This window comes from Lactococcus sp. (assembly GCF_036648155.1).
In the GTDB taxonomy this organism is placed as follows: domain Bacteria; phylum Bacillota; class Bacilli; order Lactobacillales; family Streptococcaceae; genus Lactococcus; species Lactococcus cremoris.
This window is the reverse complement of record NZ_JAVXIY010000012.1, coordinates 1-49,154: the sequence shown is the minus strand read 5'-3', so window position 1 is coordinate 49,154 and position 49,154 is coordinate 1. Positions and strand designations below refer to the sequence as shown.

Here is a 49,154-nt window from a genome sequence, read left to right as displayed (position 1 = left end):
GAAACGTCGAATGTCCCACCACCAAGGTCAAAGACAAGGATTTTTTCATCTTTATCTGTTTTATCAAGACCATATGCAAGAGCTGCGGCAGTTGGTTCGTTAACGATACGTTCTACTTCAAGACCAGCAATTTTACCAGCATCTTTAGTTGCTTGACGTTGAGCGTCATTGAAGTAAGCAGGAACAGTGATAACTGCTTTTTCAACTTTTTCGCCAAGGTAGCTTTCAGCAGTTGCTTTCAAGTTTTGAAGAATCATTGCTGAAATTTCTTGTGGTGTATATTCTTTACCATTTGCAGAAACTTTTTCAGATGTTCCCATTTTTGATTTGATAGAAATGATTGTTTCTGGATTTGTTACTGCTTGACGTTTTGCAGCATCACCAACAATGATTTCACCATTTTTAAATGCAACTACTGATGGAGTTGTGCGATTTCCTTCTGGATTTGGAATAATTTTTGATTCAGTTCCTTCAAGAACTGCGACTGCTGAGTTAGTTGTACCAAGGTCAATACCGATAATTTTAGACATATTTTAAATCTCCTTTATTTCTTTTACTTATGAATAGTTTAAAGACTTTGCGGTCAATATTTTTTATTAAATTACTGTGCTACAACAACCATTGCAGGACGTAGTAAACGTTCGTGAAGTTGGTAGCCTTTTTGGAAGACTTGCACAATGCTGTCAGCTGGATGTTCGTCATCAGCTGGGACAGTTTGAACAGCCATGTGAAGGTTATGGTCGAAACTTTCATAAGAAACTTCTTCAACCCCTTCTTCTTTAAGGGCTGAAATTAAACTTTCTTGTACCATTTCAAGCCCTTTTTTAACATCATCTGTCAAACCTTCAACAGCAAGTGCACGTTCAAGATTATCTAATGAAGACAAGATTTTTTTTGCTAAATCTTGCGAGCGATACTTGACAAGTTGTAAACGTTCTTCATTTCCGCGACGTTGCACATTTTGCATTTCAGCAGAAACACGAAGGAATTTATTTTCCCACTCAGTTGCTAACTTTTGCGCTTCATCAAGTTCATTGATTTCTTCTTCAACGATATCTTCAAGCGCTTCTTCTGTTAACTCCTCAGTCACTTCTTCATCAACTTTTTCGTTTTTGATTTCTTCTTTAGTTTCTTCGGACATAGGCCCTCCTTTTTTAAATAACTTTTTAATCATTTACTAATTTCATAATGGTTACCATCAAGGTAACGATAATAATCACTTAATTTCATTGTTAGAACTTTAGCAACTAAATCAAGAACTGATAAAGTTCTTTGATAATCCATTTCTACAGGTCCTACAACTGTCAATGTACCAAATCCACGATAAGGAATGACAAATTTTTGCGAGATAATTGTTAAATTTTTCATAAATTTTTCATCATTATCAAATTTAACAGCTCTCATTTCATCATTATTTGTAATCTCGCGAATTTCATGAAGCATTCGCTCATCATCACTAAAGAGTTTATAGAGCTCTGCAAGATTATCCGTCGCATAGTCAAAAATATTTTTACGACCAGCGACTGTCAGATGTTCTTTGAATAAATCATCAAAGATTGATTCAAAGAGTTGTAAAACTTCACTCGTGACCTTAAAATAGCGTTGAACAATTTGTGGAATTTCAGTGCGTAACGTATAGTGAATATCAATCACTTTTTTACCGACTAATCGTTCCTTAACCAAGTTGCTAAAAACAGCTAAATCTGCTTCTGTCATTGATTTTGGTAAAATAAATTGATTTGTTCTTACCTCACCAGTTCCCAAAGTAATGACCGAGAGTACCGAGTGATTATCAAGCATAACCATTTCAAATGAGACTAATTGTTGGTCACGTTGCGGAGCATTAAGAACAAAACTCGTCAATCCTGTTAGTTCTGATAAGCTTTTAGCCGCAGTTTTAAACAAATCGGACAAGCGATAAAAATCGCCATCAAAAGCTTTCATCACTTTGAACAAGTCATTTTGACTGAACTCTTCTAACTGGATGACATTTTCCACAAAATACTTATAGCCCGAAACGCTCGGAATGCGTCCACTTGAGGTATGTTCCTTTTGAATCAAACCCAGCCTTTCCAAAGCTTTCATATCATTTCGAATGGTTGCGCTAGAGGCTTGGATACTATCAAGGAGCGATTTTGAACCGATTGGTGTATGGTCCTTAGCATAAAGTGAAACAATCAAATTTAAAATTTGTCTTTGACGTTCTGTAATCATAGCTGCTCCTTTCTTTATCTCTAAGTTTTTTCTTTTAGCACTCTTTACCTCTAAGTGCTAACAAGTTTATTATAACCCTTTGTTTATACCTTGTCAAGAAAAAAGACATAAAAATTAGCACTCTTTTTGTTAGAGTGCTAATTTCCGTTATAAAAGATTAGAATCTTTGGATGTCTGCCAGATATTCATTAGTGTAACTACCACTACAGCAATAATAAAAAGATTTTCAAATCCAACTTGATGTTGAACAAAAAGCAAAACATAGTCAATAATTAAAAGTGCCAAAATAATCTCTAAAAGAATAAAAGTCACACGCCAAAATTTTAATAACAAAAAGATTAATAAGACAAAAATCAATAAATAGATAATACTTTGCCAACTTGTAATTGCTGACGAAATCTTATCCGTTAAAGATTTGAGGTTACTAGAGAGATTATTAAAAAATTGAGTAAAGAAATTATTATGAACAAGAAGGATTTTAATCATTTCTGACAGGCTGTAAATAAAGAGAGCAACGTTCACATAAAGTAAAAGTCTAGTTCGATTTAACATGTTCCTAATTTCCTTTAAGCTGGTAATAATTTAAGATACTCTTCCAACGTCAATTGGTGCTCAGTCATGTATTTGGCATTTTCTAAACCAACATAGCGGAAATGCCAATCTTCATAACCAATTCCAGTGACTGCTTTTTTACCATCTGGAAAGCGAAGCACAAAACCATATTTGGGAGCAATCGCCGCAACTTGTTTGGCATATTGGCTTTCATTCAAACTATCAATATTACTCATATCAATTGCAAGACCAGTTTGATGCTCTGAACTTCCTGGTGGTTGAGAATAAGTTTGTACATCTTTTATTGCTTCTTCCTCAGAAATAGGATTCCCTGTGCTATTGACCGTTCCTTGACCATTCATTTCTGCTTGAACATAAGATTGATAGAGTCCTTCTTGGTATGAAACTGACCGATAACCTGAAATAAGATGCTCGGCTGGTGAAATTTCTTGGGCCGCAGCCAAAAATTGTTGAACTGCTGGTGCAATCCGTTGGTCAACTTGAATCCCATTAACAGTGGCTAATGTTGGGTTCATTTCAGGTTTAGGAGATGCTCGGCTGACTAAAACTAAATCCCAGTCAGACCTTTTTGAATCTGGTAAGTCTTTTTTCTTTGCCTCTTCTTTAGATGATGAAATACTTGTTTTTTTTGTTGATTCATTGGTTGAATTCGACTTATTGTTTGTGATTAATATAAATCCCAAAGCTCCGACGATTAAAAGAACAAGCACAATTAAACTTAAAGTAATTCTTTTTTTCATTTTTTAGCTAACTTTTCACTTCCTATTTCTCGATAAGACATGTCCCCAACTTTTCCGATAGTGAATTTTCCGTCTTCAAAAGTCAAATGAGTAACAGAACCATTATCAAGACCATGCGGACGCGGAAGTTCGGGTTGAGCCAATTTTACAAAAGTTCCAATGGTCATACCATGGCTGACAACAACAATATTTTTGGCTCCTTTTGCTTCAGATTCTTTAGCAATGTCTGTAAAACCATCCATGATACGACCTGAAAGTTTTTCCCATGGTTCAGCCCAGCCTGCCGTATCAACTTCAAAAATTGCATTAGCAATCACTTCATCAGGCGGAAATTCATCAGTATGATTATTCCCAGTTTCGGTAAATATTCTTGGTAAAACTCCATCAAACAATTCGCCATCATAGCCTCCGTCAAACGAGCCAAAACACCATTCTCGGATTCTTTTATCGTAAGTATAAGGAATTCCTTCGTTATCAGAATTAGCTAAGATAAAGCCCATTGTTTGAATTGTTCGGCCAGAATCAGACGAATAGGCCCGATCAAATTTAATTCCTTTTTCTTTAAAACCTAAGCCAAGTTCAATAATTCCTTGTTCTCCAGCTTCAGTCAAAGGTGTATCAGACCAACCTTGCGCTCGTCCAATTGTATTGAACATTGTCTTCCCATGTCGAACTAAATAAATATTTACCATCACTACTCCCCTTTTTAATGATTTGATTTTAATAAAAAAGCTTTACGATATCTTTTTTCTATTTGTACAGTTAAAGCCATTCTTGCTTAACTGTAAAGAATGAGCCACGCACTTCACCTGCTAATTTTGAGCGTTGACGCGCAAATTTAAACTTTCCTTCAAGTTCTCTAGGGATTTCCATCCCAACGGAAAGTTTAATGCCGACCGCACGTTTTGGTTTCTTGCCTTCCTGACCAACCTTTTCATAAAGCAGATTTAAAACCATTCCATCTTCATAATAAAATTCTGGCCAGTAGAGCTCATCACTTTCATAAATAGCCACTTCAAGCAGTTTTGCCGAAAATTTCAAATCGCGTTCTTCAAGTAAAATCTGCTCAAACAAAGCAACTTCTTCCTGTTTTTCACTAGCTGGATAAGTCAGATATTCAAATTTATATTTATTCCAAAAATATCGTGCTTCATTAGCCCGTAAACCTGCCAAAGCCTCTGCTACGGGCGAACTTTCTAGCCCGACCGTTTCTACTTCTTTAAAATTTACTTTGTAAGCCATATAATAACCTCCGTTTTTCCACTTCTATCATTATATCATTTTTGGAAGCGCTCTTCATTTTTTTAAAATATTAAAAATTGACCTTGAAGTCAATTTTAGTTTTTAAATGAGTGAATTGGCGCTGGAATTTGTCCACCACGAGCAATAAAATCTGCTGATGATGCCTTGTTGACACGCATGACGGGGGCCACACCAAAGAGACCTCCGAATTCAATTTGCTCTCCTTCTTTACCCATTGGGATAATACGAACAGCAGTTGTTTTTTGATTAATGACACCAATCGCCGCTTCATCAGCAATCATAGCTGCAATGGTAGAGGCTGGTGTTTCTTCAGGAATCGCAATCATGTCCAGCCCAACTGAGCAAACGCAAGTCATCGCTTCTAATTTTTCGATATTTAATGCTCCAGAGTTCACGGCTGCTATCATTCCTTCGTCTTCTGAAACTGGAATAAAGGCTCCTGAAAGTCCTCCAACACGTTCAGCTGCCATAACTCCGCCTTTTTTCACGGCATCATTAAGCATGGCAAGTGCGGCTGTTGTTCCATGAGTTCCAACAGTTTCTAAGCCCATTTCTTCCAAGACACGCGCAACTGAATCCCCAATTGCCGGTGTAGGTGCAAGTGATAAATCAACAATTCCAAATTCAACATTCAGTCTTTCAGAAGCCATTTGTCCAACCAGTTGACCAATTCTCGTAATTTTAAATGCTGTTTTCTTGATAGTTTCAGCTAAGATATCAAAAGATTCGCCACGAACTTTTTCGAGGGCACGTTTAACAACACCTGGCCCTGAAACCCCAACATTGATAATCGTATCCGCTTCACCTACACCATGAAAAGCCCCTGCCATAAAGGGATTATCTTCTACAGCATTAGCAAAAACGACAAGTTTAGCATTGAGCCATTTGTCCCCTTTGGACATAATTTTGATGGTTTCACCCATATCACGAACTGCTGTCATATTAATTCCGCTCTTAGTTGAACCAACATTTACTGATGCACATACGCGCTCAGTTGCTGCTAGGGCTTTAGGCATAGATTTAATCAAAATCTCATCCCCTTTTTGATAGCCTTTTTGCACCAGTGCCGAATAGCCACCGATAAAATCAATACCAATTTCTTTTGCTGCGCGATCCATAGCCAGGGCAAGCGGAGTATAATCATCAGCAGCTGTTGCTGCACCAATAATTGCGATTGGCGTTACCGAAACTCGTTTGTTCACAATCTTAATCCCAAGTTCGTGCCCAATCTCATTGCCGACTTCGACAAGTTTACCTGCTTTATTGACAATTTTTTGATAGATTTTTTCAGCGGCTTTGTCAATATCAGCATCAATACAATCAAGAAGACTGATCCCCATTGTTATTGTGCGAATATCGAAATTTTGTTCTTCAATCATCGCAATTGTTTCTTTGATATTTTGGATGTCCATTATTTGATTTCCTTAGTTTTGGTTAAAATATTACTGACAGAAATATTTTTTATCTCTGTCAGTAAAAATGCTTAATAATAAAAGTAATTTGTCGACTAATTTTTTCTGTCAGTCAATTACAATTTGTGCATCGCGTTAAAAATAGCTTCATTTTGAACATGAATATTAACGCCAAGTGCTTCACCTTTTCTTGAAAGTTCAGCTTGAAAAGCTGAAAAATCACTGTTTCTAGTTTCAACAACCATCATCATGGTAAAAGCTCCACTCATCAAAGTTTGTGAAATCTCAATGATATTTGCTTCTAATCCTGATAATGTCGCTGTGACTCCAGCGACAATCCCGATTTTATCTGCTCCGACTACTGTTACAACTGCGCGCATTTTGTTTCTCCATTCAAATTTTTATACTATTATAACATTTTTATTTAAATTTTCAGTCAATTTTCTTGTCAAGTAAATAAAGTTTTTTAGACAGCTTTGTCAGTACATTTGAATTATGTTTTATCTCCCTTATTTTGCTATAATCAGCTTATCATGACTTTAAAAACTTTCTTTAATTTTACACGTATTCAAACTTTACCAGCGGCTTTGCTCTCACCAATTGCTGGCTGCCTTTTTGCTCTTTGGTATTTTAAAAGCTTCCACTTTTGGCCCACATTTTTCTTTTTTATCGGTTTAGCGAGTATTAATCTTTTTGTCTCTGCTTGGAATAATTTAATGGATTATCAAAAGGCGCTTGACCCTGAATATAAAAAATGGAATATTATCGTTGCCAAATCAATTAATCCTAAACTTGCTTTAAAAATATGCTTGTCTTTCTTAGTTGTTGATGTAATTGTTGGACTAGTTGTTCTTTTCATGACTAATCTTGCTGTTCTTCCCATTGGTGGCCTTTGTTTTTTGATTGCTATTTTCTATACCTATGGTCCTTTTGCTTTCTCTCGCTTTCCTCTAGGTGAACTTTTAGCCGGTCTTTGTGAGGGATTTTTTGGATTTTTCCTTGCGGTCTATCTTAATTCTTATGACAAAGGATATTTTTTCATTAGCTTTGACAAAAACTGGCTCATGACTTGGACTTGGGATTTTAAAATTCTTCTCCCAATACTTTTAGTCGGCTTGATGTGTTTTGTTCAAAATTTTAATATCATGTTTTCTGACAATATTTGCGATTTAGACCAAGACATTCGTAACGAACGTTATACCCTTCCTTATTATTTAAAAATTCCACTGAGTTTAAAAATATTTACTGGACTTTATCTTTTTGCTGGACTTTGTATTCTACTTGCTGTTTGTCTCAAAATTTTACCCATTTGGTCACTACTCATGCTAATCATTTCAGTTAGAGTCATTTCTAATATTCAAAAATTCAGGGCAAAGCAAAGTAAATCAGAAACTTTCCATTTACAGATTAACAATCTTATGCTATTTAATGCCTCACTTGCTATCACTCTTTTACTAGGTATCATTTTTAGATGAACAAAAAAAGCGCTAAGCGCTTTTTATTTTTCTAAAGAAAAGTCCATGAGAACAGGTTGATGGTCTGACGATTTAAATTGATTATCAATGGTTTGTATTTTTAAGTCTTTTATATTATTTGAAACAAGAAATCCGTCAATAATTCCAAAAATATTTTTGGGATTATTTTGATGATAAGCAAAATCAAGTGAGCGCACGGTTGGTGCATTAGTTGGTGCAACTACTCGCATTCCTTTAGTCAAATTCTCCGTTGGAAACTCCTTCATCCAAGTCAATTCTGGATGAGCTTTACCAGCTAGGGCATGATTATAGTCTGCTCCACAAATCACATAATCCCCTTTATTGACATACTTTTTCATCGCATCAAAGAGTGTCAATAATTGTTGCTTTTGAATTTTTTGGTCTGTGATAAATGCTGATAAGTGAGTATTAAAAATTACAAACTTTTTATCTGAATTTTTGATAGGTAAAAGGCTGACAGAAAATGCTCGGTCTAAATCAAAAAATTTATTAAAGTTGGTTTCGATTGGTAACTTATATCTGGTTGAATTTTCAATTTCATATTTAGAATAAGTCATAATGCCAGATTTGGATTTTCCAATTGGTTTTGTCACGGGATAAAATAGATAAGCAGAGTCATAATTTTGCGTTAATACACTGCTATAATCAGGAAGACCTGCGCGTACCAACTGAGGTTCATTCACCTGCTGACTTCGGTCTCCTTGCCAATCAATTTCTTGAATATTTCCGAAATCAGGATTTTCTTTTTTAATAAGTCTAATATCTTCTTGAATCGCAGACTTGACAGCAGATTTGCTGTAAGCACGCACATCATCACCACCATCCATGAAAAAATTAAAAGAAGGTGGGTAGGAACCATAACCAATATTAAATGTCATCATTTTATAGGTTTTTCCCAATTCAACTTGTTGAGTTTGCGGATTTTTGATACTTTGCTTGATATCATTTGGCAAACGATGATATTGAGCATAGACATAGATAACGTATGAGCCGATGATGACAGCAAAAACTAAAATAATGCTGACAATAATTTTTCCAATTAATTTCAAACGATTTTTCATATTATTCACTAAATATTTTAGGAAATTTACTGACGAAGACTCCGAAAATCTCTGTCAGTAAAATGGGTGGCCTAAACTTATTTACTTTCTTCAATCATTTTTAATACTTCTTGTGTTGAACGCACTCGTCCAAGTCTAGTGAAAATTCCGTCCACAATTCCCTTATGCAAACTTCCATTAAAATCAGTCATTGCATCTTCTACGGCAATCACTTGATAGCCATGTTGGAAAGCTTCACGAGCCGTTGTATCACAACCAATCGTTGTAGCAATTCCGCTCAGAACAATTTCTTCAATTCCACGGCGGCGCAATTGGACATCTAAATCTGTTCCATAAAAGGCCCCCCAGTTGTGTTTAGCAACATGGATAACATTGTCATAGTCTTTATCGTAAGCCTCTGGCATGACAAAATCAGAGAAGTCCGCTGGTATTTGCCCATGTGCAAGAGGGGGATTATCCGTTTTTGGTTTTAGAGCTTCTCCACCATAATTTTTAACATGAACAAAAACAATCAAAGCTTCTGTATTTTTTAAACTTGTTACGAGCTCTTTATTTTTAGCCAATACATCTTGTGCAGAATAAGGAGCAAAACCTTCACGACCAGCAATTCCTTTTTGCAAATCGATGATGACTAATGCTGTTTTATTTAAATTCAAAGTTTTCATTTCTTCTTTCAAAATTTAAGGTCTTTTGTGTGCTTTTTTTCTTCCATCAGTAAATTTTTTGCCATTCTCTTTTTTGTCAGTAAATTTACCTTTGGCAGCTTTGCTATAAAAAGGTTTTTTGCCCGATTTTTTCTTTTTCTTATCAAATTCAGGTTTTCCATCAGTACTTCTACCCTCTTTTGATTTACTGCCAGCTTTACCAGCAGCTTTTGGTGCGACAGATTTAACTTTAAGGGATTGATTTGATTTTTTGCGTCCTTTAGATTCAGGCTTTTTCTTAGCTTTAGCCGATTTATCAATCAAATCTAATTCTGATGGAAGGTACTCAAAGTCAATTTCGCCAGTCATCTTATCTGCTTTGACGACTTTGATTTTAATTGGTTGACCAATTTTAAAAGTCAGTCCTGTTCTTTCACCAATCAAAGCTAACATTCGTTCATGATAAGTGAAAAAATCACCCTTCAACGTTGAAATATGAACTAATCCTTCGATTGTATTTTCAAGTTCAATAAACATACCAAAACGAGTGACTGAAGCAATAATTCCTTCAAACTCTTCGTCCACATGTTCTTCCATGAACTCGGCTTTTTTCATTTTTTCAACTTCACGTTCAGCATCAACCGCTCGACGTTCACGATGACTAGAGTGCTCCGCAATTTCTGGGATTTTTTCTTCCCATTTTTGTAAAAGATTTGCTGGAATTTTACCCGCACCAATTTCACGAATCAAACGATGAACCAACAAATCAGGATAACGACGAATAGGTGAGGTAAAGTGAGTATAATTTTCGGCAGCTAAACCAAAGTGACCCTCATTATTTTCTGAATAACGCGCTTGTTGCATACTGCGTAATAGCATTGTTGACAAGACCATTTCACCCGGTTGTCCCTTGATTTTTTTCATGAAGGCTTGTAAAACTTTTTGATCAATTCCGTTTGAGGTTCCTTCAATTTGCATTCCAAATGTTGCTGCAAAATCAATAAACCGTTGTAATCTATCTGCTTTTGGTTGCTCGTGAATCCGATAAATAAATGGCAAGCCATGTGCTTCAAAATGAGTGGCCACCGTTTCATTGGCTTCAAGCATGAATGATTCAATCATTCGTTCAGCAATGCCACGATTGCGTTTTCTAATTTCAATAGGTAGACCTTTTTCATTGACAATGATTTTTGCCTCTACCGTGTCGAAATCAATGGCTCCACGTTGTTTACGCATCGCTTCTAAAATATGATGGATTTCAACCATAATTTTTACAGAATCAGCAATTTTAGCATACTTTTCAAGCGTGTCTTTATCTCCTGCAATCATTTGATTGACCGCATCATAAGTCATTCTTTCAGTTGTCTTAATAATTGATTGTGAAATTTGATAATTAACCACTCGACCTTCTGGGCTAATTTCCATCACACAGGATTGAGTCAAGCGATTCAAACGTGGGTTCAATGAACAAATCCCATTTGATAAACGCTCTGGCAACATCGGTACCACTCTGTCAGTAACATAAACTGATGTTCCACGTTCATAGGCTTCTTTATCTAAAGGTGAATTTTCCGTTACGTAGTGCGAAACATCCGCAATATGAACACCTAATTCATAATTTCCATTTCCCAAACGTTTGGCATGGACAGCATCATCAAGGTCTTTGGCATCAGCTCCGTCAATTGTGAACGTCATTTCATTACGATAATCAACTCGACCCGCAATTTCACTTTCTGGCACTTCTTCTGGCACTGAATCAGCTTGCTCCAAAACCTCTTTTGGAAACTCTGATACAATGTCCATTGAAGCCAAAACTTCTAACACATCTATCCCTTGATCATTTGCCTGACCAATAATTTCTGTTACCAGTCCTTGCATGGTTTGAGGAAATTCTTTATCAGGATAGTGTGTAATTTCTACACGAACAATTGCTTTATTTTCTGGTTTGAGTCCTTCATCGCCCAGATAAACTCGATAAGGAATTTTTTTATTTCTAGATTTAACGAAACCAATCAGTCCAGTTTGCTCTTTTTCTTCCTCATTTAAAGCAACAAAAGTTCCAACGACTTGATGAAGCTCATGACGGATAATTTCAACAACATGCCCCTCGGCAGCCGTTCCTTTTAGGGAGTTGGCATTCTTATCAATCTCAATGAAAACCTCATCTCCATCAAGTGCAAAACCTGTTTGCCCGCGTCCAATAAAGACGTCTGGTTCGTCAGCATCAATACTTACAAAACCAAATCCAGCCGCATTTGCTCGGAAAATTCCGCTGATAACTACTTTTGCTTCCTCTTGTTCTGCTAATTCTACTTTCCCTTTAGCAGTAAAATGAAGCAAGTGTTCAGCTTCTAGTGAAGCCAAAGTTTTAACAAAAACTTTGTAATCTTTGGCCTTATTCATATGTAAAGCAACTGACAATTCTTCCACTGACAGAGCTTTTTTTGAACTATTCTCAAGATAGTCCATAATTACTTCTCTAATACTCATTTTTATTCTCTCAAGTAAGCTTTCTTGACCACAAAAATCGGACAAGAAGCCCCTTTCTTATTATAATATTTTTAAATATTGGCTCGATTTTTAGCTAATATTCTAATGATTATCAGTGGTATTAATCATTTTATCAGACCCAGTTGGCTGATAGAATCAATTCTACCACTGACAATTGCGACATTGAAACATTTAACACAATTTTAAAAAATAAAATACGGACTGTTTTCAGCCCGCAATTTTAACGTGTTGATAAAACAACAAGAGCAAATCCAATGACTAGCCATAAACCAATCATGATTGCTGTAAAACGCTGCATCACAGCTTCAAAACCGCGCGCTTTACGACGTTCGAACAATTCACCCGTTCCACCAGAAAAAGCATCTGCCGCTCCATCTTGTTTTGAAGGTTGCATGAAAATCGCTATAATAATAAATGCTGAAACAACAAGCATTGCAACAAGCAAAATGTCATAAATTACTTTTTCCATAGTCTTATAAATTATTTAGGCGATGAGCCTAATCTCCTTTTTCAAAATTGCGTTACTTACAGTTTACCATATTTTCTATTAAATGTCATTCCGAATCCTTTAACAAAAAATTACTGACTTCTTTGTCAGTAATTTTTATTTTATCCAAGTTCAACAACAAACTTATAAGCTTCTTGAGCTGCTTGAGCACCATCACCAACTGCTGTTGTGATTTGACGGAAATCCTTTTGACGAACGTCTCCCACGGCAAAGATACCAGGGATATTTGTTCTCATGTGGTCGTCAGTAATAATCCAACCTGCTTCGTCAGTAATTCCAAGATTACCAGCAAATTCAGCTACTGGATCAAGTCCTACATAAATGAATATTCCACCAAAAGCTTTTTCAGTTACTTCACCTGTTTTAACATTTTTATAAACAACAGATTGAATTTTTTTATCATCTCCTTTGATTTCCATCGGAACAGAATCCCAAATAAAGTTGATTTTTTCTTCTTTAAAAGCTCTTTGTTGAATAATTTCTTGTGCACGTAATTTATCACGACGATGCATAATCGTCACTGATTGACCAAAACGAGTCAAATAGAGTGCTTCTTCAACAGCCGAATCCCCACCACCAATGACTAAGATTTCTTGGTTTCTAAAGAATGCACCATCACAAACGGCACAATAAGAAACTCCACGAGCTCCATATTCTTCTTCTCCAGGAATTTCTAACTTACGGTGATTAGCTCCAGTCGCGATAATGATTGATTTTGTGATGAACTCATCATCTTCGGTGATAATTTTTTTATAATCACCATGATCTTCAATGCCAGTCACAAAACCATAAGCATTTTCAACTCCCAAACCTTCCAAAGGTTCAGCCATTTTCATTGAAAGTTCAGGTCCCATGATTGTTTCATAACCAGGATAGTTTTCAATCTCTGCTGTATTATTCATTTGACCGCCAGGAACACCACGCTCTAAAAGCAAAGTTTTCATTTCAGAACGAGCAGTATACATCGCTGCAGTCATTCCCGCAGGGCCTGAACCAATGATGACAACATCATATTTCTTTTCTGTCATTTTTTAATCCCTTTTCTAAGAGCTAAAGAACTCCCCTTAAATTTATAAACTCAAGCTAGCTTTTAAGCAAACTTGAGCTCTTCATTTATCAGATCTAAAAACTCTTTTTTCTAATATCTAAAATCTTATAGCCTTATTTTACATTGTCAAACGATTTTTTTCCATTAATTAGATTTATTTAAAAAAATAAATTAAATTCATAGGCCCCGAATTTTTAAAATTACAAGAACGCCTAAAACGGCAAAACTCAAAATTGGTGTTGTTAATATCCCAACCAAAATCAAATCAAAAATTCTATTTCTTCTTTCAGCCCATGGTTTTTTTGTATTTCTCACTAGGTAAGTAAAAGCATAAAACCCACCCACCAATAAAACAAAGATGGCTGAAATTAGTAAACCTTTTAGATAAAACTGTAAAATCATCATTTTAGTTATTGACCTCTAAATTCTTGACATGCCGTGATAAAAACTCTCGTGTACGAGGATTCTTCGGTGAGTAAAATACTTCTTTAGGACTTCCTGCTTCTATAATTTTTCCTTGCTCAAGGAAAAGTACTTTTGTCGCCACATTATAAACAAAGTCCATTTCATGGCTGACAAGAACCATTGTTTGTTTATTTTTGGCGGCATTAAGAATTACTTCTTGAACCTCGCCAACTAATTCAGGATCAAGTGCCGATGTTGGTTCATCCAAAAGCAAGAGCTTTGGTTCCATCGCTAAAGCTCGAGCAATTCCAACCCTTTGTTTTTGACCCCCGGATAAGAATTTAGGATAGTAATCTTTACGGTCTGTCAAACCTACCTTAGCCAATTCGGCGTCAGCAATTACTGTCGCCTCTGCTTTAGATAATTTTTTAACCTGAATCAAACCTTCCATCACATTTTCAAGAGCCGTCCGACGCTCAAAAAGATTGAATTGTTGAAAGACCATTCCGGTTTTACGGCGCAATTCAAGCACTTCTTGTTTGGTGATTGTAGAGTAATCAATCTTTAAATCATCAATTTCAATCTGACCACTATCAGGTCTTTCTAAATCATTTAATGCTCTTAAAAAAGTTGATTTACCTGCACCAGAAGCACCGATGAGTGCAACGACATCTCCTTCTTCAATGTCCAAACTTATATTTTCAAGAACTTGATTGCCAGAAAATGTTTTACTTATATTTGTAATTTTAATCATCAGAGCCCTCCTTATGCTTGGTCAAACGGATTTTTACTCAAAGAAATTTGAGCACGATTTTTACGTTTATCATTTGGCATTCTGACGTCCAACTTGCGTTCTAATGTTCTAATCAAAATTTCAAAAATGATACAGATTGGCCAATAAACCAAGGCTAAGGCCAAATAAGTTTCAAACAGTCGGAAAGTTGATCCACCAATAATTTGAGCCCGAGCCGTCATTTCTACCACACCCGCTACGAAAGCGAGTGAAGTAGATTTCAAAAGACCAATCAGAGCATTTCCTAACGGAGCTGTCGCAACTGTTGCCGCCTCTGGCAAAGTGACACGCATAAAGACTTGGAAATTCGTCATTCCAAGTGATTTAGCCGCTTCAATTTGCCCTTTATCTACCGATTGGATCGCTGCTCGAATAGTTTCTGAATTATAAGCCCCTTCATTAAGGGCAAAGGCCACAATTACAAAAAGCATTGCCGGAATCGTGTTCACATTATAATTCGTTCCATAGTTCATATTAATTGCTTTTAAAATCAGTGGAATCCCTGTATAAGAAAGATATAATTGCACCAAAATTGGCGTTCCACGAATAAAGCTGACAAATAAAGCACGAAGTTGATTTAAAATAGGAATTTTATTGATACGAACTAAGGCAAGAATAAGTCCCAAAAGCAAACCAAAAATCATGGCAATGATTGTCATTTCAAGTGAAGATGGAATCATTTTAATAATTGGTACAAAGGCATCCACAAAGGCTGACCAACTGAAAATCTTTGTGAAAAACATTGTCCAAAAGTCATGAAAGTTGTACTGACCTTTAATTAAGAGAAATGGAAGAGCTGGCAAAATGATAAGTGCCAAAAGTAAGGCAATTCCAAGAATTATTTTTTTGTTTTTTTTCATATTATTTTAATTTTCTAATAGGCAAAACTCTGTCAGTAAAAAAGTGACAGAGTTTATTAGCAATTTTTGAGCTTATCAGCTTAGCATCATGCTTTTTACTAATTGGCTCGATTTTTTACCTGACCATCACTTCTACTATTATACAAAATTTTGGCCTTTTTTTCTCCTATTTTTTACGAACAGAGCTGTCAGTAAATTGATGAATTATAAAACATTTATTTTACTGACAGAATGAGCGAATTAAAATAGGATTGTTCGTCAGAACTGTCTATTTAAACATCTCAGCTTTTGGGACGAAATCTCCACCAAGATATTTCTTAGAAATCTTAGCCAAGCTACCATCAGCTTGCATTTTAGCTAATACTCCATTCACATCTTTTTGAAGCTTTTGCCCTTCTTTATCTTTACCGAAAAGGAAATATTCATAACCGTCATGTTCAGCATCGCCAGTATCCATACTGATATCTTCAATTTTTAGATTATCAAATCCTTGTTCTTTAACAGCTGACTGTAAAGAAATTTTATCATAAAGCATGAAATCAATCTTACCTGATTCTACTTGTGTGAAACGAGTATTAATAGAAGTGGAATCTGCTGAGTAACTAATTTTAATTTGTTTATCTGGATTGGCTTTGTTCCAATCTTGAATTGATTTTGTATAATTCGAAGCTGGATTACCAATTGTTGATTTTCCAGCCAAATCTGCCAAGGTTTTATAAGTTCCAGATTTCACAAGAACAGCGTTATTAGATTTGGAAAGCGGTGATGAGAAATAGTATTTTTCAGCTCTGCTTTTTTCCCAACCAAAATCATTAGCACCCATTTGATATCGACCAGAATCAATCCCTGGCGCAATTCCAGAAAAGTCTGTGGCTTGAAATTTCACACTGTATTGCGGCAATTTTTTGAAAACAGCACGAGCGACTTCAATATCATAACCAGTTAAATTTCCTTGACTATCTGAATAAGTAAATGGTTTTGTTGCACCATCTGTCGCAATTACAATTGATGTTGTTTTATTATCTGACGTCTTTTTTGAACCTGAGGAGCATGCAACCAAAGTTCCAGCAGCGATAAGTGAAAGAGCAGCAAATGTGACCTTTAGTGATGTTCTCATAAAAGTTCCCCTTTAAAAATTTGATAGACCTATCTTAACATGAACTTAACCAATTTGCCATAAAAAAAACTTATAGCCACTTTTGGCTATAAGAATAACAAATAAAAAAAGTAACGATATATCATTACTTTCTTCTATTATATTTAGTATTCTAAGGCAAAATCAGCTGGCATATCGGTAACTGAACTGATCTTAACTGATTCTCCTGGTTGCGGGGCATGTATAACCTGACCATTTCCAAGATAAATTCCTACATGGTCCCCGCCGTAAAAGATAATCAAATCTCCAACTTTGGCTTGGTCGAGTGCTACTTGTTTGCCACTTGCGATTTGGTCCCAAGTGGTACGACCAATTTCTTTACCTAAAACTTCTCTATAGACATAGCCTGTGAATCCTGAGCAATCAAAGCCGGCTGGTGTAGTTCCACCCCAAACATAGGGAACACCCATATATTTTTTAGCTGTACTTACAAGCTTATCAGCTCGTGATTGAACTTCTTTGGCAACACTTTGTGTTTTTTCTACTTTGGATACGGCACTGACTGTTTCATTCATTGTTTTTGTTAAAACATCAAGTGAACTAGTCGCTGCTGACAGATCTGTCAGTGAACTTTGCGCGTCATTGTCTTCAAATACTGAATCTGCTTTTGCAGGATTAGCAATCATGGCAGCACTAAAACTTGCCATAAGTGCTGCGGAAATAATTATTTTTTTCAACATTGTTAGCAAGTATAACACAAAAAAACCGCCTGACAAGCGGTTTTACAAGCTTTTAATCTTTTGTAAATTTGTTACCAAAAAAATTTACACTTAATTTTACAGTAACAAATCCCTTGAAATCCATTTCTAAAATAATCCTGAGATTTTACCATCATCAGTCACGTCCATTTTTAAAGCAGCAGGATTTTTGGGCAGACCTGGCATCGTCATCACATCTCCTAAAAGAGCAACAATAAATCCAGCACCGATTTTCGGAATCAGCTCACGAACTGTAACCTCAAAGCCTTCGGGAGCTGCTAATAGATTCGCTTGGTCTGAAAATGAATACTGCGTTTTAGCCATACAAACCGGCAAGTTATTCCAACCATTTTCTTCAATTTCTCTCATCTGACGCTTAGCTTTCGGAGATAAATTAACTTTGGAACCGCCATAAATTTCTGTCACAACTTTGTCAAGTTTTACTGACAAGGGTTGATTTAGCTCATAAAGATAGCGGAAATCAGGTTTTGCTTGTAACATTTCTGACAGTTTTTCAGCCAAATCTAAACCACCTTCACCACCTTTAGCAAAAACTTGAGTTAGTGAAACTGAAACACCCAAAGCTTCTGTCAGTTCTTTTAAAGTTGAAATTTCTGACTCTGTATCCGATGCAAATTGATTAATCGCTACAATCACTGGCAGGCCATAACTTTGCATGTTTTTGATATGCCGTTCCAAATTAGCAAAACCTTTTTTAACAGCCTCGACATTTTCACTTGTCAATTCTTTCTTATCAACGCCACCGTGCATCTTAAGCGCACGAAGCGTAGCCACAATTACCACAGCATCAGGTTGTTTCCCTAACTGACGTGTCTTGATATCCAAAAATTTTTCACCACCAAGGTCAGCTCCAAATCCTGCCTCTGTAATGACAATATCAGCCAATTTAAGTGCTGTTTTTGTTGCTAAAACAGAATTACATCCATGGGCAATATTAGCAAAAGGTCCACCGTGAATTAAAGCTGGCGTTCCTTCAATTGTTTGAACAAGATTTGGTTTAAGGGCATCTTTTAGGAGCATTGCAATTGCCCCCTGAACCCCTAAATCTCCGACACTGACAGGTTTACGGTCATAATTTTGTGCGATGACAATTCTTGCTAAACGCTCTTTCAAATCACTGATAGAAGTCGCCAGACAAAGAACAGCCATAATTTCGCTAGCCACCGTAATATCAAAACCATCCTCACGAGGAACCCCATTAAGCGGTCCACCCAGTCCAATCGTTACATGACGCAAAGCACGGTCGTTCAAATCAAGCACGCGTTTCCAGATAATTCTTCGTGGGTCAATATTTAAAGGATTCCCTTGATGAAGCGAATTGTCCAGAAAAGCCGAAATTGCATTATTAGCCGTTGTAATGGCATGAATATCTCCTGTAAAATGAAGATTAATATCTTCCATTGGAAGAACTTGAGCAAATCCACCACCAGCTGCTCCACCTTTAATTCCCATGACCGGACCAAGAGATGGCTCCCGTAGAGCAACCATTACATTTTTATCTTGTCTGGCAAAGGCATCAGCAAGCCCCACTGTCACCGTCGATTTACCCTCACCCGCTGGTGTAGGGTTAATAGATGTCACTAAAACCAATTTCCCATCAGTTTTCCCGTCAAACTTTTCCAGCACATCTAAGGGAATTTTTGCCTTATATTTCCCATAAAGTTCAATATCATCAAAAGATAATCCTATTTTTTCGGCAATTTTAGTAATTGGTTGAATTTCAGCAGCTTGGGCAATTTCAATATCTGTTTTCATAATTCTCCTCTGAAAATATAAGCTTAAATTTTCTTTAAATCATACTAATTTTAATATTATTCTAACAAAATTTTCTATAATTTACTCTCAAAAATATTTAATATAGTTCCTTTGGTCAAAAATTGTTCGGAAATAAAAAAAGACTAGCCTCAGCTAATCTTTAGATTTTCTCAATTTTAACTGCTGTTCCGTAAGCAGCGACAGAGTCAATATTTTGGAAAGTTGATGAGTCAAAGCGCATGGCAACAATCGCATTGGCTCCTTTTGCTTTCGCTTCTTCTTTCATTCGACCAATCGAAGTTTCACGAGTATCATGTTGAAGCTTTGTATAACCATTTATTTCGCCACCCACAACAGTCTTCATTTGTTGACCTGCACTTGAAAATAAATTCCGAGAACGAGTCGTTAAGCCAAAAACTTCCCCATAAACGTCTGTAATTCGGTAACCAGCCACTTCATTGGTGGTCACAATAAGCATATCATCCATATATTCCTCTTTTCATAAAGCATAAATTTAAGATAATTATATCACGACTTTAAAAATAATCAACAATTTTTATTTAAAACTTCTAGTTTTGGTAGAGCACTTCAAATTCTTCACAAAGAACATCCATATCCGGCTGATAGATGCCTAATCCATTCCAAAAATCCTGATGAACTTCTCGCCAATATTCTAAACTTTGGTCTCCCTCGCCTTCCTTGTAAGCATGTTCCGCACTCACTTCAGAAAATTTTCGAACATATACTTTTGAAGTCCTAATTGCGGCTCTTGGTTGACCCTTCCCATCTAATAAAATATCAAACTTCCCATCAACACTTGGCAATGGTTCATCTTCACCATAATCAGCCAGAGAACTTGCAGTCGCACTCTTTTTCCCCACTAAAACTAAGTTTAATAATTCATCCGCTAGTTCAGGCTCAGTAATTGGACCATCAACCTCATTACAAAAAGCCCAAGCCCACCTAAAATTTTCGACTGCTAAGCCTGATTCTTTAATAAATTTTTCGTAAGTCATCTTTTCTCCTTTGTTTGAAGGAAAACTTAATTTCCTAATTTATTCCATCATATCAAAATTTTTGTCAAATACTATAAAAAAGGGAGGACAGCTCCCTTTTTTATTATTTAATCTTTTGTTTTGACTCTAGGTCTTACCCAAGTTTTACCTAAGACACCTAAAAGGAGTCCTATAGCAAAAATCAATACCCAACGCCAATCAAAACTTTTTACAAGCTTGTTTACTTTTGGTGTTTGGTTTGTTGCCGTCAAAGGTTTAGCAAAGAAATCAAAAATATTATTAGAATCTACATTACTCGTTCGAGTATTTGAAAGTACCGTTGAAAAATTATCAAAATATTTTTTGCTGTCTTTCAAATCACTTGTCCCATTATTCAATAAACTGTCAGTATTATTGATAACTTCTTTTGCCGAGTTTTGTGTGTTCGTCACTTGTGTTACCATTTGAGTAAATTCGTCTGCGTTACTCTTAATAACTTGAGCACTAGAAGCTGTATCTTTGGATTCTTTAGCCGTAGAAGTCACTAAACTAGAAATAGTTTTATAAAGTGAGTCGCTACCACTCTTATCCGTATAAAGAGCTGCCTCTCCTTCTTTATATTCAGACCATGTTTTTTCCTGAAGCGATTTCGTATCATTAGTTGTCCAAGACTTATATTGACTGTCAATATCTTTCATAGTTTGCTCATACCAACTATTCAAATCTTCCGAAACCTTACTAAAATAATCACTTGGCAGATTATCTGTTAACTGTTGTTTATCATTTTTAAGACTTGCAATCGTCGTCTTCAAACTTGCTAGAGTATCAGTAACAGATTTGATATTACTATTAGCACTATCAAGGAACTTTTTAATATCCTGTCCATCTAGACGACTGGCAATATCACTTTGGTCCATATTTCCATACATTTTATAAACAGACTTTTCATCCGCTGTACCTGGGAAATCTTGAATATTCATCATATTCCTATATGTTGCACCAGGTGCACCATATAAGTAAGCAATCAAAGTACTAGCTGTCTCGATATTATTTAAAAGATGAGTAATATCACTGAATTCATCTTTACCCACGTACTCAGAGATGCTATTAGCTGGCTTCATGTAGAATTCATCTTTAGAAGAATCTGCTCCCCAGTTAAAAATCAGACTTCCTACAGAATTTGCTTTCAAATTAACATCATAAGCAACAGTATAAGTCTCCTTTGAGCTTGTCGAAGCTGTGTTGTCCAAGACAATAGAGTCAGGATTAGTAAAATCTAACCCCGTCCCTGAGGAGTTTTTTTCATCAAATATTACATCTGCACGATCTATACCACTAGTTTGATAACTTAAAGTATATTTTTCCCCAGCTGGCACAACAATTTTTAAAGTCTTTGTCACCTTCTGCTCGGTATCATTCACAGTAGGTGCTGAGGTAAAATCAACCTTAGGAGTTGTTATAGCATAATCCGTCGCATAATTTTTGAGAACACTAAGTTCATCTTCATATTTTTGTCTTTGAGCAAATGTCATAGAACCATTAGCTACAAGTGTGTCAAAGAAATCTTTATAGTCATCCACATCAACAGAAATACTCAAAGAAGGATTATTTGAATTATTTAAGAGTTCTTTTATTGTGCTTGTATATGAAGTGTCTTTTAAGTTATCAGTTTTACCAAAAGAGGCACTTAACATATTTCCCATGGCAACCCTCGCATTATCATCAGTTGCCTTAGAGGTGAAGTCAGTATTATCTACTGTTGGGTTGACATCCGCATTAAAAAATTTCAAATATAAACTTTTTTCTAGCGTTAAAAGATCACTTTGATTATTCTCCAAATTAGTGATTTGGCTATCAAGATCATCTCTTACATCACTAATTAAATTATTATAACCAACAATCTGATCTTTTAAACTTGCGTATGCCCCAATCTCATGACCCGTTTCATCTTTGTCATCAAACTTTTTCATCGTTTCAAGTGCTTTTTCATAAGCAGCAGTATATTGTTTATAGTATTCCGAGCTATCTGAATCAGCTTGATCCGTTATTCCTTTATTAGCATTTGTTATGTTAACATTAGCTATTTTATTTTGATTATCGAAAAACTCAGTTAAATCAGGTAGAGTTCCACTAAAAGATGAACTATTACTGTCCAACATTCCAGTTACTGACTTTGTAAAACCATTTTGTGCTTCAACCCAACTGTTATTTGTTGATTTTAAACCATTGGCTTGTGAAACAACTGAACTGTAAGACTCATCTGTCGTTTTAAAGGGACTAGAAACCTTATCTTTAAGATTCGTTAAAATCGTTCCCTGACTTGTAACAACATCTCCCATATTAGTTTGAGCATTCGCGACATTTCCTGCAACCGAAGCATAGTACATTTTTACAATTGAACTATTAAAATCATGGAGTACACTAACAATCTTATTTTGTAAAAGATTATCAGTCAACTCTGACTTAGAGTTCAATACCTTGTAATCTACTTCTGCTTTTTGTGGGTCAACCGCCTGTAGCGTCAAAATATTATGCGTAAAATTCTGTGGAAGATAAATTACTCCCTGTACAGAACCATCAGCATAAGCACGATCCGCTACCGACCGCGAAACCACCTGCCAATTATATTTACTATCATTTGACACGAGTTTTACAAAGGATTCTCCAAAATTATAATTTGTACTATTAAAATTTCCCGATTCATCCTCATCAACTAAAGCTATTGTTGGTTTAACTGTCTCTGTCTTCTTTTGAAGGTTTTTACTCAATAGTACGAAGAAACCGACCGAACAAATCAAAAGAAAAATTATAACACCTGATGAAATCAGACGAAACTTTCTCATTTTCTTTTCAAATTTATTCTCAGAAGTTGAGGCTTTTTTTATTTTTGTTTTATTTTTCATACTGCTTTTCCTTGTTTAAAATACTATGAATAGTCGCAAAAACATGACTATCTTAAAGCATAATCAACCGATTCAATTATTTGATGAAGGTAAAAATCTAGTTAAATCAATTGGCTCTTTTACAGGGATTATTTCTAATTTTGAAATATCAACATCCTTGACCCAACACCCAACTTCAAGTTCAAATCCTTCAATATTTGTTTTAGCTGCTGCACCATAATCATTTGTTCCTGCAAATAAAGTAACCTGCGGATAAGTAGAAATATCTGCTCTAAATCGTTCTCCTTTATAAACCGCTTCATAATACAAATCGTAGGCATTGATAACTACCTTTAGATTGTCAGAATTATTAATCAGTAGTTGGTAATATTCTTGGTTTCTTAAATTTTTTCTTAAAACAAAACCATAATCAAGGTATTTGGAATCATTTTCCACTATTCCATACCCTTCCGAAAATCCAACTAGAGGATATTCTTTACCTGTAGGTAGAAACGTAATATAACTCCCCTCTTTTTTATATTGCTTAATCATCTTAAATCTATCCAGCTTCCTTCATTTGTCATCGGTTCAATATCATATATTGCAACAACTGTATCTTTCCCATTGATTACTTCATGAATTGTCGAGCTTCGGATATTTTAGAAGACAGAAATTCAGTTGATTGGAGAAACATAATTGTCAGGGAGTTTTCCTTTCCAATCTATCCATGCTTTTTCTGCTAGTGGAATAAGTTTTTCGAGTTCTTCTTGTGAAAATAGTTTTTGATTTTTAGGATTGGAAATAAGTACAATAGGTCGCTTTTCTGCTCGCTCTTTTTTTACTTTATCTTGTGCTTCTTGGATGGCTGGCCAGACACCGTAAGAGGCCTTATGCATCAACTCCTCCCCCGTTCTCTCACCTGAAAGATATGCACTGTAATCCTCTTTATTAATCTCCTTGATATGTGTGGTTAGTCGAGAATCATCCCACTTTAACTCATAGTTTATACCATCTGATAGTACAAAAAATTGAGAGAGTCTATCTTCATTAATTACTTTCATTTCTGTCATTATTAATTAGACTTGTCTCCTTTTAGCCGCTCTTAACCCAGTTTCCCACCTTACTCGGAAATTATCAGCTGCTTGTGGTTCTTCATTAAAATATTGAACTCCTTCGGCAGTTGCTTTTTCACTAGTCATGTAAACACTGTATTGATTGTTTTTATAGTCCAATCTCAACTGGTCACTGGTAAGAGCTGAAGAAGATAATATACTAAATGGTTCATTATAAGGATTATTATCTTCAATATATACTTTAAGGTCTCTGATAAACATCTCTTTATTTGTTATTGAGTTTTTCCATAATTTTTCTGCTGTCTTCTAAATCGGACTCACAGGACTTTATCCCCGCATCCCACATTTTTTTGAATAATGCAACAACCTTTTCTTCGTCATCAAAAAATATCGGACTATCATCATGAGCCTTTTCATTTAGACTTGAAAGTTTATATTTCCCATTCTCCAAATCAATTCTCATCTGGTCATTTGTAATAAATTTATCTTCCAGAATACTTACTGGAAAATTGTAAGGATTGGTATTTTTTACATATATTTTCAATTCATTAATATTCATTTCTGCCATTATTAATTAGACTTGTCTCCTTTTAACCGCTCTTAACCCAGCTTCCCACCTTACTCGGAAATTATCAACTGCTTGTGGTTCTTCATCAAAGTATTGAACTCCTTCGGCAGTTGCTTTTTCACTAGTCATGTAGACACTGTATTGATTGTTTTTATAGTCCAATCTCAACTGGTCACTGGTAAGAGATGAAGAAGATAATATACTAAATAGTTCATTATAAGGATTATTATCTTCAACGTATTCTCTAAGTTCTTTAATTTTCATGTCAATGAATATTTGAGTATAAAAGTATAAATATCAATAAGATATATCTATTTTTTCTAAAATATCGTCCTCAAAATTTAGCTTAAAGTTATATGATGTTCTTCCATATTTATCAGCTTGGTCCATACTTCCTGTACCCACAACAGTGACATAATTAGAAAATTCTTGAAAATATTCTAATTTAAAATATTTTGGAGCCTTAAAAGCAATAACTATATTACCATCTTTATCATAAACTTGAATATCTGTATTTTCTCCATATATCGCTAACGTCATATTTTTTTGAGGAAAATAACTTACATTTTCTAAATTATACAGCTTAGCTCTTCGTTCTTTCTTCCCCTTCTCCCAAATTATTTCGCCAGTTTTCAAATTATATTCTAATAATATTTTTCCGGTATAGCTAAAATAATATACTAAATCCGTTACGAAATTTTCGCCAGTTTCGATTTTAATGTAGCCGTTCGTTGAGTCCTCAGATACAAAAATAATATTATTTAATTTTTTTTGGACACTATCCCCTTTGTATTCCCAACTAACCACATTGTTTAAAAATTCTAAATTTTCAATCATCTTTTTTCCTTTATTTAATACTTCTAATTGACACAATATCTACATAATCCATAAGTGTTTTCCCCTCAGGGAGAACAAATTGAAACTGCTTTCCTCCCCCAGGTAAATACTGGTCTACTTTTAGGTCTATTTGAGGACCAACAGTTCCTTCCAACGCAGGCAATTCCATACCATCTTTTACTCTATATTGCACTACTTTTCCAACGTCTTCTTTCCATCCCACTTTCACAGCAAGGTTATTTCTGACATAGTCAATATTTTCGATAGAACCTGAAGAAGTAGCAAACCCTCCTGGACTTGTAGGTTTTTGCATCGTGGAAAGTGCCATTTCAAAGCTATCTCCTGATTTCATGCTGATTTTTTCTGGAATATAATTTTTGGGCCAAGGAGATTGCTCTTTTACTAATTCGTAGTAATCGTCCACACTTGCCGTAGGATTTTCTTTAAGAAAAGCGTTAAGAGTATTTTTGGAACCTTTCCCTGCTTCAAAAGTGCTAGAAACTCCAGCTCCCAATTTTTCTTCGCTCATAACCTTATTGAAATTCTTCTGAACATCATTCTTAGGTAAGGCATCAGCTTCTCTACCAATTTTATTAAGAACCGACTCACTTCCGCCTGCGTGTGCAAAAGCATAATTTGGACCTTTTCCTTCAAAAATATCCCCAATATTGTCTAAGGCACGTCCCGGCATCGTTGCTAGATTTTTCGCATTGCTCAAACCTGATTTACCTAAGGTTTTGGTAAATAGTCCAGCTTTTGAAAGCAAGCTATCTGCCTCAGAGGCTTTGGCAACATTCGCCGCTCCCTTGATTTCTGCTCCTCCAACGAAAAGGCTCACTACATTAAAGACTGTTTCACCATAAACTTCCATGTTGCCACTTCGGAGTTGGTTCCAATAATTTCCTAAGCCTTTTAGCATTTGTTGCTGAGCAGTGGAGTTGGTCGCAAGAGTATAAGCTCCTTTGCCTAAATCATAGACGTTCAATTGTGCCATTCCAGAAGCCATGCTTCCAGCACCTTTGGCAAATCCATTAACGAATCCACCGACACCATCATTTCCTAGCCATTTGCCTGCACTATTATTATACCATTTTCCAACCTGGTCACTGACCATCCCAGCAAGATTAAAACCTTTACCTGTCGTTGCCATCGAAGCATGGTTAATAGCACTATTCAATCCCCCAACGATAAGCACTGCCCCAAAGGGAGCACCAACGCCAGTTACGACCATTGCAGTCCCTACAACAATTTGAGCCGTATCTAGGATTAAGCCCCAAATTCCTTCTTCTTTGGCTTTCTTCTCTGCTGCTTTGGCAAGTCGCTCTTGGTCTTTGGTATAGTCTTTATTGATACTGGTCCAATCATCCTTAAACTCTTTCTGATTCTTACTATCCATAGCATAAGAGGCATTAGTTTGAAGAGCATTGATAAAGTCTTTGCTCATCAAACCACTAAAACTTCCTGCTTTATAGTCATAGCCTCGGGGCACCTTTAGCGTACTCTTTAGTAGGCTTCGCGTTTGGGCAAGTAAGTCTTGAATTTGGTCAAATCCTGACTCCTTTTCTTCCTGTTTGTCCCATTTCTCCATCAAGTCTTTGGCAATCTTTTTCATGTCATCCATTTTTTGAGCGACATTTTTGAGATAAGAACTTCCTGCACCACCTAGATAAACAATTCCTTCGGCTTTATCCGAAATCGCCTTGAGTTGAGACGCAAGGTCTGTGAAGTCCGACCGGTGGTCACCAAGTTGTTTTTGATGTTCTTCTAAATCTTCGCGAACAAGTTTGAAATTATGATTCCCGTCAACCTCTAAATAGCCTTTAACATACTTTCCTAAAACCATTTGATAGTTAGTGAGGGCTAGACTTAATGTTTGAATCAAAGTTAAATGAACTTCGCCAATATAGGCTTTCATCGAGTCAGCGGCTTTCCCTTTTATACTATTGGTACTCGCCAATTGATTGAGGGCTTGATTCAGCTGGTCAAGGGGCTTCGTTCGATTTTGCAGACCACTCGCAATACGTTCTGCAAGATTGGTCAGCTCATCATAATAGAGTTCATCATTACTCATTTTTTACTCGCCTCCGCATCCGTCTGTTCAATATTAACAGCCACTTGGCGAAATTCTTCTAAATCTTCAACAACCATATCTCCATAAGAAGCAATTAACTTTGAGAGGTCGTCGTAGATTTTGAAAATTGTTTTGATATGGTCAACTTTCAGATGTGAGTCACTTGTATTCAATCCATTATGGACATTGGCGACTTCTGAAGCGATTTTTCCAACATTCATTGTGACTGTTTCATAGCCACTCTTATCTAGTTCTTGATGTGACATAAGTTCCTCCTAAAATGTTGCAATCGCAAGTGCTTGAGCTTTTTTAGCAACATCTTTAATTGACCAAGCCAAACTATACATTTTGCTTTTACAAGTTGCTATAGCATCTTGAATTTCTGGGTCTACCTTGGCTAATTGCGAAGCAGCCTCATGATACTCTTCATCAAACTTGTTACTTTTAACATCACCTGCCCAATCATTGGTTCCTGCCAATCTATATTGAGTGAAATCTAAATTATAAACCGAATAACGGAGAGTATTTAATTCATTCATATAGCTATTTATCTTTTTTACTCTTGCGAGTTTTTCATCATCGGTCATTCACTTTCCTCCATATCAAGAACTGAAGCAAAAGGATCATCATCCTGCTCCAAATCAATTGTAATTTCTTCAGAAACAACTTCTACATCTTCATTTTGCTTAGAGGATAAATACTCCTCTTTAGCTTGAAGCAATTGTTCAACCATTAACTCATCGTCATCATCTGAGTATGCTTTAGAAACAACTTTTAAAATATCTTCTTGATTGAAATAAGCTAAATTCTCATCAATCATTCCTTCTGGATAGAGAATTGCACCGTAATCAAAATATTTGTCTGCCACAACATTTGCCCGGTTTACAATCATGAGTTTTTTAAGAGCACCTTTAATAATTACGATACTTCCAAGTGGTAAAAGTGTTTTTTCTTCTGTCATTTTTTTATTTTCCTTTATTGTTTGATTTGTGTTTTAAGTTATAAAAAGGGTCATAAGGATGAGCATTATCTTTAGATAATGGCACAGCTTTTGGAGTTACCCCTTCTTTTTCTACTTGCTTCACAGCAGGAGTGTGAGTGGGAATAGAAACAGTTTTTTCATTTTCTGTTGATACCTTGGTAATCGTTTTTGGAGCATCAGTAGCATTGCCAAGTTGAGTTTGGACAAATTCTTCATCCAATTTATCTTCATAACCTTTTTGGATAACTTCAATAATATTTTGTGAGCTAATTGTGATTGTTTTATATTTTGCGGATTGACCGTAGGGATGAGGAACTCCTGCATATCCTGCAATGATTTCCTTACCTTTTTTTTGAAAACCTCTGGAGATAATGATATACAAGCTATCATCATCTTTTATTCTAACGGCAGACCCTAGAGGCAACAATGTAGGAGTTTTTTCAGTCATTTTGTTCCCCTTTCGTAAATTGCGGAAGTTTCATCTTATCGAAACTAGAGCCCCCTCGTAAAACAAAGTATGCATCTTGCAAATTGAGTTCTGGTTCACTAGAACGACTTGGTGTTTTAATCAGCGGGCTTTCATAAGCTCTTGAACCAATCAGACCAGTAAATTTCAACTGACGAACCGCCTTTGAAATTTCATCAAAACTCTTAGCAATATATTCATGTGGACTAAAGATAAGAATATCTAAACCAGATTTATAGGTATTTTTCAAGGCTGAAACGAGGTTGACTGCTTTAATATTCGTTTTTTGTACAAAATCTTGCAGATTACTGATAACAAGAAGCATTGGTTCTCCTTGTTCATGATTTCGTGCCAACTGCATATATCCGACCATGCCATTAAGAATTTCTTTAGCATCTTCTTTGTCCGTAATCAATGAAACATTATTAGGGAGTTCTGTACCAGTCAATGTTTCTTCAAAACTCTCATTAAAATCAACTAATAAAACATTTGTTTTAATTTTATTGATTTGATGAAGCAACAATTGTTGGAAGAGCATGTTTTGGTCATCATCCATTGGTGCAAATAGAAAATAAGGTTGTGCTTTTGGAACGAATCCTAAAGTATCTGTCGTTTGATAAGACATTTCCAATGGAAGTTTTTCTTCTTTTGACCATTGAATAACTTCTGTAAGATTATCAAAGGCAGATATTGGAAGTTCTTCTGGTGTCATTGGAATTTTTGCAGGTCGCTCACCAGTCCATGATTGATTCAAAGTATTCACATCATTTTCGATATTTTCGAGTAATTCCGTGGCATTTTCCCCCTCTGCTGGAAGATAAAATTGAATAGCCGTTGGAATATCCGTCACAACTTGACCACGTCCAGCAATTTCAGCTTGTGTTACACGGTCACGCCCCATAACAGTAACTACTTCTGATTCGTCATTAAGGTAGAGGGCAAATTTTGTTTGAATATTAGCCGTCATATTCATGCGGACAGCCCCCACTCGCCCAGCAGACAAGATGAGATAAATCCCTGAAGCTGCACCTTCACGTAAAAGTTGAATTAAAAGATTATCAATTGCTTCTTTTTTAGGATTTTGTTGTGCTAAACCATCATAACTATCTAATATATTAATAATTAGAGGAAGTTTTTCTTTTGTTTTAGCCTCATATTGCGCCAAAGAAGCAACACCAACTTTTTTGAACAAACGTTTTCTCTTAGCCAATTCAGACGATAAACGTTCCATCATTTTTTCAAGTTTTTCAACTTCTTCTAACATCACAATATCTGCTACATGAGGTAAATCTTTGAGCGGTAATAGACCATTATTACCAAAATCAAGGAGATTAAATTGAAGACTATCAGGTCTATTTTGTTTAGCCAAGTTCATCACGATTGTTTGTAAAACAGTTGACTTACCATAACCTGGGCTTGAGAAAATTGCTGTATGACTTGATTGAGAAATATCGTAGTTATAAACTTCTTGAGATTGTTGACTAGGAATATCTAGCAAGCCTAATGGAATTTTAGTATTCACTTTCTTACTCAATTTTGTTTTTGGCGTAGCAAGCTGTGTCTCCAAATTTGGCAACCAAGGCTTCGCAGGTAAGATTAATTCAGAGCTTTTAAAGACTTCTCCAATCCCTTCAATTACTGCTTCTAATTGACTTGGTAAATCACTCACATCATGTCCTTGAACAATATCTTCTCCTGGATCATAAGCAATTTCTGTTTGACCCAATTCAGTGATTTTATGAATTCGTTCATCAACACTTTCTGCATGCACAGCATCTGGATCATAAGGAATCCCTGCATAACCAGATTGGAATAACTCATAAACTTCATTTTGTCCAACTTTTAGATAACCACGACCTGGTTGAGTAATATGTGCCGCATCATGAGTTTTAAGTAATTCATTTGAATCTTGTTCACTTGCCATTTTGAGGGCTATTTTACTGGTTGAGTTGGCTTCAATTTGGTCATTGACAACTCCTGATGGTTTTTGCGTTGCAAGAATCAAATGCACCCCTAATGAACGACCGATACGCGCAACCGAAGTTAACTCATCAAGAAATTCTGGAACATTAGATTTTAATTCAGCAAACTCATCGGAAACAAGAATCAAATGAGGAATTGGTTTGTCAGGATAGTTAACATCAGGTTTTTGATTAAATCTCTGTTTATAAAGACTCATATAACCATTGATATTATTAACTCCATACTTGGCAAATTCTTTCATCCGTTTATCAAGTTCTGCTTTGATAGAAGCCAAGGCACGTGCTGTTCCTGCATCATCCAAATTGGTAATTGAACCCATAAAATGAGGTAAACCGGCAAGTGTATTAGCAATCCCCCCACCTTTCCAGTCGATAATCAACATTCCAATATCTTCCGGTGAAAAGTTAATTGCAAGTCCAATTAGATAAGTTGTCAAGAATTCTGATTTACCAGAACCTGTTGTCCCTCCGACCAAGGCATGGGGACCATGAACACGTTCATGTAAATCCCAATACATGTATTCTCGTTTTCCTCGCCAACCAATTAAGGATTTAATTGATTTATTTGGCTCGGCTTCTGCCCAGCGTTCTTTGATTTTTAAGTCTTCAATTGTTTTCACTTCATATTGTTCAAGTAAGGAAAGACTCTCAGGTATCGCATTCTTCTCTACTTCCACATGTTCTAAATTAGAAAGTTGGCGGAGATTATTTTCTAATTCTGGCAGAGCACTGTAGGGTTCAAAAGCTTTTGCCACGTATATATTATTATCATTAATAATTTCACCCGCACTTTGATTTTTATATTCAACAAGCGCTGTTACGGTCTCTGGAAGAAGTTTTTGATCTTCTTTAGCCCAAATAACTGTGACTCCCAAATCGCTCATATCTTCTGCAAGAAATTCGTTGATTCCATGCCCTGCTAAATAAGAATCGTCCAATATTGATAATACATAGTGAGGAGAAAATTGTGGCTTTTCTTTTCCAGCTTCCTGTAAAACTTGCTTACGTTTGTTTAGGAGTTGATAAAAACTACTTAAAACAATATCTCGTGTTCTGGCATCATGAATGAGCCCTCTCATTCCTAACTCTTGAAGTTTGTAGTGTGGAAGAAGTCGCCAACTTGCCCAATCTTGACGATAGCTTTTTTCTGGAACAAGGCTAATAAAGTTGACGTCACGATATGAATGGAAAAAAGCTGTTTGGAGCAAAAGATTTGAAAGAGCTGTTTTTAGAACAGAGTAACTCCCAACAAGTCCCAAGGTCTGAGACATTATATTTATTGTTGCTGGAACATCACGTTGAGTTGAATAATATTCAACAAGTTTCTTCACTCTATTACTATCTTCATCATTGTCGCGGTCATTAGTATCTGATTCAATCTTTAAATTTGAAGATTGATTTCCTATTCCTAAAGAAATTTCTAAGAAATCTTTGTTGTTTGTCATTCGTTCATAAATTCGCGAATTATACGTAGCAAGCATTTCTGCCAGAGCAGTTGGTGAAGGATTTTTAAAATTTAATATTTCTGCTTCTTCTTCATATTTTTTAGCAATTTCAGCATTAATATTGATGAGATAAAAATCGTAGTTTTCTTGACGTTTTTTATCTTCGAGTTTTCGTTCTTTCTTCTCATTAACATATTGAGAAACTGTAAAAGCGGTGGTAATGATGCTCATAAATCCCATCCCTAGCATCATTAAAGGATTACGTCCTGAAAGAACACTTGTAGCTCCTGTAACTGCTAACATTCCAATAGGAGGTAAAATCGCTTTTAAAATTTCATTTTTACCAGCTTTTTGAGCTGCCTCAATTTTTTGGATTTTAAATTTATCCTCGGGTGCTTCTAAATGAAGTCTGGGGCTTCTACGATATTTTGGAAAATCTTCGGGAAATTCTATTGTTTGATTTTGCTTCAAAAAATTCTTTTTAGCAAAGCTTACTTGATTAGAGAAAATGGTGATTTTCCATTGCCTATCTCTTTTTTCAAGTAGATAATCTGGACTTAAAATTTGAAAACCTGTTTTTACTTTTTCAATAAACTGATGACCGTTTATAGACTGATTATTGAGATACAAAAAATCCTGTTTTACATCTATACTTAGACTATTTTCATGAATAACAACTTGACCATCACTTTTAGTGTTAAAAGTAGCAAGTTTATCTGGTCCAATAATGAAATGGTCTTTTTCATTTATAATAAAGAACGTTGTTTCAGCTGTTTGTGGAGAGATGACCAATACTTCTAAATCATCTAGATTTTCTAACTTAGAATATCCTAGTGAAATGGTATTCCCATTAATAAACAACTCATCATTAAAGGTACTAAAAATCTTATCTGAAAAATTAACAGAAGGTCGATGTTCTGACAAAGTAATTTTTTGGACTCTTTCTCCTAAAAGATAAATCACAAACACAACATCTGCAGCGTTTAATCGATTATCTAAAAAAAGCTGTTGCTCTTTTGTATCTTCAATAATCTCGAATCCTGTCTCACTCATACACTCCCCTTATTTTCCAAGACTTTTTGTTAATTCTTGGATTTTCTTATTATAGTCATCCAAGAGTTCTTGTTTCTTAGCCCCATTCATACTTGTGTTTAATTTGGTTGTTTCGTAAAGATTAGTATAGGCTAAAAGCGTTAACTGATTATCTCCTAAATTTTGAGCGAGATTTAAGGCTTGATTAAAATCTCCTCTTCCTGAATAAACCCAGTAGTTTAGAGAATTATCGTCTGATTTTGTCGAAACACTATTCAAAATTGTGTCTTTCTGAGTTCTAGCCAAATCGGATAAATTTACAGAGCTCACAGCCAAAATATAGCGAGCGGATTTTGGCAATTGCTTTGGAGAATATGTTTTCAAGTCCATCTGAGTTTTTGCGTAATTGTTAGTCAAAAAATCAGTTTGCGCGTTAATGATAGCATTTTGTTTCTTGTTATTATTATAGTAAGAGTAGGTAAACCAAGCTAAAACAAGAGTGATGACAATAGCAGAGATTCCAAAATATTTAAAGAAGCAATAGTTTCCTTTGGAAACAGCGACTTGCTTTTGATTGACCTTCGTTGTTTCTTTAATTACTTCTCGGTTGATAAAACTACTTAACTCTTTTAAATCTTCAAATTCATTCACTCGTTGTCCAAATTTATCATTAACTGATTGAGTCGAAGAAACAAAAGATTCAAAAGAATTTTTGGGATGAAAAATATTAAAAATTAAAGCCTTATATAATTTCAAAAACTCATCTTGAGACATTTCTACGGGAGTAATTAAATCTTTTAAACCAAAATGTACAACGAAAAGCTCCTCTCCTTCAAGAAATATATTTTCTGGGTGAAGAAACGGAATGGTATATCGATCACTCAAAGAAGTAAGAACAGAGAGTTTTTGAGCCAGTTTTAATTTATCCAAACGTGATTTTGCACTGTGCATAGCAGAATTTAAGCTAATTGAATTTTCTGGTAGTTTGTAGGAAATTTCAACAGCTTCTTCCTCTTCCGTAATTTCAAATGTTTCTGGAAGTTCATTAAGCGCCGAATCTTTAAACTGCGTCCTTAAAAGCTTCACCTTAAATAATGTTTGACTTCTTTCTACTTCTAGTTGTTCTTTTCCATTAGATATTTTCATTCATCTACTCCTGTGTTTTCATTAATAGGAACAATACTAAATACATCACCGCTTCCTATTGGTAAATCTTTTATTAAATCCGTATCATCCATTTTAATTTTTTTATTTTTTAATTCTAAAGTCCAATTTTGAGGTAATCTTGAACCTTTGAGTGCTTGATGCATCAACTCCGTTAATCGACCAAAAGTAACCTCTGTGGGTATCTGGTAATCAATTTGTTGCCCCATAAACTCAATACTAATATCAATTCGTGTATTCATATACTCACTACTTTTTCTTTAAATTTCTTTTTGCTCTTTTTTGACCTAATATTACTGCCAATACTGTTAAAGGTATCGCTCCAAGGCAAACAACCCAATACCAGATAGTGGATTGGGAGCTTTGATTTTCTGAATTAGAACTAATTATTTGTGGATTATAATTCGTAAATAATACCTTTACAACTTTATCTGTATTTGCACCATAGAGATTATTTTCATCTTTTTTAGAAAAGTCTAATGATTTTTTGTGGTCAATTACTTTATCTTGCATCTGTTCTTTTACAACTTGATTTATTTTAGGAGTAAAAAGTTCATTACGAATCGGAAAATCTTTTGTTGAACTTAGACCTCCGTCAGAATTAGTAATAATATTAGAATTAAGCTGTAGATTACCGTCATCATCAGCATAACTTTTTATTCCTACTACTAAATTTAGACTTACAAGCAGTACAGTAAACGGAAAAATTTTTTTATTCATATTTTTTCTTAATAAAAAGACGCCAGAAAAGCCAGCGTCTTATTTAGATGATTCTTAGAACCCAAAGCTTTGTGCATCTTGTGCATCACGTTCAGCAACGGTATCTGCATATTTGTTCAATTGTTGGTTAATGCTTTCAAGAAGATTTTCAAACTGAACAACGCTTTGATGAAGTTGGTTATATTGCTCAAGGTAGGCTTGGAAGGCTTGACCTTTCCATTCTTCAGCAATAGTATTATTCATTGAATTTACTTTTTGAATCGCTTGGTCAATTTCTTCTTTAGATTGAATGTAGACTTGAGCTTGACTTTTGAGTTCCTCTGGTGTTACTGAAATTTGTGCCATGATACGTTCTCCTTATAAACTTTCTATAGTTTACTCGCAAATAATATGATTGGTATTCAAAAAAAAACAGAATTTGTTGCAAGTATTCTACTCGTTACGCTTACATTTTACCAACTTTACTACATTTTGCCAATAACTTACTGTATTTTTCTGTAATGTTTTTTTAATTTATGATAAAAAATGTGATTTACTCGATAAAACAACTTAAAATGCTTATGTACTGGCTTTTTTAAAAATTTCAGACTATTTTTTTATTATAATAAATACATATATGTCCTTTTAAAGATATAAAAAGATTAAATTAACAATCGTTTTAGTTATATTTTCACTTCTTAAGTATTACAAACAATACAAAAAGACACAAAAAAGACCTATCATTAGATAAGTCTTAACTAATTATTCAGCAATCAAAGTTTCCAAACCAACTTTTATCATGTCTGTGAAAGTCAATTGACGCTCTTCAGACGTTGTTGATTCTCCTGTCAAAATATGGTCAGAAATTGTCATAATTCCCAAAGTTTGAACTTTATGTTTTGCCCCAAGATAATAAAGACCGGCTGCTTCCATTTCGACAGCCTTCACACCAAGTTTTCCAACTTTAACTGCATCTGGTCCACCGTAGAACAAATCAGAACTAAGAATATTCCCCACGTGAGTTGTAATTCCGAGGTCTTTTGCAATATGATAAGCCTTATCAAGCAAATCAAAATCAGCAATTTGCGGGAAATCAAAATCAGGAAAATCATGGCGGACAATGGCTGAGGTTGTTGCCGCTGCCTGACCAATGACAAGGTCACGAATATGAACATCTTCATTGACAGAGCCTGCAGTTCCAACACGAATCAATCTTTTCACACCATATTCTGTAATCAATTCATTAGCATAGATTGAGATTGAAGGAATTCCCATTCCTGTTCCCATGACAGAAACACGGTGGCTTTTGTAAGTTCCAGTAAAGCCAAGCATTCCGCGAACTTGGTTAAATTGCACAGCATCTTCAAGGAAGTTTTCTGCGATAAATTTTGCGCGAAGTGGATCTCCTGGTAAGAGAATTTTATCTGCGATTTCGCCTTTTTGAGCTTCGATATGTGGTGTTGGCATTTTTAATTTCCTTTTCTTTTAATATAATTATCAAATTTACTGACAGAATTTTCGTCAGTAAGTTAAGAACTTAATTTTTCCAGCGTTTCAAACCTTTGAGTTGCATTGGATAAAGTTTTTTGAAAAGCCATTTTTGCATTTTAGGCATTGGATTATTATCCAAACCTTTTCGCCCAATTTCAAACATTTCATCAAAAGTAAGTTCTGGTTTAACAAAACGTCCTTGCATATAGCAATAGATACAGTAGTCTGCTGAAAATTCGCCGTTTGCTTCAGTTCCCTTATAAGAATCATCAGCAATTGGCATTCCGCAAAATTGGCAAAATGCTTTTTTAGTCATAAATAGATTTTTCTTTCTAATTCTGTCAGTAAAATTGACTGACAGAAGCACTTTATTTTAAACTAATGCATCCAAGAATGATTCACCCGTTTGAGCCTTCTTAACAGAGAAGTTTTCAGCAATAGTTGCTGAAATGTCAGCAAAATGTCCCACAGGTAAAACTTTAGGTTCTTTAAATGATTTAGAGAAAATTACGAGTGGAATATATTCACGAGTATGGTCAGTTCCTACGTATGAAGGGTCATTCCCGTGGTCAGCAGTAATCATCAACAAATCATCTTCTTTCATTGCATCAATAATTTCTGGCAAGCGACCATCAAAGTCTTCAATTGCTTTCCCGTAACCTTCAACATCGCGACGGTGTCCATATTTAGCATCGAAGTCAACTAAGTTTGTGAAAGAAAACCCTTCAGTAAATTCAGTTTTCGTCATTGCTTTAAGTAGACGGTCAACCCCATTCATGTCATTATGGTTATGACCCATATCATATTTAACACCTACTGTGTTGAAAATATCTGAAATTTTTCCGACTGAGTAAGTATCAATCCCTGCCTTGTAAAGTTTTTCTAATACAGTTTCAGCAAATGGTGAGAGCGCATAGTCACGACGTCCATCAGTCCGTTCAAAGTTTCCGGCTTCTCCAACATAAGGACGAGCAATAATTCGGCCAATCATGATACCAGAACCTTCCAGGGTAATTGAACGAACATATTCACAAATTTTATAAAGTTCTTCACGAGAAATAACCTCTTCATGTGCAGCAATTTGTAAAACAGGGTCAGCTGAAGTATAAATAATCAACTCTCCAGTTTCCATTTGACGAGGGCCGAAATCTTCAATGACCGCTGTCCCAGAATAAGGTTTATTTGCTTCACGAATGATTTTACGACCAGAAAATTCTTCAATTTTTTCAAGTAAATCTTCTGGATATCCTTCTGGATAAGTTGGGAATGGCGTTTGAATATTCAAGCCCATAATTTCCCAGTGCCCAGTCATTGTATCTTTACCTTTTGAAATTTCTTCAAGTTTTGTGACATAAGCTGCTGGTTTTTGTGCAGCAGGAATCGTTTTGAGTGGACTTTCACGCGGGATATTTCCCCAACCTAATTTTTGAAGGTTAGGCACATCAAGTCCACGAATTTCTGAAATATGACCAATCGTGTCTGATTTAACATCATTAATTGCTTCATGCGTTTCAACGTCATGATTAAAGAATTTGTCAGCATCTGGTGCAGCACCAATTCCGACAGAGTCCATTACAACAAGATGAATACGACCAAATTTTTTAGGCATTATATCTCTCCATTTCTGATGCTATATCAATAGCAAAACTAACTAATTCTATTATACATAAACTATCCAAAAAAGGGCAGTCAAAGCTGTTAAGAAAAAGACATTCTTTTTGCCAAAAATTGCTTTTTTTAATAAATAGATGTCATAAAAAAACCATTGGATGTTTGACCAATGATTTTTATCTTTTTATTTTAAACTTTCTTGAAATTGTTCCTTAGCCAAATCAAGATTTGCTTGTGAAATCGCAGTGACTTCTGACTGACCTGCTACTTTGCTACTGTGGATATTAATTTTTTTAATACTTAATGCTCCACGGTAATTTAAAACTAAAGCCTTAACATTCCCAAAATTAAAACTAGTTTTAAAAACCTTAGGAAAGGCTGTCAAAATTTGACCATAATGTCTGATTAAAAGCAGAGGGCTTTTGAGTTTGCTGAGAACTGCCATTACAACTTCTTGCTGACGGGCAAAAGCTTTTTTTGTATCTCCGGTATTTAAACGAGTGAAATAAGCTGCCACTTCCTTGGTATTGTTTAAGGCAACGGTTCCTTGAGGAAACTTGAAACCTTGGGCAGTAAATTCATTAGCATTCTGAATAGATACACCACCCATCGCCTGAACTAATTCTCCCATTTGGTCTAAATCAATTCTTACAAATTTATTGGTCTTGACTTGAAAAAGATTTTCCATCTCTTTAATAACCGCTGCTTCTCCCCCAGAATTATAAAGAGTCAGCAAGCTTTGATTGTCTGACAGCAGAGCACTTGTCGAAAGATTGATAACCGTCGTTTGTTGCAGACGAGGATTCGTCGCTGCCATATCTGCCGAAACTAAGACGTCTTTCCCATCAATTTTACTTATTCCAAGAATGGCCGTCGTAAACGCCTCCTTCTTTTTTAAGGAAACAGAAGTCATTTGTGTTGGCGGATTCACATAAGCCTTCGTTACAGCTGTTTTCAAATCAAAATAAACTTTTCCACCAACAGCGCCTATAACAAGGACCAAAAACAAAAGCACAGCCAAAATTATTTTTAAAGTAGCTCTTTTCTTTTTTTTACCTCCACGTTTTAAGTGACTGTCATTTTCTTCAATTCTGGATTTACTCATTTTATTCTCCTTAGCCTGCCATAATTGATTCAATCAAATCTAAGACTCGATCCGTTGATTTTCCATCTCTAAATTTATACATTTTGTCAGTAAATCGTTGCCGTTTCAAATCATCATTCTCTGTTTCACCATTAACAGCCGCGATTGCTTTAATTAACTCCTCTTCATTTTTAGTAACTTGACCTGGAAATTCATTTTCATAATCAATCGTAAATCCAGGCTTATGTGAATAGGTCATTAAATCAGGACTATAAGCAATAATTGGTTTATTAAAGACCATCCAATCAATTGCAATCGCCGAATAATCTGTCACCAAAATATCTGTCACACAAAAAAGTGAAGAAATCAATTCATCTTGAATATACAAAACATGTTCATTTTTTTCATAATTTGAATGCTGAATAAGCGGGTGACTTTTGTAAATAATAAGATAATCATTTCCAACTGCCTGATGAACCTTCTCTAAATCAATTAGTGCTTCTTTAAAATGCGTACTAATTCGTCCTCTAAATGTTGGCGCATAAGTAATAATCTTCTTTCCCTTTAAAAGAGGATATTTTTCTAGTAATCTCTGAGAAGTCCGGTCAACAAATTTTGGGTCAAAAATCTTATCATTATTTGGAATTCCAGTCACAAAGACTTGAGCCTCTGTCACATTAAATGCACGCGCAAAAATTGGTTTTAAAAAATCAGAGTTAGCGATTGTATAATCATAATGATTAACGATATAATCTCGTTCCACATCATTTCCAAATTTTTTCAAAGCGCCTGTCGCATGCCATAACTGCAAGACTTTAACATTCTTACGATGTGGAAACTTGGAAACAACAAAATTATTATAATCAATAATGACTAAACGTGAACTCTCAATTAAAAACAACTGACGAATACAAGCATAGCCATATTTTATGTTTCCCCAAAGAGAAGATTCAAATTTGAACAAAACCGTCCGCAGTTCATATTTATCTTTTTGCTTCAAACGGTCATAAATTAACTTAAAATCTTTTGACAAATTATCATGCTCCAAAGAAATAAAAGTAATCCGATTCTTCTTCACCCTCATAATGAAGGCAAAAGGATAAAAAATTCCAAGAATTATTGTCAAAATAATTGATTTAGTTTTCATTAAAAATCCTCTTAACAACTTTAGAACAAGCTTCCCCATCATTCCATAAGTTAAATTTTTGATTAAAATCCTTCAATCGTTCAAAATCAAAATTTCCGTCATTAATTTTCATTAATAATTCTTCTTCTGTTTTGATGATGTCATTAGGTAAATCCTCAGGGACATTCAAATAAAAGCCCCTTAAGTCCTGCTCATATTGTTCAAAATCATACATATAAAAGTATATTGGGCGCTTTAACACCGCATAATCAAAAAATACACTTGAATAATCAGTAATTAAAATATCACTCAGTAAATAAGCATCATTAATATCTGAACTTGCTGACATGACAAAGACAAAATCACGCAATTCTTCTGGTACTTGATAAGCATTCGCTATCAAATAATGAGGTTTGAATAAAATGATAGTTTTATCATCCAATCGCTCCTTCCATTTATAAAAATCAACAGCCAAATCAAACTTATAACCCTTAATATCAAAAGAATTATCTCGCCAAGTTGGAGCATACAAAATAATTTTTTTGTCAGTTGGCAGACCATAACGAGTTTTTAAGTCCACTGGCTTATCTGTTGAACTATTTACCAAATAGTCCACTCGAGGATAGCCAACCTCTAACAGTTTTTCTTTCTCTATTTCAAAAGCACTGACAAAAACTTGACTAGAAAAAGTATTCGGTGAAATCAAATAATCCCACTGACAGCTATCTTGGTCATAACTTTTGAGCATCTGCTCATAAGATAAACGACTCCGATAATAAGTATTTCCATTATCAAAAAGATCATGACCTAAACGTTTCAAAGGCGTTCCATGCCAAGTTTGTAAGTAAAACTGACCTTTCTTTTTTTGATAATAAGTTGGCATCTTCGCGTTAAAAACCCAGTACTTCGCTTTGGTCAGTAAATAATAGTAGGTCAAAGAATTTAATTTAACAACTCTCGCCCCCAAAATCGACTCTTGCTTTTTAAAAGCCCAAACAAAACGATAATCAGCAAATTCTTCACTCTCTCTCATGTATTCAAAAAGATAACGTGGATTATCTGAATAAGATTTACCATTAAAAGAAACAAAAAGAATTAATCGGTCATCCATTCTTACAAATTTTCCTAAAATCCTAAGAAAAAGAGAAAGAATCGTTCTTAAGACCATTAACCTTGTTTTAACTAATAAACTTAACATTTTTTCTCCTTTCCATACGACTTTAAAATATCTGTTTACGAACAATGTTAATCAGTTTTTTCATTGGTACATTCGTCAGAAATGATTCCGATATTGCATCAATAATTTCTTGAGACTTTACGAGACTTTTTTCCTTACGTAATCCTTTGAGAAGTTGATTGATATCTCCATCTACTGGTTTTCCCACTATTTTCAATGATTGCTCGAAAGCTTTTTGAGAAATAATGATTAAGTTTGCTTCATCAGGCAGAAACTCGACTTTGATAAATTTCTTCTTTTGTAACAGAGAAATCCCCTCACCAATTTTCACATAAAGTTCTTCAGTCTCTAATGAGTTAGGATAAATAGAATGCTGCTTTTTCGTCAAACTTTCAAATTGCCACACAAGTTTGATTAGTTTTGCTGGATTTCCTAAAAATGATAATTTAGAAAAAATAAGCTTTAAATCATTCATAAAATCTTCGTCTCTTTTTCTTTTGCTAAGTCTTCATCATTATTTGAGTAAAGTTTCCCAATTTCTTTTTTTATATTTGATGAAGAAACTTTGCCACGCGGAAAATACATAATTTTTAGATTAGGAAACTCTTCTTTAAGAAAATCAAATTTCCCTTTCCAATCATCTCCCATTGCAAAAATATCTACATCAAACATATCAATATAAAGGCTCTTATCATTCCAAGATTGCTCTGGAACAACTAAATCCACATAACGAATAGATTCCAAAACATACTTTCTTGTATCATAATCTTGGAAAGCAGTTTTCCCTTTTCCTGCATTAAATTCGTCTGTTGAAAGCATAACAATCAACTTACTGCCCAAATTTTTAGCATTTCGTAACATATTCACATGACTCTCGTGTAAAATATCAAAAGTTCCCGCAACTAAGACTATTTTTTCTTTATCCATGTTTAGCTCTCTTTTTATTTAATCTTTATCTTTGATAATTAACCCTTCAATGATAGTGATAAATTCCGATAACGGAAATGTCCTGCTCCAACCATATGTGGACCTAATTCCAAATATTTTCCTTTGCATTTTAGCTCAATATTAATATGCTTCCATTTACCAGAACTTAGATTTTCAAGTTTGGAAGAATAAATTTTGGTCTCTTTAATTTCCCTAGTCACTTTGTCATCATAAGTCCAAACGTAGAAAAATGCATCGTTTAGGTGAAGAGCAAAGAGATTTTCAACCCAAACTTCCATTGACAACTCAAATTTATGCACTGTATTTACATCATTTGAAATCTGAATTGGCGAACTATGCAAAATTGTAAAACTCTCCATCGTCGTCCGATTAATCTCTAAAATTCCATTTTTGACAAAATATTCACCAGAATCATCCTGCCAGTATTTTTTCTCTTCACTGAAATCAGCATTTCTGATTAAATTATAACTAAGAGAAGCCTCTGAAATTTTCTTTGCTTTTTGATCATTATTTTTTTGTTGAGAAAAATGCTCCAACTGATTAATTTTAAAGTTATTAAAGGCATGCTGATACAGTTCTAAGAGACTATCATTAATGACTGGAATGCCTTTTTTTTGAGCATACTCATTAAATCTAATCCATACTTGACTGATATTATTTTTTCTTTTCGTTTCTTCTGAAAAATCTATTGTATTAACTAAAATAAGTGTCACCGGCAAAAAACGCTGAACAAAATCAATAAAATTATTGAAGGCTTGACACCAAATATTGGAATAGTCCAGATAGTCTTGAACCGATTGATTTGCACTCAATATTCTGCTAATTTTAGTATCAGAAAAAGCATAAGCCCTTTCCATGTCCTTGAAATTTCTTGTTAAGAAGCTTCCTTCTTGCGTTTCAACTCCCCCACAAAAAGCATCTCCGCAAAAATCTAACATTAAAATATCGGGTTGCGCCACAACCAAAGCACTCAAAGTGTCTTTATCTAACTCATCCAGTATTAGTTGAGCGTCATCAACGTTCAATTCTTTGCTTAACTGGTTAAAATCATACTCAACTGCCTTTGACATCAGAGAAATAAAAGACATATTTCTTCGATAAAGTACAATTTCAAAATCTCCTTGATTTTTTGGTCCATTCTTATCAAAAAGTTCTAATGATAAGCCCGAGCCAATAATAGCAACTCGCTTTTTCATCTCTCAATTTCCTTCTTTTTCAACTAAATCGTAGCTACCTTGCTTTATCATTCTTGCCGCTTTTCTAATTATAAAAATCACTCCTATTTCATCATTTTCCATTTTTTCTATTGATTTGCCACTTTGGGGACATGTCCAGACTCCCAGAGAAAGGGGAATTCATAGAGCTTACGACTACTTTCCTCCCTATTAACCCCTTTAATCCAACCATGCAAAAGCAACGTTCCTACACGATTCTTTCCTTGTACAAGCTCAGCACCCCCAGGTCCAACAATTTGATTTTTCAATGATGCCGTTGTGAGCAAAGCCCCCTGATATTGATAAGGTCCTGACAACTTTTTACTTATTGCATATCCTGTAAAATAATCAGCAGTGACATACGAACCCGCTGAAAATAGCAAAACATATGTTCCATCAGGTGCTTTGGTCAAATATGGCCCTTCAATCGTTGATACGATTCCTGCCTTCCCATTATCATTCGGATTTGCAACCTCTGTATTTGTCAAAAGTCTTTCTGATTTCCCTGTAACCGCCAAACCATTTTGACTTAGTTTTTGAAGCCACAAAGAACTCGTTTTACCAATCGCATTTCCATCATTTTTATAGAGAAGATAGTCCTGCCCATCGTTAGCCTGAAAAGTATCTGGATCAATCAGTCCACCCGCAGAATTATCTGTCGCCACGCGCTTTTCTTCCGCTTTAAATGGCCCTTGCGCCTTATTTGCCCATGCGACCCCAATAGAGCGTTTTTTCGACTTTTTATCAATAGCCGAAAAGTAAAGTAAATAACGTTTGCCTACTTGACTGATATGGGGTGCCCAAATACTCCCTTGTGCCCAGTCTGGTAACTTTGGCAAAGCATCTCCAACGATCTGATAATTTTTCCCTGACTTTGACCTCGCAAGAGGGATATTCAAACCGTCTGTCGATGTCGCATAAGCATAGTAAGTTCCTTTCTCATAAATCCCTGTTGGGTCTGGGAAACTATCTGTCGCAAGATTAATTTGTTCTTTCTGCCTATGCGGAAAAAAGAAACCGACCAAAAACAACACTCCCAGAAGCACAACAATACGTAAGATAACTTTGAAAGCTTTCATTTTATTTGAAATCATAATCACTTAAACAAACTCAGATTAACTGCATTCCCCATCACCTTATAGCCCGCATTATTAGGATGCAGGTGATCGCCACTGTCATAAATCGGATTAAATTCTTCCGAATTACCAGAAGCCACTAATACTTTGGCAAAATCAACCGTCCCATCAAAAGCACCACTCGTCAAAATCCAATGATTTACTTTCTGGCGAACTTTTTCTTTCTTCGCTGACCAAGTCGGATACCCTTTAAAAGGAGTAAGTGTTCCGGCAATAATCCGTACACCCGATGTATGTGCCTGATTGATTATTTTCTTATATCCTTCAATAATCTTATCGGCAGAAGCCCCAGTATTGATATCATTAATCCCCTCTAAAAGGATAATATCCTTGAGCGCAGGTCGATTGAGAACATCTCTATCAAAACGTGATAAAGCAGACATTCCAAAATATGTATTTTTTGCCGCATCCATTGGCAAATCTTTTAATACCTGATTTCCCGTAATCCCCTCATTGACGAGACTGAATTCGTTCCCTTTTTGAGAATTCAGTCTATTCATTAGAGTATCCGTATATCTTCCCTCATTCGTAGAGTGAAAGCCATCTGTCAGGGAATCCCCTAGTGCAACAATAGTCTTTGTCGCTCCCGCATCAGAAGCTTGCACATCAAGACTGTCAATAAACCACCAATTTAATGTTTTATGCCAACCTTGCGTACTTGTATTCGCCGATTGATTTGTTCCTAGCGTAATATAAGACGTTTCATTTGCCAACCAATGTCCGGTTTGCTCGATTGCCTTTGGTGTATAGAAAGTCACTGCTAACCTTGTTCTGGCTGGCACAGTTAGTTTAATCGTATCACTGAGCAATTCTTTTCCTTGGGCAATCGTTGTGTCCGACTTTCCTTGAAAAGTAATCGGTACATTTTTCCCAATGATATTTCCTTTTGCATCCGCAATCCCGATATAAGCATCTTCTATCTTCAAACCAGCATTACCAAAAGTATTTGTAAAGTTAATACGTAAGGCTGTACCACTCACATCAGTCATCAATAGATTGCGGATTGTTCCTGTGTAGTTATGATTCCCCATATCAACAGGCGAAGCGGCCCAAGTAGAAACCCAAGAACTAACCTTGTCATGTTTTGATGCATTGAGCGAAGTGACTTTGCCAGAAGGTGCTGTCGAACGAATTTTTTCGTAACCTAGCAAACCAATGAGCGCCACGATGAGGATAAGAATCAAACTAAGCCCAATTTTTAAAATTCTTGGTTGTCGCTTTTTTCTTCTTCTTGCTTTATTACTCATTGAACTCTTTCTCCACAGTCTTTAATGCTGCACCAAATACTTGGTCCATATCATAATATTGATAATTTCCAAGCCGACCACCAAAGATAACATTTTTAAGTTCAGTTGCTTCTTTGCGATATTTCTTGAAAAGCTCAGAGTTCTTTTCATCATTTACTGGATAGTAGGCTTCTTTTGTCCTATCCCAATCTTGTGGAAATTCCTTACTAATAATTGATTTCCCAGTATCTGCATGATTGTCAAAATGGCGCCATTCCATGACGCGTGTATAAGGCGTTTCAGCGTCAGTATAGTTAATGACCGCATTGCCTTGAACATTGTCAGCCTCATGCACTTCACTTTCAAAACGGACAGAACGATATTCCAATTCGCCATGTTTGTAGTCAAAGAAGGCGTCAATCATGCCTGTATAGATAGTTTTAGGAAATTCTGACAGATAAGTTTCTTTATCCGTCAAAAAGTCGGTATTGACTTTGACATCTATCAAATCTGACGCAAGCAATTTGTCAAAAATCGCGGTATAACCATCAACTGGGACGCCTTGATAACGATGATTGAAATAATTATTATCAAAAGTATAACGCACAGGCAGGCGACGAATGATGAAAGCAGGGAGTTCTGTTGCCTTACGTCCCCATTGTTTCTCTGTGTAGCCTTTGATGAGTTTGCTGTAAATGTCCGTCCCAATCAGTGAAATCGCTTGTTCTTCCAGATTTTTCGGTGCGCCTGAAATTCCAACGGCTGCTTTTTGCTCGGCAATTTTTGACGCAGCTTCTGACGGTGTTTTCACCCCCCACATCTGGTAAAAAGTATTCATGTTGAAAGGCAGATTATAGAGTTCTCCTTTGTAATTGGCAACGACTTGATTGATATAACCATTAAACTCGGTAAATTGATTGACATAGTCCCAAACTTCTTTATTGTCAGTATGGAAGATATGTGCGCCGTAATCATGGACGTTAATGCCCTGCTCTTTATGAGTGTACATATTCCCACCAATGTGCGTGCGTTTTTCAATAATGAGCGAACGTTTGCCACGCTTAGCAGCTTCGTAAGCGAAGATTGCACCATAAGGACCGCTCCCAACGATAAGATAATCATAATTTTTTGTATTAAATTGCACTTTTAAATTCTCCAGACTTATCTATATCTAATTCATTCATTTATTTTTCTTAAATATATTTTCTAATGATTTTTTAGTTTCACTATTTATCGGCTCTCTTATGAGTTTAGAAAATACTTCTACAAAATTTGAAAAAGTAAATGAACTATATCTTGTTTCTAAAAATTTGGGATGTTTTTTTGCAAATAATGCAACTAACCTTGTCCATTCCTCGATATATTCGAAGATCGACTCTTTCAAATTAAGTGAACTATCCCAAGGAAGTTGAACCCCATCATTTTTCAAATATTCTTCCCATTGTAATGTAGGAAGTAACAGATAGCATGAAAGAAAATGTGTATGTGGAAGAAAATTCATAGAGACATCAACCCAAACAGAATTTGCTCGCCTTGCCTGATTCATCCAGAATTGAATAGCAAAACCTTCTGAGAAACGATTTAGTACCGTTATTTTCACTTGATCATGCCTAAATAAAACAAGATGTCCGGCAGTACCATAAACACAAGCAACTTCTTTTGCTCCCGCCATGATTGCCACTTGCTCTCTAATTGAGTACTTTTCTGGAGAAATGATTTCATAGCCCTGAGAACGATAAAAAACTTCAAAGTAATCCTCATTTACCGTGATTCCATCAGAAAAATTCTTAGGTAGCGCCGTCCTTGTTAAATAGACTTTGTCAAACTTTTTAGGTTCAACACTATCACGGATTGCATCATAAATTTTCATCGCTTTATCTTTGAAGCCATCATAAGCAATCGTTGACTGTTCTGGAATGATAACTTCACTAAAACACGTTGGCTCCTTAATTAAAATGATTTGTTCTTTTTTCAAACCTAACATAAATAAAAAATCAAGATATTTAATTTCATTATTTGGAGCGATAAAAGCATATTTGGTACTAGAATCAGGATTTTCTAAAAACCACCACAATCTTCCAAGCGACTCTGTAAGAAAATGTCCAAAATGTGGATGAGCCACGCCGCAGTAAACGACTTTTTCTTCTATGACTTTTGGTTTATCTGATAAATTGTAACCCTTATCCACTTGACCTGTTTCATCAGACTTCCGTCTAGTCCTAATGTGGCCTGCAATAAAATTTCCTAAATTATCCATTACCCCACCTGACCAAGCAGAATAATTAGAATCTGACCTCACCGGTAAAATTATACCATTTGATAGAACTTGAACTTTTGTTTCATCTTGGATAAACCAATCATAAGTACTTCTTCCCACCCAACTTTCATAATTATCAGCAAAAACCTTACAACTTGTTAATTCATAACTCATCTTATCTCCTTGATTTTCAACTTTAGAAAATTTTATCCTTCTTTGGTATTGGAAGTTTTAAGATTTCCTTATATACTCGTTCAGAATTATTTTTATCTGTATATTTAAAGAAATTGTCAACCCTTTTCATATATTTTTCTTCCATTAAGCAATCATTATCAATATAATTTTGAACTTTATTAATAACCGATTCTATGGTGACACAAATCTCACCAAAGCCATCCTTTTCATATGAAAAATATTCTGGATTTTCCTCATCTTCCTCTTTTATAGAATGATAAACCCGAATTGCTAGTTAATTTCATTGGAAAATAAATAAGTCGTGCTATCCTAATCTTAAACCACTAAGCATTAGA

53 protein-coding genes are annotated in these 49,154 nt (G+C 35.3%); 1 reads left to right on the top strand and 52 read right to left on the bottom strand.

Translation table 11 applies throughout. From position 1 onward, the window contains the following. The 9 genes from RSC39_RS11230 to RSC39_RS11190 form a co-directional block, all read right to left on the bottom strand. Window positions 1-530, bottom strand: a 530-nt coding sequence (locus RSC39_RS11230; protein WP_332537253.1) for an Hsp70 family protein, incomplete at its 3' end; no start/stop codon positions are given. 71 nt (window positions 531-601) lie between these two features. Next, window positions 602-1,141, bottom strand: a complete 540-nt coding sequence (grpE, locus tag RSC39_RS11225) for a nucleotide exchange factor GrpE (protein ID WP_011835409.1) — start codon at window positions 1,139-1,141, stop codon at window positions 602-604. A 29-nt stretch (window positions 1,142-1,170) separates the two neighbouring features. Then, the gene (gene hrcA, locus RSC39_RS11220) at window positions 1,171-2,214 is read right to left on the bottom strand and encodes a heat-inducible transcriptional repressor HrcA (RefSeq protein WP_042747573.1); all 1,044 of its coding nucleotides are present in this window, start codon (window positions 2,212-2,214) and stop codon (window positions 1,171-1,173) included. 147 nt (window positions 2,215-2,361) lie between these two features. Beyond that, a complete protein-coding gene (locus RSC39_RS11215; RefSeq protein ID WP_332537250.1) occupies window positions 2,362-2,766 on the bottom strand; it encodes a hypothetical protein in 405 nt (134 codons plus the stop codon). 14 nt (window positions 2,767-2,780) lie between these two features. Next, the gene (locus RSC39_RS11210) at window positions 2,781-3,527 is read right to left on the bottom strand and encodes a D-alanyl-D-alanine carboxypeptidase family protein (protein WP_332537248.1); all 747 of its coding nucleotides are present in this window, start codon (window positions 3,525-3,527) and stop codon (window positions 2,781-2,783) included. Then, complete coding sequence (locus tag RSC39_RS11205; protein WP_231722124.1) at window positions 3,524-4,219, bottom strand: histidine phosphatase family protein; 696 nt, start codon at window positions 4,217-4,219, stop codon at window positions 3,524-3,526. Before RSC39_RS11205 ends, RSC39_RS11210 begins: the two co-directional genes overlap by 4 nt. A 70-nt stretch (window positions 4,220-4,289) precedes the next feature. After that, window positions 4,290-4,769, bottom strand: coding sequence for a hypothetical protein (locus RSC39_RS11200; protein WP_042747569.1), 480 nt, complete (start codon window positions 4,767-4,769; stop codon window positions 4,290-4,292). A gap of 95 nt (window positions 4,770-4,864) precedes the next feature. Next, window positions 4,865-6,202, bottom strand: a complete 1,338-nt coding sequence (locus RSC39_RS11195; protein WP_011675899.1) for a DUF711 family protein — start codon at window positions 6,200-6,202, stop codon at window positions 4,865-4,867. 116 nt (window positions 6,203-6,318) lie between these two features. Further along, a complete protein-coding gene (locus tag RSC39_RS11190) occupies window positions 6,319-6,582 on the bottom strand; it encodes an ACT domain-containing protein (RefSeq protein ID WP_332537244.1) in 264 nt (87 codons plus the stop codon). Between the two features lie 153 nt (window positions 6,583-6,735). Here RSC39_RS11190 and RSC39_RS11185 point away from each other — a divergent pair, with 153 nt between their 5' ends. Continuing rightward, a complete protein-coding gene (locus RSC39_RS11185) occupies window positions 6,736-7,677 on the top strand; it encodes a UbiA family prenyltransferase (protein ID WP_332537242.1) in 942 nt (313 codons plus the stop codon). Window positions 7,678-7,700: 23 nt separating this feature from the next. On the opposite strand, the gene RSC39_RS11180 is transcribed toward RSC39_RS11185, so the two are convergent. The 43 genes from RSC39_RS11180 to RSC39_RS10970 all read right to left on the bottom strand — a co-directional run bounded on the left by RSC39_RS11180 (window position 7,701) and on the right by RSC39_RS10970 (window position 48,798). Continuing rightward, window positions 7,701-8,759: an endonuclease/exonuclease/phosphatase family protein gene (locus RSC39_RS11180; RefSeq protein ID WP_332537256.1), complete on the bottom strand. Its 1,059-nt coding sequence runs from the start codon at window positions 8,757-8,759 to the stop codon at window positions 7,701-7,703. 77 nt (window positions 8,760-8,836) lie between these two features. Further along, window positions 8,837-9,424: an isochorismatase family protein gene (locus RSC39_RS11175; RefSeq protein ID WP_332537240.1), complete on the bottom strand. Its 588-nt coding sequence runs from the start codon at window positions 9,422-9,424 to the stop codon at window positions 8,837-8,839. Between the two features lie 15 nt (window positions 9,425-9,439). Beyond that, entirely contained in the window at window positions 9,440-11,893 is a 2,454-nt protein-coding gene (gene rnr, locus RSC39_RS11170; protein WP_332537238.1) for a ribonuclease R, read from the bottom strand. Between the two features lie 241 nt (window positions 11,894-12,134). Then, window positions 12,135-12,383, bottom strand: a complete 249-nt coding sequence (gene secG, locus RSC39_RS11165; RefSeq protein WP_011675893.1) for a preprotein translocase subunit SecG — start codon at window positions 12,381-12,383, stop codon at window positions 12,135-12,137. 140 nt (window positions 12,384-12,523) lie between these two features. Further along, the gene (gene trxB / locus RSC39_RS11160) at window positions 12,524-13,450 is read right to left on the bottom strand and encodes a thioredoxin-disulfide reductase (protein ID WP_332537235.1); all 927 of its coding nucleotides are present in this window, start codon (window positions 13,448-13,450) and stop codon (window positions 12,524-12,526) included. Between the two features lie 197 nt (window positions 13,451-13,647). Next, window positions 13,648-13,875, bottom strand: a complete 228-nt coding sequence (locus RSC39_RS11155; protein ID WP_011675891.1) for a DUF4059 family protein — start codon at window positions 13,873-13,875, stop codon at window positions 13,648-13,650. A 1-nt stretch (window position 13,876) separates the two neighbouring features. Then, window positions 13,877-14,629: an amino acid ABC transporter ATP-binding protein gene (locus tag RSC39_RS11150; protein WP_021037081.1), complete on the bottom strand. Its 753-nt coding sequence runs from the start codon at window positions 14,627-14,629 to the stop codon at window positions 13,877-13,879. An 11-nt stretch (window positions 14,630-14,640) separates the two neighbouring features. Then, window positions 14,641-15,528, bottom strand: coding sequence for an amino acid ABC transporter permease (locus RSC39_RS11145; RefSeq protein ID WP_332537232.1), 888 nt, complete (start codon window positions 15,526-15,528; stop codon window positions 14,641-14,643). Between the two features lie 268 nt (window positions 15,529-15,796). Further along, window positions 15,797-16,645 (bottom strand): amino acid ABC transporter substrate-binding protein, encoded by an 849-nt coding sequence (locus RSC39_RS11140; RefSeq protein ID WP_332537230.1) that lies wholly within the window; start codon window positions 16,643-16,645, stop codon window positions 15,797-15,799. A gap of 143 nt (window positions 16,646-16,788) precedes the next feature. Continuing rightward, window positions 16,789-17,364, bottom strand: a complete 576-nt coding sequence (locus RSC39_RS11135; RefSeq protein ID WP_332537228.1) for a C40 family peptidase — start codon at window positions 17,362-17,364, stop codon at window positions 16,789-16,791. A gap of 126 nt (window positions 17,365-17,490) precedes the next feature. Further along, window positions 17,491-19,158, bottom strand: a complete 1,668-nt coding sequence (locus RSC39_RS11130) for a formate--tetrahydrofolate ligase (RefSeq protein WP_332537226.1) — start codon at window positions 19,156-19,158, stop codon at window positions 17,491-17,493. A 160-nt stretch (window positions 19,159-19,318) separates the two neighbouring features. Beyond that, window positions 19,319-19,645, bottom strand: coding sequence for a heavy metal-binding domain-containing protein (locus RSC39_RS11125; protein WP_063281322.1), 327 nt, complete (start codon window positions 19,643-19,645; stop codon window positions 19,319-19,321). Between the two features lie 82 nt (window positions 19,646-19,727). After that, a complete protein-coding gene (locus RSC39_RS11120) occupies window positions 19,728-20,174 on the bottom strand; it encodes an ASCH domain-containing protein (protein WP_332537222.1) in 447 nt (148 codons plus the stop codon). A 107-nt stretch (window positions 20,175-20,281) separates the two neighbouring features. Beyond that, window positions 20,282-23,056, bottom strand: coding sequence for a type VII secretion protein EsaA (gene esaA, locus RSC39_RS11115; RefSeq protein WP_332537220.1), 2,775 nt, complete (start codon window positions 23,054-23,056; stop codon window positions 20,282-20,284). A gap of 72 nt (window positions 23,057-23,128) precedes the next feature. Continuing rightward, window positions 23,129-23,587 (bottom strand): hypothetical protein, encoded by a 459-nt coding sequence (locus tag RSC39_RS11110; protein WP_332537218.1) that lies wholly within the window; start codon window positions 23,585-23,587, stop codon window positions 23,129-23,131. 122 nt (window positions 23,588-23,709) lie between these two features. Next, window positions 23,710-24,105, bottom strand: a complete 396-nt coding sequence (locus RSC39_RS11105; protein ID WP_332537216.1) for a hypothetical protein — start codon at window positions 24,103-24,105, stop codon at window positions 23,710-23,712. A gap of 6 nt (window positions 24,106-24,111) precedes the next feature. Further along, window positions 24,112-24,369, bottom strand: a complete 258-nt coding sequence (locus tag RSC39_RS11100; RefSeq protein WP_332537214.1) for an Imm59 family immunity protein — start codon at window positions 24,367-24,369, stop codon at window positions 24,112-24,114. Between the two features lie 4 nt (window positions 24,370-24,373). Next, on the bottom strand, window positions 24,374-24,667 hold the full coding sequence (locus RSC39_RS11095) for a hypothetical protein (protein ID WP_332537212.1): 294 nt from the start codon (window positions 24,665-24,667) through the stop codon (window positions 24,374-24,376). A 15-nt stretch (window positions 24,668-24,682) separates the two neighbouring features. After that, the gene (locus RSC39_RS11090) at window positions 24,683-24,940 is read right to left on the bottom strand and encodes an Imm59 family immunity protein (RefSeq protein WP_332537210.1); all 258 of its coding nucleotides are present in this window, start codon (window positions 24,938-24,940) and stop codon (window positions 24,683-24,685) included. A 33-nt stretch (window positions 24,941-24,973) separates the two neighbouring features. Then, window positions 24,974-25,513, bottom strand: a complete 540-nt coding sequence (locus RSC39_RS11085; protein ID WP_332537208.1) for a hypothetical protein — start codon at window positions 25,511-25,513, stop codon at window positions 24,974-24,976. A 10-nt stretch (window positions 25,514-25,523) separates the two neighbouring features. Continuing rightward, entirely contained in the window at window positions 25,524-27,584 is a 2,061-nt protein-coding gene (locus RSC39_RS11080) for a T7SS effector LXG polymorphic toxin (protein ID WP_332537206.1), read from the bottom strand. Further along, window positions 27,581-27,850, bottom strand: a complete 270-nt coding sequence (locus RSC39_RS11075; RefSeq protein ID WP_332537204.1) for a hypothetical protein — start codon at window positions 27,848-27,850, stop codon at window positions 27,581-27,583. Before RSC39_RS11075 ends, RSC39_RS11080 begins: the two co-directional genes overlap by 4 nt. A 9-nt stretch (window positions 27,851-27,859) precedes the next feature. Then, window positions 27,860-28,171 carry a hypothetical protein gene (locus RSC39_RS11070; RefSeq protein WP_332537202.1) on the bottom strand — a complete coding sequence of 104 codons (312 nt, stop codon included), beginning with the start codon at window positions 28,169-28,171 and terminating at the stop codon, window positions 27,860-27,862. Beyond that, the gene (locus RSC39_RS11065) at window positions 28,168-28,545 is read right to left on the bottom strand and encodes a DUF4176 domain-containing protein (RefSeq protein WP_332537200.1); all 378 of its coding nucleotides are present in this window, start codon (window positions 28,543-28,545) and stop codon (window positions 28,168-28,170) included. Before RSC39_RS11065 ends, RSC39_RS11070 begins: the two co-directional genes overlap by 4 nt. 4 nt (window positions 28,546-28,549) lie before the next feature. Then, complete coding sequence (locus RSC39_RS11060; RefSeq protein WP_332537198.1) at window positions 28,550-29,014, bottom strand: DUF4176 domain-containing protein; 465 nt, start codon at window positions 29,012-29,014, stop codon at window positions 28,550-28,552. Then, complete coding sequence (essC, locus tag RSC39_RS11055; protein ID WP_332537196.1) at window positions 29,007-33,512, bottom strand: type VII secretion protein EssC; 4,506 nt, start codon at window positions 33,510-33,512, stop codon at window positions 29,007-29,009. Before essC ends, RSC39_RS11060 begins: the two co-directional genes overlap by 8 nt. A gap of 9 nt (window positions 33,513-33,521) precedes the next feature. After that, a complete protein-coding gene (gene essB / locus RSC39_RS11050; protein WP_332537194.1) occupies window positions 33,522-34,637 on the bottom strand; it encodes a type VII secretion protein EssB in 1,116 nt (371 codons plus the stop codon). Beyond that, window positions 34,634-34,897 carry an EsaB/YukD family protein gene (locus RSC39_RS11045; RefSeq protein ID WP_332537191.1) on the bottom strand — a complete coding sequence of 88 codons (264 nt, stop codon included), beginning with the start codon at window positions 34,895-34,897 and terminating at the stop codon, window positions 34,634-34,636. The genes essB and RSC39_RS11045 overlap by 4 nt, the downstream gene beginning before the upstream one ends. 7 nt (window positions 34,898-34,904) lie before the next feature. Continuing rightward, window positions 34,905-35,375, bottom strand: a complete 471-nt coding sequence (gene essA, locus RSC39_RS11040; protein ID WP_332537189.1) for a type VII secretion protein EssA — start codon at window positions 35,373-35,375, stop codon at window positions 34,905-34,907. 54 nt (window positions 35,376-35,429) lie between these two features. After that, window positions 35,430-35,723: a WXG100 family type VII secretion target gene (locus tag RSC39_RS11035; RefSeq protein ID WP_278227567.1), complete on the bottom strand. Its 294-nt coding sequence runs from the start codon at window positions 35,721-35,723 to the stop codon at window positions 35,430-35,432. A gap of 393 nt (window positions 35,724-36,116) precedes the next feature. Then, on the bottom strand, window positions 36,117-36,821 hold the full coding sequence (deoD, locus tag RSC39_RS11030; protein ID WP_332537187.1) for a purine-nucleoside phosphorylase: 705 nt from the start codon (window positions 36,819-36,821) through the stop codon (window positions 36,117-36,119). A 70-nt stretch (window positions 36,822-36,891) separates the two neighbouring features. After that, a complete protein-coding gene (locus RSC39_RS11025; RefSeq protein WP_332537185.1) occupies window positions 36,892-37,161 on the bottom strand; it encodes a zinc ribbon domain-containing protein in 270 nt (89 codons plus the stop codon). 57 nt (window positions 37,162-37,218) lie between these two features. Continuing rightward, on the bottom strand, window positions 37,219-38,454 hold the full coding sequence (locus tag RSC39_RS11020) for a phosphopentomutase (protein ID WP_332537183.1): 1,236 nt from the start codon (window positions 38,452-38,454) through the stop codon (window positions 37,219-37,221). A 186-nt stretch (window positions 38,455-38,640) separates the two neighbouring features. Further along, window positions 38,641-39,561 carry an LCP family protein gene (locus RSC39_RS11015; RefSeq protein WP_332537181.1) on the bottom strand — a complete coding sequence of 307 codons (921 nt, stop codon included), beginning with the start codon at window positions 39,559-39,561 and terminating at the stop codon, window positions 38,641-38,643. A gap of 10 nt (window positions 39,562-39,571) precedes the next feature. Next, on the bottom strand, window positions 39,572-40,687 hold the full coding sequence (locus tag RSC39_RS11010) for a CDP-glycerol glycerophosphotransferase family protein (RefSeq protein ID WP_332537179.1): 1,116 nt from the start codon (window positions 40,685-40,687) through the stop codon (window positions 39,572-39,574). Then, window positions 40,677-41,864: a CDP-glycerol glycerophosphotransferase family protein gene (locus RSC39_RS11005; protein ID WP_332537177.1), complete on the bottom strand. Its 1,188-nt coding sequence runs from the start codon at window positions 41,862-41,864 to the stop codon at window positions 40,677-40,679. Before RSC39_RS11005 ends, RSC39_RS11010 begins: the two co-directional genes overlap by 11 nt. A gap of 22 nt (window positions 41,865-41,886) precedes the next feature. Beyond that, window positions 41,887-42,318, bottom strand: coding sequence for a hypothetical protein (locus RSC39_RS11000; protein WP_063281329.1), 432 nt, complete (start codon window positions 42,316-42,318; stop codon window positions 41,887-41,889). Beyond that, window positions 42,315-42,770, bottom strand: a complete 456-nt coding sequence (tagD, locus tag RSC39_RS10995; protein WP_063281330.1) for a glycerol-3-phosphate cytidylyltransferase — start codon at window positions 42,768-42,770, stop codon at window positions 42,315-42,317. Before tagD ends, RSC39_RS11000 begins: the two co-directional genes overlap by 4 nt. A gap of 38 nt (window positions 42,771-42,808) precedes the next feature. Continuing rightward, window positions 42,809-43,987, bottom strand: a complete 1,179-nt coding sequence (locus RSC39_RS10990) for a DUF6270 domain-containing protein (RefSeq protein ID WP_063281331.1) — start codon at window positions 43,985-43,987, stop codon at window positions 42,809-42,811. A 107-nt stretch (window positions 43,988-44,094) separates the two neighbouring features. After that, window positions 44,095-45,084 carry a glycoside hydrolase family 43 protein gene (locus tag RSC39_RS10985; protein ID WP_332537172.1) on the bottom strand — a complete coding sequence of 330 codons (990 nt, stop codon included), beginning with the start codon at window positions 45,082-45,084 and terminating at the stop codon, window positions 44,095-44,097. 17 nt (window positions 45,085-45,101) lie between these two features. Further along, a complete protein-coding gene (locus tag RSC39_RS10980; protein WP_332537170.1) occupies window positions 45,102-46,388 on the bottom strand; it encodes an SGNH/GDSL hydrolase family protein in 1,287 nt (428 codons plus the stop codon). Continuing rightward, window positions 46,381-47,511: a UDP-galactopyranose mutase gene (glf, locus tag RSC39_RS10975; protein ID WP_332537168.1), complete on the bottom strand. Its 1,131-nt coding sequence runs from the start codon at window positions 47,509-47,511 to the stop codon at window positions 46,381-46,383. Before glf ends, RSC39_RS10980 begins: the two co-directional genes overlap by 8 nt. A gap of 36 nt (window positions 47,512-47,547) precedes the next feature. Further along, window positions 47,548-48,798 (bottom strand): glycosyltransferase 61 family protein, encoded by a 1,251-nt coding sequence (locus RSC39_RS10970; RefSeq protein ID WP_332537166.1) that lies wholly within the window; start codon window positions 48,796-48,798, stop codon window positions 47,548-47,550. Window positions 48,799-49,154: the final 356 nt, after the last annotated feature.

Excerpts from the sequence above, each read along its gene's own strand:
- grpE (WP_011835409.1), bottom strand. The coding sequence starts at position 1,141 with ATGTCCGAAGAAACTAAAGAAGAAATCAAAAACGAAAAAGTTGATGAA.
- hrcA (WP_042747573.1), bottom strand. The coding sequence starts at position 2,214 with ATGATTACAGAACGTCAAAGACAAATTTTAAATTTGATTGTTTCACTT.
- RSC39_RS11215 (WP_332537250.1), bottom strand. The coding sequence starts at position 2,766 with ATGTTAAATCGAACTAGACTTTTACTTTATGTGAACGTTGCTCTCTTT.
- RSC39_RS11210 (WP_332537248.1), bottom strand. The coding sequence starts at position 3,527 with ATGAAAAAAAGAATTACTTTAAGTTTAATTGTGCTTGTTCTTTTAATC.
- RSC39_RS11205 (WP_231722124.1), bottom strand. The coding sequence starts at position 4,219 with ATGGTAAATATTTATTTAGTTCGACATGGGAAGACAATGTTCAATACA.
- RSC39_RS11200 (WP_042747569.1), bottom strand. The coding sequence starts at position 4,769 with ATGGCTTACAAAGTAAATTTTAAAGAAGTAGAAACGGTCGGGCTAGAA.
- RSC39_RS11195 (WP_011675899.1), bottom strand. The coding sequence starts at position 6,202 with ATGGACATCCAAAATATCAAAGAAACAATTGCGATGATTGAAGAACAA.
- RSC39_RS11190 (WP_332537244.1), bottom strand. The coding sequence starts at position 6,582 with ATGCGCGCAGTTGTAACAGTAGTCGGAGCAGATAAAATCGGGATTGTC.
- RSC39_RS11185 (WP_332537242.1), top strand. The coding sequence starts at position 6,736 with ATGACTTTAAAAACTTTCTTTAATTTTACACGTATTCAAACTTTACCA.
- RSC39_RS11180 (WP_332537256.1), bottom strand. The coding sequence starts at position 8,759 with ATGAAAAATCGTTTGAAATTAATTGGAAAAATTATTGTCAGCATTATT.
- RSC39_RS11175 (WP_332537240.1), bottom strand. The coding sequence starts at position 9,424 with ATGAAAACTTTGAATTTAAATAAAACAGCATTAGTCATCATCGATTTG.
- rnr (WP_332537238.1), bottom strand. The coding sequence starts at position 11,893 with ATGAGTATTAGAGAAGTAATTATGGACTATCTTGAGAATAGTTCAAAA.
- secG (WP_011675893.1), bottom strand. The coding sequence starts at position 12,383 with ATGGAAAAAGTAATTTATGACATTTTGCTTGTTGCAATGCTTGTTGTT.
- trxB (WP_332537235.1), bottom strand. The coding sequence starts at position 13,450 with ATGACAGAAAAGAAATATGATGTTGTCATCATTGGTTCAGGCCCTGCG.
- RSC39_RS11155 (WP_011675891.1), bottom strand. The coding sequence starts at position 13,875 with ATGATGATTTTACAGTTTTATCTAAAAGGTTTACTAATTTCAGCCATC.
- RSC39_RS11150 (WP_021037081.1), bottom strand. The coding sequence starts at position 14,629 with ATGATTAAAATTACAAATATAAGTAAAACATTTTCTGGCAATCAAGTT.
- RSC39_RS11145 (WP_332537232.1), bottom strand. The coding sequence starts at position 15,528 with ATGAAAAAAAACAAAAAAATAATTCTTGGAATTGCCTTACTTTTGGCA.
- RSC39_RS11140 (WP_332537230.1), bottom strand. The coding sequence starts at position 16,645 with ATGAGAACATCACTAAAGGTCACATTTGCTGCTCTTTCACTTATCGCT.
- RSC39_RS11135 (WP_332537228.1), bottom strand. The coding sequence starts at position 17,364 with ATGTTGAAAAAAATAATTATTTCCGCAGCACTTATGGCAAGTTTTAGT.
- RSC39_RS11130 (WP_332537226.1), bottom strand. The coding sequence starts at position 19,158 with ATGAAAACAGATATTGAAATTGCCCAAGCTGCTGAAATTCAACCAATT.
- RSC39_RS11125 (WP_063281322.1), bottom strand. The coding sequence starts at position 19,645 with ATGGATGATATGCTTATTGTGACCACCAATGAAGTGGCTGGTTACCGA.
- RSC39_RS11120 (WP_332537222.1), bottom strand. The coding sequence starts at position 20,174 with ATGACTTACGAAAAATTTATTAAAGAATCAGGCTTAGCAGTCGAAAAT.
- esaA (WP_332537220.1), bottom strand. The coding sequence starts at position 23,056 with ATGAAAAATAAAACAAAAATAAAAAAAGCCTCAACTTCTGAGAATAAA.
- RSC39_RS11110 (WP_332537218.1), bottom strand. The coding sequence starts at position 23,587 with ATGATTAAGCAATATAAAAAAGAGGGGAGTTATATTACGTTTCTACCT.
- RSC39_RS11105 (WP_332537216.1), bottom strand. The coding sequence starts at position 24,105 with ATGACAGAAATGAAAGTAATTAATGAAGATAGACTCTCTCAATTTTTT.
- RSC39_RS11100 (WP_332537214.1), bottom strand. The coding sequence starts at position 24,369 with ATGTTTATCAGAGACCTTAAAGTATATATTGAAGATAATAATCCTTAT.
- RSC39_RS11095 (WP_332537212.1), bottom strand. The coding sequence starts at position 24,667 with ATGAATATTAATGAATTGAAAATATATGTAAAAAATACCAATCCTTAC.
- RSC39_RS11090 (WP_332537210.1), bottom strand. The coding sequence starts at position 24,940 with ATGAAAATTAAAGAACTTAGAGAATACGTTGAAGATAATAATCCTTAT.
- RSC39_RS11085 (WP_332537208.1), bottom strand. The coding sequence starts at position 25,513 with ATGATTGAAAATTTAGAATTTTTAAACAATGTGGTTAGTTGGGAATAC.
- RSC39_RS11080 (WP_332537206.1), bottom strand. The coding sequence starts at position 27,584 with ATGAGTAATGATGAACTCTATTATGATGAGCTGACCAATCTTGCAGAA.
- RSC39_RS11075 (WP_332537204.1), bottom strand. The coding sequence starts at position 27,850 with ATGTCACATCAAGAACTAGATAAGAGTGGCTATGAAACAGTCACAATG.
- RSC39_RS11070 (WP_332537202.1), bottom strand. The coding sequence starts at position 28,171 with ATGACCGATGATGAAAAACTCGCAAGAGTAAAAAAGATAAATAGCTAT.
- RSC39_RS11065 (WP_332537200.1), bottom strand. The coding sequence starts at position 28,545 with ATGACAGAAGAAAAAACACTTTTACCACTTGGAAGTATCGTAATTATT.
- RSC39_RS11060 (WP_332537198.1), bottom strand. The coding sequence starts at position 29,014 with ATGACTGAAAAAACTCCTACATTGTTGCCTCTAGGGTCTGCCGTTAGA.
- essC (WP_332537196.1), bottom strand. The coding sequence starts at position 33,512 with ATGAGTGAGACAGGATTCGAGATTATTGAAGATACAAAAGAGCAACAG.
- essB (WP_332537194.1), bottom strand. The coding sequence starts at position 34,637 with ATGAAAATATCTAATGGAAAAGAACAACTAGAAGTAGAAAGAAGTCAA.
- RSC39_RS11045 (WP_332537191.1), bottom strand. The coding sequence starts at position 34,897 with ATGAATACACGAATTGATATTAGTATTGAGTTTATGGGGCAACAAATT.
- essA (WP_332537189.1), bottom strand. The coding sequence starts at position 35,375 with ATGAATAAAAAAATTTTTCCGTTTACTGTACTGCTTGTAAGTCTAAAT.
- deoD (WP_332537187.1), bottom strand. The coding sequence starts at position 36,821 with ATGCCAACACCACATATCGAAGCTCAAAAAGGCGAAATCGCAGATAAA.
- RSC39_RS11025 (WP_332537185.1), bottom strand. The coding sequence starts at position 37,161 with ATGACTAAAAAAGCATTTTGCCAATTTTGCGGAATGCCAATTGCTGAT.
- RSC39_RS11020 (WP_332537183.1), bottom strand. The coding sequence starts at position 38,454 with ATGCCTAAAAAATTTGGTCGTATTCATCTTGTTGTAATGGACTCTGTC.
- RSC39_RS11015 (WP_332537181.1), bottom strand. The coding sequence starts at position 39,561 with ATGAGTAAATCCAGAATTGAAGAAAATGACAGTCACTTAAAACGTGGA.
- RSC39_RS11010 (WP_332537179.1), bottom strand. The coding sequence starts at position 40,687 with ATGAAAACTAAATCAATTATTTTGACAATAATTCTTGGAATTTTTTAT.
- RSC39_RS11005 (WP_332537177.1), bottom strand. The coding sequence starts at position 41,864 with ATGTTAAGTTTATTAGTTAAAACAAGGTTAATGGTCTTAAGAACGATT.
- RSC39_RS11000 (WP_063281329.1), bottom strand. The coding sequence starts at position 42,318 with ATGAATGATTTAAAGCTTATTTTTTCTAAATTATCATTTTTAGGAAAT.
- tagD (WP_063281330.1), bottom strand. The coding sequence starts at position 42,770 with ATGGATAAAGAAAAAATAGTCTTAGTTGCGGGAACTTTTGATATTTTA.
- RSC39_RS10990 (WP_063281331.1), bottom strand. The coding sequence starts at position 43,987 with ATGAAAAAGCGAGTTGCTATTATTGGCTCGGGCTTATCATTAGAACTT.
- RSC39_RS10985 (WP_332537172.1), bottom strand. The coding sequence starts at position 45,084 with ATGAAAGCTTTCAAAGTTATCTTACGTATTGTTGTGCTTCTGGGAGTG.
- RSC39_RS10980 (WP_332537170.1), bottom strand. The coding sequence starts at position 46,388 with ATGAGTAATAAAGCAAGAAGAAGAAAAAAGCGACAACCAAGAATTTTA.
- RSC39_RS10970 (WP_332537166.1), bottom strand. The coding sequence starts at position 48,798 with ATGAGTTATGAATTAACAAGTTGTAAGGTTTTTGCTGATAATTATGAA.